The sequence below is a fragment of the Bradyrhizobium sp. CCBAU 53415 genome, assembly GCF_028128735.1.
GTDB lineage: Bacteria > Pseudomonadota > Alphaproteobacteria > Rhizobiales > Xanthobacteraceae > Bradyrhizobium.
This window is the reverse complement of record NZ_LBJF01000027.1, coordinates 57,672-115,342: the sequence shown is the minus strand read 5'-3', so window position 1 is coordinate 115,342 and position 57,671 is coordinate 57,672. Positions and strand designations below refer to the sequence as shown.

The window sequence follows — 57,671 nt, the reverse complement described above, 5'->3', positions numbered from 1 at the left end:
GGCTCTCGGCGGCGTAGGCGTCGGACTGTGCGCGCGTGATGCCGAAGAGATGGCCGACGACCTCGGCGGTCTGGCCCATGTTCAGCTCGGTGATGGGATCGGTCAGTCCGCGCTCGAGGCCGATAATCGGCTTGAGATAGCGCGGCCGCAGCTTGAACGCTGCAGCGAGCTTCGCCGCCACACCCTTGGCGGTGGCGAGCCCGGCGAACCAGCGCACTCCGGAATTGGGCCAGACCAGCGGCGCATGGCTCAGCGCCTCGGTGCCGCCGGCGAGGATCATGTCGGCATGGCCTTCACGGATGTAGCGGTAGGCGGTGTCGATCGACTGCATGCCGGAGCCGCAATTGATCTGCATAGTGAAGGCGACCATGTCCTCGCCCATGCCGAGCCGGAGCGCGGCTACGCGGGCCGGGTTCATCTCGTCGGCGATCACGTTGACGCAGCCGAGGATGACCTGGTCGAAGCTGTCAGGCGCAAATGGCTGGCGCGCCAGCAGCGGCCGTCCGCACTGCACGGCGAGATCGACCGGCGTGAACGGACCGGGCCCCGAACGCGCCTTCAGAAACGGCGTCCGGCTGCCGTCGACGATGAATACCGGTCGTGCCATCAGCTCGCCGCCCTCTGTTCACCGAGTTCCTGGAAGAACTGATGCACATTGACGGTTTTCTTGTAAATCGGCGACAGCGCCTCCGGCGCAAAATCGTCGACCTCTATCACTTTTGTGACGGCTTCGCGGGCCGCGGCGAGCTGCTCGCCCTCAGCCTGCGTGATCACACCCTTGGCAACCGCTTCCTTCCAGTCGCGGATATGCGCGGCGCGCATGCGCTTGGCGATGGTGTCCGTGCCAGCGACCAGCTTGAACGCGCGCTCCAGACGGGTAAAGCCGCCGTCGTCATCGACATGGGCCAGATCCGGCGTGAGGCGCTCGCGTGCCGCCGACGGCTCCAGCACCAGGCTCGCGCATCGGTGCACGACGCGGTCGGAGGGGCCGAGCACGCGCGCGCCGAACGGCTGAACCACGAGCCTGAGGAAGCCTGCGACGAGGCGGTTGGGCAGATTGGCGAGGATTTCGGCAAGCCGGTTCTCGATGGTCCGGACGCCGGTCGCCATGCACCATTCCAGTGCGGCAAAATCCTCCTTCTGCCGGCCTTCATCCTGCCAGCGCTTCAGCGCAGCCGAGAGCAGATAGAGCTCGGACAGGATGTCGCCGAAGCGTGCCGACAGCATCTCCCTGCGTTTGAGCGCGCCGCCGAGCGTCAGCAGCGCCATGTCGGCGCAAAGCGCGAAGGCCGCGGAGTAGCGCGAGAGCTGGCGATAGAACGGCGTGGCCTCGCCCGCATCGGGCGCCGGCGCGAACGCGCCAAAGGTCCAGCTGCGGCCAAAGGCGCGGAGCAGTGTCCGGAAACTATGGCCGACATGCTTCCAGAACGCCTTGTCGAACGCGCTGAGCCCGCGCTCACGATCGGGGTCGGCGAGCGCATTCATCTCATCAAGCAGATAGGGATGGGCGCGGATGGCGCCCTGCCCGAACACGATGAGGTTGCGGGTCAGGATGTTGGCGCCCTCGACGGTGATGCCGACCGGCACGGCGCGATGCAGATTGCCAAGATAGTTTTGCGGACCGTCGATCACGGCCTTGCCGCCATGAATGTCCATGGCGTCGTCGATCGCGGTGCGCATCCGCTCGGTTGCATGCAGCTTCATGATGCCGGAAATGACGGCGGGATGAATGCCGGCATTCAGCGCGGCACAGGTCAACCGCCGTGCCGCGTCGAGTTGATAGGCGGTCGCAACGATGCGCGCGAGCGGCTCCTCGACGCCTTCGAACTTGGAGATGGAGATGCCGAACTGCTCGCGGATGCGGGCATAGGCGCCGGTGGCGCGCGCCGCATAGGCGGCACCGGCCGCTGACAGCGACGGCAGCGAGATGCCACGACCGGCGGCAAGCGCGGTCATCAGCATCTTCCAGCCCTGCCCCAGCCGCTCCTTGCCGCCGACGACATAGTCGAGCGGAATGAAGACGTCGCGTCCCCAGTTCGGGCCGTTCTGGAACACCTGCATCGACGGCAAATGGCGCTGGCCGATCTCGACGCCGGGCAGATTGGTCGGGATCAGCGCCACGGTGATGCCGAGCTCTTCCTGATCGCCGACCAGACGATCCGGATCGTAAGCCTTGAAGGCAAGGCCAAGCAGCGTCGCGACGGGTCCGAGCGTGATGTAGCGCTTGTGCCAGTTGAGCCTGAGGCCGACGACTTCGCGTTCTTCGAAAGTGCCCTTGCAGACGATGCCGGTGTCGACCATCGAGGCGGCGTCGGAGCCGGCTTCCGGGCTGGTGAGCCCGAAGCAGGGAATGTCGCGGCCGTCGGCGAGGCGCGGCAGCCAGCGCTCCTGCTGCTCCCTCGTTCCGAAGCGCATGAGGAGCTCACCGGGCCCGAGCGAGTTCGGCACCATCACGGTGACGGCGGCGGCGATCGAGCGGGTCGAAATCTTGCGCACCACTTCCGAATGGGCGTAAGGCGAGAAGCCGAGTCCGCCGAACTCCTTCGGAATGATCATGCCGAAGAACTTTTCGCGCTTGACGAAGTGCCAGACATCCGGCGGCAGGTCGCGCAATTCCCAGAAGATCTTCCACTCGTCGAGCATGGCGCAGAGTTCGTCGACGGGCCCGTTGAGGAAGGCCTGCTCCTCCTCCGTCAGCGTGGCCTGTGGCACCTTCAGCAGCTTCGACCAATCCGGATTGCCGGTGAAGAGATCGGCGTCCCACCAGACGTCTCCGGCTTCGAGGGCTTCACGTTCGGTGTCGGACATCGTCGGCAGCACGCCGCGCGCCCAGGAGAAGATCGGCTTGGTAAGTATGTCGCGGCGGAAGCTCATGGCTGACCTCATGCATCGGCGCGGTTATCGGGTATTTTAGCGGAAAGTGACCAGGGTGCGTGAACACTTCGCGGGCAAAACGAAGCGAATTGACGCGGCCGGGCAGCCGCCCGGGGACCTAACGGCCGGGGCGTGGGCGCAGTTCCGGGAGGGATTGGAGTGCAATGTCTCCGACCGTCATTCCGGGGCACGCGAAGCGGGAGCTATGGTGCGCAATTGCGCACCTGAGAATCCATAACCACGATCGGGAGTATGGATTCCGGGCTCGCGCCTGACGGCGCGCCCCGGAATGACGATGCGGAGAGAGTGGCGTGACCCGGGGCCAGATCAATCCGGCCGCACCATCTCGAACATGTTTTCCGGCTTGATCTCGAAATAATCGCCGCGCCGGCCGGCGCGGACGATCGGGCGGGCGGCGGCGGTCTGGTAGACGCCGTCCTTGATCATGGCCTTGTCGATGTGGACGGCGACGACCTCGCCGAGCGTCAGCCAGCCGTCGGCCTCCTTGCCGTCCGCACCTTTGAGGCGGACGATGTCGGACACCTTGCACTCGAAGGCGACGGGGCTCTCGCCGACCCGCGGCACGTTGACGAGCTTGCCCGGCACGGCGGTGAGCCCCGCGAGCTTGAACTCATCAACCTCGGGCGCGACGTGCGCAGCGGTCGCGTTCATGTGCTTGGCAAGGTCCATCGTGGCGAGATTCCAGACGAACTCGCCGGTCTGCTGGATGTTCTCGACCGTGTCCTTCCAGTTGGTGGAGGAGAAGCCGATGATCGGCGGGACGTAGCAGAAGGCGTTGAAGAAGCTGTAGGGCGCGAGGTTGACGTGGCCCCTGGTGTCGCGGGAGGAGATCCAGCCGATCGGCCGCGGTGCGATGATGGCGTTGAAGGGATCGTGCTTGAGGCCATGGCCCTTGGACGGCTCGTAGTAGTACAGGTCTTTGTCGGTCACCGCGAGGTCTCCACTCTCCGTCATTCCGGGGCGATGCAAAGCATCGAACCCGGAATCTCGAGATTCCGGGTTCGCGCTGCGCGCCCCGGAATGACGGCAGGAGCACTTATAAAAGGAAACCCGCCGCCCCGTCAGTGCCGCGGCGACAATCCCGCGATGACGAAATCGATCATCTGGTCGATGGTCGGCCCCGGCTTGGTGGCGCACTGGGCGATCATCTGGGGGTGGAAGAAGCGCATCATCGCGGTGCAGGCGCACAGCGAGGCCAGCTGGAGGTCCTTCGCCTCGAACTCGCCGGAGGCCACGCCCTGCGCGATCATCTGGCCGACGACGCCGGCGATGCACTCCATATGGTTGACGCAGACCTGCCAATCCTCCTGCATCGCGATCTCGACCATCTCGTGCAACTTGTTGTCGCCGACATAGCGCTCGGTGTTCATGCGATGGATGGTGGTGAGCAGTTCCCGAAAACGCTCCGGCACCGGACCGGGCTTCGCCACGATCCGCTGCGCCTCGAGCTCGACCTCGCCCATGAGCGAGCGGGCCACCGCCTGATGGATCGCCTTCTTCGATTCGAAGAAGCGATAGACATTGGCGGGGCTCATCCGGAGCTCCTTGGCGATGTCTCCGACCGTGGTCTTCTGGTACCCGATCTGGCGGAACAGCCGCTCGGCCACCTCGAGGATACGATCCCGGGTGTCACCTTCGATATGTTCCGCAACCAGTGTCATCTGTCAGGACTCGTCAATCAGCACTTCATCTCACTTATTCAGCCGCCTCAGCAAGCGGAATTGCAGGATGTTCATCGCTGCCATGCTGCGGCGCGGCAGGTTGCTCGGGGTTGCCGGCCTCGTCCAGGCTCTTCCTGAACCAGAGCGCATAGAGGCCCGGCAGATACAGCAGCGTCAGGAAGGTCGCGACGAACAGACCGCCCATGATGGTAATCGCCATCGGCCCCCAGAAGGCCGAGCGCGACAGCGGGATCATGGCGAGGATGGCGGCGAGCGCCGTCAGCACCACCGGACGGGCGCGGCGGACGGTGGCTTCCACGATCGCCTCGCGCCGGGTCAGGCCGTGGGAGACGTCGGTCTCGATCTGGTCGACCAGGATGACCGTATTGCGCATGATCATGCCGGCGAGCGCGATCAGGCCGAGCAGCGCCACGAAACCGAACGGGGCATTGGCGACGTTGAGGCCGAAGGAGGCGCCGACGATGCCGAGCGGCGCGGTCAGGAACACCAGGATCAGGCGCGAGAAGCTCTGGAGCTGGATCATCAGCAGCGTCAGCATCACCATGACCATCACCGGGAAGAGGATGAAGATCGAGGCGTTGCCCTTGGCGGATTCCTCGAAGGCGCCGCCCGGCTCGATCCGGTAGGCCGGATCGAGGTGATCCTTGATTGCCTTCAGCTTCGGCGTGATCTGATTGGTGACATCAGGGGCCTGCACGCCGTCGACGACGTCGGAGCGCACGGTGATCGCCATGTCGCGGTTGCGCCGCCACATGATCGGCTCCTCGTGGGCATATTCGATCTTGGCGATCTGCTGCAGCGGCACGGCCACCCCATTGCGCGAGGTGACGGTGAGATCGCCGACGCCGCCGAGGTCGAGGCGCTCGGATGGGATCGCGCGGGCGACCACGCCGACCTTCTCGATGCCGTCGCGCACGGTCGTGACCTGCGAACCCGAGATCAGCATCGACAGCGCCTGCGAGACGTCCTGCGGGGTCAGGCCCATGGCACGGGCGCGATCCTGGTCGACGACGAGCTTGAGGTAAGGCGACTGCTCGTTCCAGTCGAGCTGGACGTCCTTGACGCTCTTGTTCTGCCGCATGACGTCGCGGACCTGGTAGGCGATCTCGCGCACCTTGTTGGCGTCTGGGCCGATCACGCGGAACTGTACGGGGAATCCGACCGGCGGGCCGAAGTTGAAGCGGTCGACGCGCACGCGCGCCTCGGTCAGGAAGCCTTCGGCGGCTGCGTTCTCGATCTTGGCCTTGATGCGCTCGCGCGCCTCGACACCCTTGGCGACGATGACGATCTCGGCGAAGGCCTCGTTCGGAAGCTGCGGATTGAGGCCGAGCCAGAAGCGCGGCGAGCCCTGGCCGACATAGGACGTATAGGTCTCGATGTCCTTGTCGTCCTTCAGCAGGGTTTCGGCCTTCTTCACTGCCTTCTCGGTGACGTTGAAGGCGGTGCCCTCGGGCAGGCGGAGCTGGAGGAACAGCTCGGGCCGCTCCGACAGCGGGAAGAACTGCTGCTGCACATGGCCGAAGCCCACGATCGAGGCGATGAAGACGCCGACGGTCGCAGCCACCACCGTGATGCGGTGGTTGACGCACCATTGCACGATGGCGCGGAGGCCGCGGTACATGCGGGTCTCGTAGACCGCATGCGGGTCGTGGTGATGGTGGGCCTTCATGTCGGGCAGCAGCTTGACGCCGATATAGGGCGTGAAGATCACCGCCACGAACCAGGACGCGACCAGCGCGATCGCCACGATCCAGAAGATGCTGCCGGCATATTCGCCGACCGCGGAATTGGCAAAGCCGATGGGGAGGAAGCCAGCGGCCGTGACCAGCGTTCCCGTGAGCATCGGAAACGCAGTAGATTCCCAGGCAAACGACGCCGCACGCATGCGATCCCAGCCCTGCTCCATCTTCACCACCATCATCTCGACCGCGATGATGGCGTCGTCGACGAGCAGGCCGAGCGCGATGATCAGCGCGCCGAGCGTGATGCGATGCAGGTCGAGCGACATCGTGTTCATCACGATGAAGACGATGCCGAGCACCAGGGGCACCGACAAAGCGACCACAATGCCGGTGCGCCAGCCCAGCGCCAGGAACGAGACGAACAGCACGATGACGAGCGCTTCCATGAAGGAATGCACGAACTCGCCGACGGCGTGCTCGACCACCTTGGGCTGGTCGGCGATGAGCTTGACGTCGATGCCCTGTGGCACCGCCTTCATGAACTCGTTGGTCGCCTTCTCGACCTCCTTGCCGAGCTCGAGGATGTTGGCGCCCTTGGCGGTGACGACGCCGATGCCGATCGCCGGCTTGCCCTCCTGGCGCACGACGAAGCTCGGCGGATCGACATAGCCATGGGTGACGGTGGCGATGTCACCGAGACGGAAGACGCGGCCGTTGCTCTCGACCGGCGTTTCGGCGACGGCCTTGGCGCCGTCGAGCGCGCCGGTGACGCGCAGCGGCACCCGCTGCGAGGAGGTCTCGACCGTACCGGCCGGCGTCACGTTGTTCTGCTTGGCGAGCGAATCGAACAGTGCCTGCGGCGTGATGCCGAGCGTGGCGAGCTTGGCGTGGCTGAACTCGACGAAGATGCGCTCGTCCTGGTTGCCGTAAACGTCGACCTTGGTCACGCCCGGCACCTTCAGGAGGCGCTGGCGGAAGCCTTCCGAGACCTTCTTCAGCTGGGCATAGTCGGCGCCGTCGCCGGTCATCATGTAGAGGATGGAATCGACGTCGGAGAACTCGTCGTTGACGACGGGCCCGAGGATGCCGGATGGCAACTGGCCCTGCACGTCGACCAGCTTCTTGCGCAGGAGGTAGAAGAGATAGGGCACGTCTTTCGGCGGCGTCGAGTCGCGGAACGTGACCTGGAGCGCGGTGAAGGCGGGCTTGGAATAGGTCTGCACCTTCTCGAAATAGGGCAGCTCCTGGATCTTCTTCTCGATGGGATCGGCGACCTGCGTCTGCATCTCCTGCGCGGTCGCGCCGGGCCACATCACGGAGACGTTGACCACCTTCACCGTGAAGAACGGATCCTCGGCGCGGCCGAGCTTCTCATAGGAGAAGAAGCCGGCGACGCCGAGCACGAGCATCAGGAAGAGAACCAGCGTCGGATGGCTGACGGCCCAGGCCGAAAGGTTGAAGCGCTTCATCGCTCTCTCCGAAAGGACGATCCAATTGCCAAAAACACGACAGCCACTCAATTCAAGTCGTCGTCGCGAGGCAGCGAAGCAACCCAGGGGGCTGGGCAGGTTCTGGATCGCTTCGCCGCTTCAGCCTTTGCTTAGGGACAAAGGCCGAAACTCACCTCACACGACGTAACTTGACTTCTCTTGTCATTCGGGGGCGCCCGCAGGGCGAACCCGGAATGACAACAACTAGAAACTCAGTGACGATACGATCCGCACCCGCTGGCCCGGATCGAGCTTCTGCACACCGAGGGCGACGATCTTGGCTCCCTCTTCCACGCCGCCGGTGATGACGACGTCGTTGCTCTCGTAGGATTTCACCGCCACCGGCCTCAAGGTGAGCGCGCCGTTGTCGTCAACGACGTAGAAGGACGGCTTGCCGCCTTCGTTGAACAGCGCCGACAGCGGCAGCCGCGCGACGCGCTCGGTCGCGGCATCCGACAGCGTCAGCGTCGCGGTCATGCCGAGCGCGACCTTGTCGTCGGCCTCGGGCAGCGAGAACTTTGCCAAATAGGTGCGCGTGGCGGGATCGGCCGTCGGCGCGATCTCGCGCAGCCTGGCCGCATACTTCTTGTCCGGCTCGGACCAAAGAGTGACGCTGGCGACGCCCGACTTGGCGCGTCCGACCAGCGTCTCAGGGATTGCGACGACCGCTTCCTTCTCGGCAAAGCGAGCGACGCGGATCGAGGCCTGGCCCGCGGCAACCACCTGGCCGGGCTCGATCAGCGTTGCGGTGACGACGCCGCGGGCGTCGGCAACGAGCGTCGCGTAGGAAAGGGAATTCCGGGTCAGTTCGACCGAGCGCTGAGCCCGATCCAGCCGGGCGCGTGCCTCGTCGGCGGCGGCGCGGCTCGAATCCATCTGCGCGTCGGTGGTCCAGCCTTTGGCCTTGAGGTCCTTCGCGCGCTGCTCGGCGGCGGCGGCCTGGGCCAGCACGCCGGTCGCCGCGGTCTGCTCGGCCTCCGCCTGTTCGGCCTGGAGCTTCAAATCGACCTCGTCAAGGGTGGCGAGCGGCTGGCCCGCCTCGACGGTCTGACCGACTTCGACGAGACGCTTGGCGACCTTGCCGGCGACGCGGAAGCCGAGGTCACTCTCGATCCGGGGCCGGATGGTGCCGACGAAGCTGCGCTCGGGGGTCTCGGCATCATAATGCGCGGTCGCCACCAGAACCGGCCGCGGCGGCTCGGCCTTTTCAGCGACGGTGTCATTGCACCCGGCCAGGGCGGCGGCCATCAGGGCCAGCGACACACCCGCCAAGAGCCTGGAATAGCTGGACAAAACCGACCGGACGAACATCGAAGGACACTCCTGCATCTCGAATGAGAGGAATGTCGACTAATCACTGATAAAAGTCAATAATCGTCAGTCATCAGGAAAGCGTGATCATTAAGGGGTGGTAACCCTCCCCCTCGTCCCGGAAGCCAGGGCCACGACCCCTGAGTCGGCTGAGAGGAACGTCTCCTCGCTTGACCCAAGAGATCAGCGGCGAGGCATCGAAGCGCGAGGAGAAGGAATCGTCGGCGTTAAGCCGCCAACGCCTTCCTTGCTGCCTGAGCGAGAAATCCCGATCGCGTGAAGCCTTGCTGCTCCGCGCGCCGGTCGATTTCGCCTAAAACATCTGCGGGAAGAGTGATGTTCACTCGAACGCTTTTCACCTCTTCGATAGGCGCGGGAATCAGAACTGCCACGCCTTTTCTGTTCTCTGCATTCGCCATGATCTCTTCGAGAGATGAGGGTTCTGGGACAGCTTCGCCGTCTTCGGCCAACCCTTCAAGATGAAGGGCCAGGGCCTCGGTTGCCATTTGGCGAGCTTCGTCCAAGGTGCTTCCGGCACTGATCACGCCAGGAAGATCAGGAAACGAGACACCGTAATCGCTGTCCGCGTCCTTATGGATTAAGGCGATGTAGTATCGCATTGTTGCTCTCCAGCAATTCAGGGCGAACCTTAATGACTCTTCCCTGGCCCCATCCGGGGTTGGTTACTTCAGCGTTAGGCCGGACTGCTTTTCGATGCTCTTCAATGTTCCGATCGGAACATCCTTCTTCGGATGAGGGATCGTTACGCGCCCCGGCTTCATCGGGTGCTTAAATTGAACGTGGCTGCCCTTTTGGGCGACTTGCGTCCAACCATCGGCTCTCAGAGCAGCGATGACATCCGTTGATGTCATGAGTGTATAAATACACACTGAACAACCACAATCAAGTGTATAAATACGCATCGCCCAGTCTTGTTCTCCAGGCGGCGCGTCATTCCATCCCCCGATCGGTATGGCGCTCGGTGGTAGATGCGGGTAACGGGCCGGCCGCTCGCGGACGCTTCGAAATCGCGCCGTAGCGAGCGGACCCGTTACTCACATCTACGCAATCGTGAGTGCTCCTCTACCGCCCCTGCCCGGCGAACTCGTGCTTGCTGTCGTGGCCGCCGATGAAGACCAGGATGCCGGCCAGCAGCGGCAGCACCGCGAGCACCAGGAGACCGGTCGAGGTCTGGCCCGTGGCTTCCTTGACCCAGCCGATCAGATAGGGCCCGCCGAAACCGGCGAGATTGCCGATCGAGTTGATCAGCGCGATCGCGCCGGCCGCCGCGGTGCCTGATAGCCACGAGGTCGGCAAGGTCCAGAACACGCCGAAGACGCAGAACACGCCGATCGCAGCGAAGGTCAGCGCCACCATGGTCATGGTGGGGTCGGTGAGGTAGCTGGAGATCGCGAGTGCGACCGCGATCAGGATCATCGGTGCCCCGACATGGAACACGCGCTCGCGCGTCGCATCGGAGTGCCGCGCCCACAGGATCATGGCGATGGTGCCGAACAGATACGGGATCGCAGTGACGAAGCCGGTCTGGGCATTGGTGAGGCCGAACGCCTTGACGATCTGCGGCAACCAGAACTGCATGCCATAGAGCGCACCCACGAAGCCGAAATAGACCAGGCTGAGCGCGATCACCTTGGGTGAGGAAAGCGCTTCGCCGAGCGACAGATGCTTCACCGCCTGCTTGGCCGCGATCTCCGAATCGAGCTTCGCCTTGAGCCACGCCTTCTGCTCGACCGAGAGCCAGTCAGCCTTCTCCGGCCTGTCGGCGAGATAGAACCAGGTGACGATGCCGAGCAGCACGGAAGGGATGCCCTCGATGATGAACAGCCACTGCCAGCCCTTCAGCCCCATCATGCCGTCGAGCCCGAGCAAGAGGCCGGAGATCGGCGCGCCGATCACGGTCGAGACCGGCACCGCGATGGCGAAGGCCGCAAGAAAACGGGCGCGATATTCGGCCGGATACCAGTAGGTGAGATAGAGGATGATGCCGGGGAAGAAGCCGGCCTCGGCGACGCCGAGCAGGAAGCGCAGGACATAGAAGCTCGTCACGCCGCTGACCATTGCCATCAGCGCGGAAATGATGCCCCAGGTCACCATGATGCGCGCGATCCAGCGGCTGGCGCCGAACTTCTCCAACGCAAGATTGCTCGGCACCTCGAAGATGAAATAGCCGATGAAGAAGATGCCGGCGCCCCAGGAGAAGATCAGCGGGGTGAACTTCAGCTCCGCATTCATGGTCAGCGCGGCGAAGCCGAGATTGACTCGGTCGAGATAGGAGAAGAAGTAGGCCAGCACCAGGAACGGAATCAGACGCCAGGAGATGGCGCGAATGGTCGACGTTTCGATGTCGCTCTTGCTGGTGCTCTTGGCACCGCCGGCGGGACCGGCATAGGTGGTCTGGCTCATGGCTTCCCCCGGTTGTTGCTTTTCTAGGGCTGAGTGGCGGTTTTGAGCATCGCGGGCGAAGAGTCAATGGAGCGAGCAATGCGTGGCGCGCAGCCGGATAGACCTGTTGCGCCGCTCAGGATATCGCTGATCCGCGCCGCCCTCGCCGCGATGGTGATCATCTGCGGTTTGTCGCTCCGCTGGTACGGCTTTCCGCTCGGGCTCTCGGCCTTCGTGGTGAAATATGGCGGCTCGCTCCTGTGGGCGACGATGGTGTTCTTGCTGGTCGGGGTTGCGCAGCCACGGCTGACGCGGACGCAGATTGCGGCCATCGCGGTGGTGATTGCGGGCGTCGTGGAATTCTCCCGGCTGGTGCACACGCCATGGCTCGATGCGTTCCGGCTGACCGCGGCCGGCGCGCTGCTGCTCGGGAGAATCTTTTCGCTGTGGAATTTGGCCGCTTACGCGGTCGGGGTTGCCTTCGGCGCTTGGATCGATCGGCTCGTCCAACTGCGGAGGGCGGGGTAGCGCACGGCTGCGCAGAGCGCCGACCGCTCGGCGCAACCCACCCCTGTTTGCCTTCGCGATGCTGAAGCGGTGGATTGCGCTTCGCTGATCCACCCTGCGAAGACTTCATTCCGCCAATTGAAACCGTTCGAAACGATCGAGTTCGTCCTCGATCTTCCGCTTGAGCTCCTTGCGTCCCGGCGTGTTCTTGCCTTGCCCGACCCAGGTCCATTTCTGCATCAACAGCGCCTTCGCTTGCCGGTCGGTCTTGAGGTCGAGCGCGGCGACGATCTCGTCGCCGACCAGCACGGGCAGCGCGAAGTAGCCGAGCTTGCGCTTGGCCTTCGGCACATAGGCTTCGAAGAGGTGGTTGTAGCCGAAGATGAGACTGGTGCGCTTGCGCTGGATGATGAGGGGATCGAACGGCGAAAGAATGTGGACGAGATCGGGCGACGGCCCCTCGCCGCCCGCCTCCAGCGCTGCGGGCGAGACCCAATGCTCCTGCTTGCCGGCACCCTCGATCGTAACAGGCACGAGCTCGCCGTGGCGGACGCGCGAGGCGATCAGGCGTGCGACCGGCCTCTTGCTCGGCGCGTCGAGATGGCAGATCGAATCGAGACTGACCACGCCCTGCGAGCGCAGCGCGCGGTCGAGCAGATAGGCCGTGATCTCCTTTGCCGATGCCGGCTTCGGCAGCTTGTCCCAGCCGAAATGACGGTTCATCAGCTCATAGGTCTTGAGCATGCCCTGGCGCTCGCTGATGGTGACGGCGCCGGTATAGAAGGCGAGTTGCAGCGCTCGCTTCGACGGCTTGCGGCTCTGCCAGAGGTGCTCCTTCTCGACGAGCACGTCGTCCTCGATGTCGCGGATCGTCAGCGGGCCGGCACGCAGCAGTCGCATCACCTTGCGCGTGTCGGCCGGCTTCACCGAAGCGAACCATTTGTGTCCCTCGCGCCGATGCTCTCGCATCGCCGGCAGGAAGAACCGGAAGTCGCGGCTCGGCACGTAGGACAGCGCATGGGTCCAGTATTCGAACACGCTCTTGTCGGCGCTCTGGGCCTGACGCAGATCGGCGCGGCGGTAGGACGGAATCCTGCTGAACAGGATATGGTGATGGCAGCGCTCGATCACATTGATCGTGTCGATCTGCACATAGCCGAGATGAGCAGTCGCGTCGGCGACGGCCTGCGCGCCCTCCCCGAACGGCGCCCGCACGTCGAGCCGCTGGGCATGCAGCCAGATCTGCCGGGCCTGTGTCGTCGAGAGCGGAAGGGGTTTCGGTGCGCGGGACATTGCGGAATGCAATGTAGCCGGATTCGCGCCGGGAGAAAGAAGAGACCGGCCATGAAAAAGCCGCGCTGCCATCTGCTGACAGCGCGGCCGGAGGATGCGACCGAATCCTACTTTGCCGTCATCGCCTTCTGCGACTTCATGTAGTGCATGCAGGCACTCTTCATCTTGCCATTGCTCATGTCGGTGTTGGCCATGGCCATTTCCTTGTTCGCCGCCATCTTGGCCGGCGTGTCGGGGGTGCCGCCCATCATGGCTGCGGTCTTCATCATGTTGTCCTTGGTGCACGCCATCATTGCGGCGGATGCGGGGGACAGTGAAATCGTGAGCGCGACAAAGGCTGCGGCCGCGAGCAAGATCTTCATCGAAAAGTCTCCTCAAGCAAAAACGAAACTGGCGTCATGCCGGCCTCCGCAATCCCGCATTCTCTCGCGCAGACGTTTCGCGGAGAAGACAATTTTCTTGCTGCACCGCGATGACAGGGAGATCAACGACCGTCTTTCGGCGCCTTCGACCCGAACCAGACCAGAGTGACCTCGGCTCCGCGGTCTCGAATGTGACCAAGATCACATCAGCGCCTCTGAACCTGCGCTAGGCTCGCAGCATCAAATCGCCATCAGGCGTAACAGCGAGGATACGACAATGACCCGTTTTGATAGGTTTTTTGGACTGAAGGCGATCACTCTCTCCGCAGCCCTGTCGATGACGGCGGGCCTGGCTCTGGCCGGCGACAACAAGGTCTCCACCGACAAAATCCTGGAAGCACTGAAGCCCAAGCCGGCAACCCGCGGCCTGTCCGTCGGTCCGCAGATCGACACGACCGCGCAGGCCAAGGAAGCGACCTTCCTGAACACCGTGCGCAACCGCTCGACCCGGTCGCTCTCGATGGGCGAGCGCGAGCAAATCGCCGAGCTTGCGGCGACCAAGCCGAAGATCGATCTGGAGATCCAGTTCGATTACAACTCGGCCGACATCGCCAAGACGTCGGTGGCATCGGTGCAGGCGCTCGGCAAGGCCCTGTCCGATCCGGCGCTCAAGGGCTCGACCTTCGTGGTCGCCGGCCACACCGACGCAATCGGCGGCGAAGAGTACAATCAAGGGCTCTCCGAACGGCGCGCCGACACCATCAAGAAGTACCTGGTGCAGAACTACGGCCTCAACGGCACCGATCTCGTCACCGTCGGGTACGGCGAGACCAAGCTGAAGGATGCCGCCAACGGCGCCGACCCGATCAATCGCCGCGTCCAGGTCGTAAACATGGACACCAAGACCGCGGCGAAATAGCTCGCAGTCGTCGCGCAAGACACGCCGCTTGCCGCTGCCCCGGCAGGCGGCGATGTCATATCCAGCTTTGGAACAGCATCAGGCGGCCGAAGGTTCGCATGGACGTGCCGACGAAGGCCGCGGAGATCGGCAGCATCACCGCAAAACCGGCCGCGGCGACGCCGACATAGGACCACAGCAGCCAGCGCGGCAGCCCCTGCCGGCGCAGCACATAGACCAGAGCCAGCGACGCCGCGGTCGCGGCTGGCAGATAGTAATAGATGAAACCCAGCGTACGCGGCAGCAACGCCCAGGCGAGCCAGGGACCGAAATAGAATGCCGCGATCAGGAAAGCATCCCACCGCCGCGCGATGATGAAATCGCGCAGCACCACGACGAGGGCGAACAGCGCCGGCCACAGCACCAGCGGATTGCCGAGGAAGACGATCGCAGCAACGTTGTCCTCTCCCGTCTTGTCGAACAGGAACCACACCGGGCGCGCGAGCAACGGCCAGGACGGCCATGCGCTCATATAGGTGTGGCCGGCGATTGCCGTCGTGGTGTTGTCAGCGAAGATTCGCCGCTGCGCCTCGATCAAATCCGGCAGCGATACTCCATAGAGCGGGACGAAGGCGGCAAGATAGGCCACCGTCGGCAAGACGGCGAAGCAGAGCGCGACGTGATGCAGCTTCAGGCCGGGCCAAAGCTCCGGCCGGTACCAGTCGTCCGGCCTCGCGTCGGCGAACAGCGTACGCCAGCCCTGCATCAGGCGGATCACCGCAACAATGACGATGCAGACGCCAAGCGGAAACAAGCCGCTCCATTTGCACGCCGCAGCACAGCCGAACAGGCTGCCCGCGAGCGCGAACAGCGCCTGCGGCCGCTCTCGTCGAAACCCATACATGAAGGCAGCGGTCGCGAGCAGGCCGAAGCCGAGCGCAAAGATGTCGAGCATCGCGATGCGCGCCTGCACGTACAGCATCTGGTTGAGGCCTGCGATCAGCGCCGCGGCGATCGCGGGCCCTTGCGCGGAGAACAGCGCGAGGCCGCATAGATAGATCGCGACGATCGCCAGCGCGCCGAACAATGTCGCGGGATAACGCCAGCCAAGCGCGTTGTCGCCGAAGGTTGCGATCGATGCCGCGATCAGCTCCTTGGCCAGTGGCGGATGCATCGGATTCAGCATCGGCTGCGACATCGCCGGCTCGAGCATCTGCCGCGCCGCCGGCACATAATGCACCTCGTCGAAGACGAATTTTTCCGGCGTGGCGAGGCCGATCAGCAATGCCAGATGGGCAACCAGGAATATCGCGACAGCAATCACTGCGCTCCGCGACAGTTTTGAAACTGCGAACGATTCAAGCGGCTGCTGTTGAGATGTTTTGCGTGGCAAATCTGCGTCACCGCGGACAAAAATAAAGATCGCGGTCTCATTGAACTCATTCTGCCGCAAGTGTCACTAAGCATAACGCACGTCCCGCGCCGCTTGTGATAATTCCGCCACATCGCAGGCGAGCGCGATCCGGTACGATCAGGGACACATCGATCGGTTGCGAAATGAATTTGCGTTTTTGGCTTTTTCCCATCCTGTCGACGGCCGCATTGTGCGCAGGCTCTTGCGCGCAGGCGCAGACGCGCATCGGCGAAGCCGTCGTGATCCAGAACGAAGTGATGCGCGTCGCCGCGACCACGACGCCGATCAATGTCGGCGACAGCATGCTGCGCGACGAGACCGTGCGGACCGGCGCCGACAGCGCGGCGCGCTTCGTGATGGCCGACAGCACCAATCTGTCGCTGGGGCCGAGCGCCACGCTGAAGCTCGACCGCACCGTCTTCAACGACGAGCACAGCTATCGCGACGTCGCGATCCGCATGACCAGCGGCGCCTTCCGCTTCGTCACCGGACATTCCGAGAAGACGGCTTACAAGATCACGACGCCGCTTGCGACCATCGGCGTGCGCGGCACCACGCTCGACATCCTCTCGCAGCGCGGCCGCTCCGTCGTCGTGCTTCAGGACGGCGCGGCCAGCGTCTGCACGAGAAGCTCCCAGTGCGTGCAGCTCACCCAGCCCGGCGACACCGCAATCATCACCTCGACCGGCGGCAAGGTGAACATCACCAAGGCCAACACGCCGCCCTGGACCTTCGCCGCCAATTGCGCCGCGAGTGCCGGTTTGTGCGCGGTCAACCAATACGCCGGCCTCTCGCCGAGCATCACGCCCGCCGTCCAGGACGACGGCGTGCTGTGCGGGCGTTGACGATGACGAAATTCAACGTCCGGCTCCTTCCCATCACCGGTCTGCTGACGCTTGCCGCTGTGCTTGTGCTGGCTGCATTTGCTCCTGGTCCGGCAGCGGCGCAGGAGACTTGCGAAGAGTGTTACGAGCCGACGCCTACACCATCGCCGAGCCCTTATCCCTCACCATCGCCGAGCCCGAATCCCTCGCCATCGCCGAGTCCGTATCCGCTGCCAAGTCCGACGCCGACCGGCGCCGACTCCAGCGGCAATTCGATCGGCGGCCTCGCGGGCCAGCGGTTCAACCAGATGATCACCAACCGGGTGCTCGGCACGGTGCTGCTCGGCGTCAACGAGCAGGTCAATTGCGGCGACTGCATCAGCGCATTCGGCTCGGCCGGCTCGTTCTCGGCGGGCATTCACGGCCGCAAGGAGCTGACCAACAATCTGTCGCTGCTCGCCGGCATCGCCTACACGCATTACGACGAGGGCGGCTACAAGATCACCAGCGCACCGATCGGCGCCTTCGCGCTGCGCTATGACTTCACCGATTGGGGATCGTCGCGCCCGTTCTTCGACGTCGGCACGATCCTGACGCCGTGGGAGAAGGCGCGCTACACGCGCAGCTACGACACCAGCCTCGGACCGGTGAGCGTGACGAGTTCGACCAACGCCTCGAACTACGCGGTCTACGGCCGCGCCGGCTGGATCAGCCGCGTTTCGCCGCGCGACGAGGTCGCGGCCTCTATCGAGATTTGGCAGCTCTGGCAGCGCGTGTCCGGCTACAGCGACAATGCGGTGACGTTCAATCCATTCGACGCCAGCATCGCGACCGGTACCGACCGCACCAGCCTCGTCAAGATCGGCGGCCAGTGGACGCATCTCTTCGGCAGCAGCATCGAGACAAACATCAATGGCGGCTGGGTGCAGTCGTTTGCGAGCCATAGCGGCATCGTCGCCACCGTGACCGGCAACGGCACGGTGGTGCCGACCATGGGCAACCAGGGCTGGTTCGAATATGGCGGCCGGCTTGGTTTCCGGGTGCAGAAAGGCTGGATCGTGGATCTGTTCGCCAACGGCACGCTCGGCCCGCAGCCGGTCGGCGACACCATCCACGGCGGTGTGGGGCTGCGGATCAATTATTAGAATTGGATCTCGCCCCAGATTCCGTCAGGTACTCCGCAGCGGTCGTTGTGAGAGCGAACTATCCGACGAAGGCCTCTGGAATACTGGATCGCCCGCCTTTCGCGGGCGATGACACCGAGTATGTGGAGAGACCACAGCCTCTTCACGCCGCCGACTTGCCTTCGAACGCACGACGCAACGCGTCGACGTCCAGCTTCACCATCTTCATCATCGCCTGCATCGCGCGCGCGGCCGCGGCCTTGTCCGGGCTCGACAGGAACTCGAACATCACTTTCGGCACCACCTGCCAGGCCACGCCCCAGCGATCCCTGAGCCAGCCGCACTGCTCCTCCTTGCCGCCATGGGCGAGGAACGCGTTCCAGACGCTGTCGACCTGGGCCTGGTCGTCGCAATGGATCATCAACGAGATCGCGTGAGTGTACTCCATCTTCATGCCGCCGTTGAGCGCGACCAGCGGCTGCCCGGCTACCGTGAATTCGACGACGAGCACGGAGCCTTCCTTGCCGGACGGGCCGTCCGAAACGTTGCGCTGAACGTGCGTGATCGCCGAATTCGGAACGAGCGAGACGTAGAATTTTGCAGCGTCCTCGGCATCGCCGTCGAACCACATGCAGGGCACGAGCTTGGACATCGTGAAGCCTCCTGTTCAGATCTGCTGGGCTTGGATCAGGCGATCGACATGTCGGGCTGCAGAGGGGCTGCCGCGAGGTCCATCCAGTTCACACCCCACATATGGCCGTCGGGATCCTCGAAGCTGCGGCCGTACATGAAGCTGTATTCGTCCTTCGGGCCGGGATCGGCCACCCCACCCGCCGCCTCGGCCTTGCCGACAATATCGTCGACGTCGCTGCGGGTGTCCGCGGACAGGCAGAACAGCACCTGGTTCGAGGTCTTGGCATCCGCGATCGGCTTCGGCGTGAACTGGCGGAATTTGTCGTGGGTCAGCAGCATGGCGAAAATGGTCTCGGAAAAGACCATGCAGCTCGCGGTCTCGTCGCTGAATTGCGGGTTCTTGACCGCGCCAATGGCCTCATAGAAGGCGGTCGCACGCTTGAGGTCGGTCACCGGCAGGTTGACGAAGATCATCTTGGGCATCGGAGGCTCCTTGGGCGGGGTTCTGCCCAAGGACGGGCGGTCAGGCCGCCATCCGACACCGCTTCCAACTATTTTTTGAGCCCAGATCCGGGAGGCCGCCGCACCGACCCCGCGCCCCCTCGAACAGCCTTACTTCTTCTCGTTCGGGTCCCGGTGCACCGGGTCGATCCACAGCACGGTCTCGGGCTTCTCGACCGGCTCGATGTCGAGATTGATCGCCACCGCTTCGCCGTCGCTGCGCACCAGCACGCATTCCAGCACCTCGTCCGGGCTGGCGTTGATCTCCTGGTGCGGCACGTAGGGCGGGACGAAAATGAAGTCGCCGGGGCCGGCCTCCGCGGTGAATTGCAGGCTCTCGCCCCAACGCATCCGCGCCTTTCCCTTGACCACATAGATGACGCTTTCGAGATGGCCGTGATGATGCGCGCCGGTCTTGGCATCCGGCTTGATACTGACCGTGCCCGCCCACAATTTCTGCGCGCCGACGCGCGCGAAATTGATCGCGGCCGCGCGGTCCATGCCTGCCGTTGAGGGCACGTTGGTATCGAGCTGGTTGCCAGGAATGACGCGCACGCCGTCATGTTTCCAGCGATCATGATCGTGGTCATGGTGGGAATGCGAGTGATCGTGGCCGGTCATGGGAGCTGCCTTCTGTTGGTTCCGTGCGCGGCAAACTAACCAAAGCGGCAGGCGCTAGCCATACCAAAATCGGAACACTGGTAGCTGCCGGACGTTGTCCCAACGAGAGAAATGGAAGGAGCGTTTCATGGGTAGCACGACCGACAAGATCAAGGGTATCGCCAACGAAGCGATGGGCAAGGCCAAGCAGGGCATCGGAGAAGCCACTGGTTCCGATCGCATGAAGGGCGAAGGCGCAGTCCAGGAAGTCAAGGGCAAGGGCCAGCAGGCCGTGGGCGACGCCAAGGACGCTGCAAAGGATGCGATGGATCGCGCCGCTGCCGCGGCAAGGCGCGCGGCGGAGTAGCGCGCGTGGAGCTGAAAGCAAAAGACCGGCCGCAGGGCCGGTCTTTTTGTTTGCCTTGCTCCCTCCGTCATGGCCGGGGTTGTCCCGGCCATCCGCGTCCTTGCAGGTGGATCGAAGAACGTGGATGCCCGGGACAGGCCCGGGCATGACGACGTCGAGCTACGCCGTCACTTCACCGCGAGCAATTCGACGTCGAACATCAGCGTCGCGTTCGGCGGGATCACGCCGCCGGCACCGCGGGCGCCGTAGCCGAGCTGCGGCGGAATGATCAGCGTGCGCTTGCCGCCGACCTTCATCGAGGCAACGCCCTCGTCCCAGCCGGCGATGACGCGGCCCTTGCCGATCGGAAATTCGAACGGCTCCTTGCGGTCGACAGAGGAGTCGAATTTCTTGCCCTTCTGGCCGTTCTCGTAGAGCCAGCCCGTATAGTGCATCACGCAGATCTGACCGGGCTGCGGCGAGGCACCGGTGCCGACGGTGGTGTCGATGATCTGCAAGCCTGAAGCTGTGGTCATGGTCTTTCCTGCGGTCTGGGCCGAGGCCGTGGTGGAAACGAAATGCGACACACTGGCGATCACGGTGATCGCGAGTGCCGACATCAGGGCGAGGAGCATGCGCTGAAAACGCTGCATAGGGCACCTTCCGTTTGAGGCGGGAGGTGTCTAACTCAACGCCGTCGCCGTTTCCACCCCTCAGACCTCGATATTTTCGAGCCGTACCGGCAGCTTACGGATGCGCTGGCCGGTGGCGTGATAGATCGCGCTGAAGGACCAGAAAGGGCGGCACGGCAAATGCCGCGCCGCCCTTCGTCAACTCTTCCTGATCTCGCGCGCGGACCCCCGGACGAGTTCAATAGCCGAGCGCGCAGCCATCCTTGCGCGGATCGGAGCCGCCGGTGAGCGTGCCCTTGTCCCAGTCGATCCAGATCGCCTGAGCGCCGCCAAGCGGGCCGACGACGCTGGCGGTCTTGTGGCCAAGCTTCTTCAAGCCTTCGACGATCGCAGCGGGCACGCTGTCCTCGAGTTGATACTGGCCCTCGTAATGCAGGCCGCGCGGCATGTCGATCGCCTCCTGCACGTCGCAGCCGTAATCGAGGATGTTGGTCAAGACATGGGTCTGGCCGGTCGGCTGATACTGTCCGCCCATCACGGCAAACGACATCGTGGAACGACCACCCTTGGTCAGCAGGCCCGGCATGATCGTGTGCAGCGGGCGCTTGCCGCCTTCAATGCAGTTGGGATGGCCGGGCTGGATCCGGAAGCCGCCGGCGCGGTTCTGGAACAGCACGCCGCTCTTGTTGGAGACGATGGCCGAACCGAAGGAATGCGCGACCGAGTTGATGAACGAGCAGACGTTGCGGTCCTTGTCCACCACCGTGATGTAGATGGTCGAAGGGTTCATCGGCGGCGCGACATTCGGCAGGTCGAGCATGCCGTCCATTCGGATCTTGCCGATGTACTCGTCGGCAAAGCCCTTCTCGAGCATCTCTGCGACGTTGATCTTCATGTGCTCGGGAGATGCGACATGCATCTCCCGGTTCATGTAGGCGATGCGCGCGGCCTCCGCCTCGAGATGGAAACGCTCGACGCTGACGGGCGCGTACTTGGTCAGATCGAAGCGCGACAGGATGTTGAGCATCAAGAGCGCGGTGACGCCGGGGCCGTTCGGCGGGCACTGCCAGAAGTCATAGCCCTTGTACATGGTGCCGATGGGCGTGGTCACTTCCGTCGTGTGCGCGGCGAAATCGTCGAGCGTGTGCAGGCCACCGATCGAACGCAGGGTCTCGACCATGTCCTCCGCGATCGGGCCCTTGTAGAAGGCGTCGCGGCCATCCTTGGCGATCGCGCGCAGCGTCTTGCCGAGCTCGGCCTGGCGAATGACGTCACCGGCCACCGGCGGTTTGCCGCCCGGCAACAGGTAGCGCACGGTGTTGGTGCCACCCTTCAGCTTCTCGAACTGGTTCTTCCAGTCGAAGGCGATGCGCGGCGCGACGACATAGCCCTCCTCCGCCGCCTTGATCGCGGGCTGGAGCAGCCGGTCGAAACCGAGCTTGCCGTGATCGCGCAGCACGGTGGCGAAGGCGTCGATCACGCCGGGGATCGAGACCGCATGCGCGGAGGTCAGCGGCACGGAGTTGATCTTGCGCTCGAGATACCAGTCGGCGTTCGCCGCCTTCGGCGCGCGGCCGGAGCCGTTATAGGCGACGATCTTGCCCTCGCCGCGCGGCTGGATCAGCGCGAAACAGTCGCCGCCGATACCGGTCGATTGCGGCTCGATCACGCCGAGCAGGGCAGAGCCGGCAACGGCCGCATCCACCGCGGTGCCCCCCTCGCGCAGCACCTCGATCGCCGCGAGCGAGGCCTGCGGGTGCGAGGTCGCGACCATCGCGTTGGTGGCGTGGACCGTGGACCTGCCGGGGAAATGGAAGTTTCTCATCGAATGTCTTGCTCTCTTGGCCGTCGACGCGGGTGGCGCGCCTATCTCGAAAACCGGGTCTACATGACACATTCCCGCCCAGCGGGGCAATGCTGGCATACCAGGAAAATGGCTGCCATCCGCTGGGCGTATGGACCTTTCGGCGCCGGCGGCCATGCGGGTTTTCCGGATGACTGCCGCCTGCTAAACGAGCCGCCATGTCTGATCCGAATTCGGCCACCAAGGTCGCGGCCTTCTATCAATTCGTCGCCCTCCCGGACTACCGCGAGCTGCGCGAGCCGCTGCGCGCGTTCTGCGCCGGCCTTGGGCTGAAGGGTAGCGTGTTGCTGGCGCAGGAGGGCATCAACGGCACGGTCGCCGGTGCGCCGGAGGCGATCGACGCCCTCGCTTATGAGATGGCGCACGGCGACATGTTCGGCGGCAGGCTCGACAATCTCGAATTGAAATTCTCGACTGCGGAAGCGATGCCGTTCGGGCGGCTCAAGGTGCGGCTCAAGAACGAGATCGTCACGCTCGGTGACGAGACAGCCGATCCGACCCGCCGGGTCGGCACCTACGTCGATGCCGCCGAGTGGAATGCGCTGATTGTGACGCCCGACACGCTGCTGCTCGACACCCGCAACGCCTTCGAAGTCGCCATGGGGACGTTCGAGGGCGCGATCGACCCCGGCATCAAGAGCTTTGGCCAGTTCAAGGATTTCGCCGCAGCCCGCCTCGATCCGGCAAGGCACCGCAGGATCGCGATGTTCTGCACCGGCGGCATCCGCTGCGAGAAGGCGAGCGCGCATCTGCTCGCGCGCGGCTTTGCCGAGGTCTATCACCTCAAGGGCGGCATCCTCAAATATCTCGAGGAGATACCGGAGGCCGAGAGCCGCTGGCGCGGCGACTGCTTCGTGTTCGACGAACGCGTCGCGCTCGGCCACGGTCTGCGCGAACGGAACAAGGACGTAACGCGTGACGAATGAGATCAAGACTCTGGGCGAGCGCATCGACACGCTGGAGACGCGCCTTGCCTATCAGGACGACACGATCGAGACGCTGAACCAGACCATTACGGCGCAGTGGAAGCAGATCGATCTGCTGACGCGGAAGATCGCAGAACTCGGCGAGCGGCTGCGGGAGGCGGAAGCCAATGCGCCTGGACCCGCCAACGAGCCTCCGCCGCATTATTGAGCCGTCTTACTGGCCGGACGCCTTGGGCAGCAGGTTCACGACCTCGCCGGACATCATCAGGCGGTCGCGGCCTGCGTCCTTGGCGGCGTAGAGCGCACGGTCGGCAGCTTCGACCAGCGAGGCCACCCCCGCCGTGCGTTCCAGCGCCGGCCGGCAGGTCGCGCCGCCGACCGAGGCGGTGACGCATCCAGCCGCCAGATTGGTGGAATGAACCAGCCCGGCCGCGTGAATGGCGCTGCGGATCCGCTCGCCGATCAGGGCGCAACCGGCGGCGTCGATATTTGGCAGCAGTATGGCGAATTCCTCCCCGCCGTAGCGCGCCGCCAGATCGCCGGCGCGCTGCGCTTCGGCCGCGATGATCCCAGCGATCAAGCGCAGGCAGGCATCGCCCGCGGGATGGCCGTATTCGTCGTTGTAGGCCTTGAAGTGGTCCACGTCGATCATCAGCAAGGCGAGGCTGGAGCGATCGCGATAGGCACGAGCCCATTCCTCCTTCAGCCGCTCGTCGAAGCCACGGCGATTGGCAAGGCCGGTGAGGCTGTCCTCGATCGCAAGCGTCTCCAGCCTGGTTTCCAGCTTCTTGTGCTCGGTGATGTCGCGGGAGATCGCGACCACGCCGTCGACGCGGCCATTGTCCTTGCGCGTCACCTGCATGGTCGATTCGAGCCAGATTTCGCCGTTCTGCCGGTGCGAGTTGCGGTAGATGAGACGCGCCTCCTCCTTCTCGCCACGCTTCATGGCGTCGACGATCGCCTGGACGTCCGGCAGATCCTCCGGATTGATACCCGCAAGAGCCGGCGTGCCGATCAGCTGATTGGGGCGCCAGCCGACGATACGGACCGACGAGGGCGAGACATAGCGCAGCCGCTCGTCGAGCCCGATGCGCGTCACCATGTCGCTGGAGCCTTCGGCGAGCAGGCGGAAATGCGCTTCCTTCTCGACCAGGGCGGCCGCCATGCGCTGTCCGCGCTGCAACTGCCGCACCAGCACCGCGCCGATGATCGCGATCAGCATGACCAGCGCAACCGCGTAGAGCATGCGAGAGATTGCCGCAGCGCGCCAGGGCGCGAGCAACTCGTCCTTGTCGACGGTGACGAGCAGGAGGAGCGGAAAACGGCTGCTGCGATTGAAGACGCTGACGCGTTCGGCACCGTCCAGCGGCGACTTGAAATGATAGGCGCCGCTCGGCCGTTGCAGGCTCGGCTCGCGGAACAGCGGCTTGTCGGCAACATTGTGTCCGACGAACTCTTCGTCGTTCGGGGCACGCGCGACGATCAGGCCGTCGCCATGCGCAAGCGTTACCGAGCTGTTGCGGCCGATCTCGAATTGCTCGTAGAAATGCGAAAGATATTTTGAGCTGATGGTCGCAAGCACCACGCCGCCGAAGCTGCCGTCCGGCTTGTTGAAGCGGCGTGACAGCGTGACGACCCATTCGCCGTCCAGGAGGCTCTTCACGGGACGGCCGACATGGGGCTCTCGTTTCGGAGACAGCTGGTGATGACGGAAGAACGCGTCGTCGCTGAAGGTCGAGCTGACCGTGCCGGACGAGGTCAGCCAGTTGCCCTGATCATCGATGATGGCAAGGCTGTGGATCCGCGGGATCGCCTTCTCGCGCACATCCAGCAGCGTGCGCAGCTTGGCGATCGTGGCGGACCCGGCACCGTCCATCTCCAACCGGCTGACCACGCCGACGACGCCGGAATCCAGGAGATCGAGGCTGTCCTCGGCATGCTGAATCTGCGAACGGGCGACGTTCGCCATCTCCGTCTCGGCGCCCTTGAGCACCGCCTCACGTGCCGCCCACTCGCGCCATCCGCTGACGCCGAGGATGGTCGCGCAGGTCAGCGCGACGAAGGCCGCCGCGCGTAGCGGCAGGCGGCTCCATCCAGCTCGTTGGGTAGCGCTCATGCGGCAGGGTCCTCCGATCGTTCGGAAACTCTGCCGCTTCTGTTATTGAATCCTGAAATCCCTACCGGGATACGTGGCGATCTCCCCGTTTCCAGTAGTCTTACGGACGCAACGATCGGCGCATCGCTAACAAGACATTAGCAAGCCTGTCGGAATCCGGCGCGCCCGACGCCGCTAGCTGAAGATGGCCTTAACCTTGTCCCAGAGCGAGGGATGCTCGGCATCCGCATCGGCCTTCGAGGGCGTCGGCTGCGCGGCGCTCACGGGATCGGAAGCCGGGAACGTATCCTTCAGCCCGGCGTCGAGCCTGGCGTTGCGGTCCGCGGCGAGCGCCTCGCGCAGGTCTTCGGCGTGCTTGTCGTGCGGGGCGGGATTGAATGTCTCAGCCATGAATTCCTCCTCCATTGGCTGATCAACGCGGCCCGATTGCGCAGGTTCCCCTGTTCCGCTGAGGGCCGCGGCGGTGTATCAGGTGCCATAACCTTCTTCAGGACCATTCGTGCCCCAGTCTGAAAAAAAGCCTTTCATCGACGTCCTCTCCGGCCAGCGGCAGACCATCCCACCTCTGTGGATGATGCGCCAGGCCGGGCGCTACCTTCCGGAATATCGCGAGGTGCGCGCCAAGGCCGGCGGCTTTCTCGATCTCTGCTTCGACCCGGAGCTTGCCGCGGAGGTGACGCTGCAACCGATCCGCAGGTTCGGCTTCAATGCTGCGATCATCTTCTCGGACATTCTGGTGATCCCCCATGCGCTCGGACGTTCGGTGCGGTTCGAGGTCGGCGAGGGCCCGCGGCTCGAGCCGCTGGACGATCCGGCCAAGGTCGCGACGCTGGCGCCGCACGCCGATTTCGGCAAGCTCAAGCCGGTGTTCGAGGCGCTGAAGATCGTGCGCGGCGCGCTCGATCCCAGGACCGCGCTGATCGGCTTTTGCGGCGCGCCCTGGACGGTTGCGACCTACATGGTCGCGGGCCACGGCACGCCGGACCAGGCGCCGGCCCGGATGATGGCGTACCGCCATCCGGAGGCGTTTGCGAAGATCATCGACGTGCTGGTCGACAGCTCGATCGAATATCTGCTGGCACAGCTCGCAGCCGGCGCCGACGCGTTGCAGATCTTCGACACCTGGGCCGGCGTGCTGCCGCCCGCCGAGTTCGCGCGCTGGTCGACCGAGCCGACGCGGCGCATCGTCGAGGGCGTGAGGGCCAAGGTGCCGGATGCGAAGATCATCGGCTTCCCCCGCGGCGCCGGCGCGCTGCTGCCGGGCTATGTCGAGGCAACCGGCGTCAATGCGGTCAGCATCGACTGGACCGCGGAGCCGGCCTTCATCCGCGAGCGCGTGCAAAGCAGGGTCGCCGTGCAGGGCAATCTCGATCCGCTGGTGCTGATCACAGGCGGTGCCGCGCTCGACCGCGCGGTCGACGATGTGCTGGCCAATTTCGCGCAAGGGCGACTGATCTTCAATCTCGGCCACGGTATCCAGCCGGAGACGCCGATCGCCCATGTCGAACAGATGCTGAAGCGCGTGCGGGGCTGATTTATTTCGCCCCTTCGGGCGCGGCAAAACAAAAACCGCGAAAACAACCCCATGCACAGTAGACAAGTCATTGAAAAGCTTGGGCTGGGATGAGTCACCGCGCGCATTTGACTCGTCGGGCAAAACAAGCGCAGAACGGCACCATCGCCGGTTGTGATCTCGCAGACGGACTTACCGCGGCCGGCTGCGCTCGATGATCTCGGCGGCGCCCTTCGCCAACAGGTCCAATCCCACCGCACGCCCGAGCTCGCGGGGGCGATTGGCGGGGCCCGCGCGCGAGGCTTCGATAATGGTGTTGCCGGAGAGGTCGAGCACGGAGGCGGTGAGCGACATCTGATCGCCCGAGATGGTCGAGAAGCCCGCAACCGGCGAGTTGCAGTGGCCGTTGAGCACCCACAGCACCTCGCGCTCGGCATCCGCGCATAAATGCGCGGCGGGATCGTCGATCGATGACAGGATCTGCCGCGTCTGCCAGTCCTGCGCCGCGCATTCGACCGCGACGATGCCCTGCCCCGCCGCCGGCAGCATCTCCGACGCGGTGAACTCATAGGCGATGCGATGAGAAAGGCCGACGCGATCGAGGCCGGAACGCGCCATGATCAGCGCATCGGCAGGCCCCGCCGCGCCGCCATCCGGCAGGCGCTGCTTCTCGCCATTGTCGAGCTTGCGCACGCGCGTGTCGGCGGCGCCGCGGAAGTGGATGACCTCGACATCGGGAAACAACCGTCGCGCATAGGCCGCTCGGCGCACCGCGTTCGTACCGATCTTGAAGCCCTTGCCGCGGGACTGGCGCAGCGCCTCAAGGGTCACGCCGTCGCGCAGCACGAGCGCATCGCTCGGCGGATCGCGCGACAGCGTGGCGCCGATGACGAGACCCGGCGTATCCTCGTTGCCCGGCATGTCCTTCAGCGAATGCATCGCTGCCTGGAGCTCGCCCGACAGCACGGCAGCGCGGATCTGCGCCACGAAGGCGCCGCCCTTGCCGCCATGCGGCAGGAGCTTGCTGGTCTGGTCGAGATCGCCCGTGGTGTCGAACTTGACGATCTCGACATCGAGACCGGTCACGGCGGCGGTCAGGCGGCGCGCGATTTCTTCCGTCTGTGCCAGTGCCATGGCGCTCTTGCGTGTGCCGATCCTGAGTCGTGTAGCCAAGTCGTTCTCCATCCGCGACGCGTGCTCAGCGCGCATCCTCCAATATCATGTCGGAGGCCTTTTCGGCGATCATGATGATCGGCGCATTGGTGTTCCCCGAGACGAGGTCCGGCATGATCGAGCCGTCGACGACGCGAAGGCCGTCGAGCCCCCTCACCCTCAGCCTCTGGTCGACCACCGCGAGCGCGTCGTTGCCCATACGACAGGTCGAGGTCGGATGGTAGATGGTGCTGCCGCGCTCGCGGCAATAATCCAGTATCTCCGCGTCCGTCGATACCTTCGCCCCGGGATCGTACTCGCTGACCACGAACGGCTTCAGCGCCGGCGCGTTCAGGATCTTGCGCAGGATCTTCAGGCCCTCGACGTTGGTGGTGCGGTCGGTCTCGGTCGACATGTAGTTGATGCGGATCTCCGGCGGCACGGTCGGGTCCGCGCTCTTGATGCGCAAGGTCCCGCGGCTCTCGGGCCGGAGCTGGCACACTGACGCCGTGAAGCCGGAGAAATCGTGCAGCTTCTCGCCCATCTTGTCGGTCGAGAACGGCAGGAAGTGAACCTGGATGTCGGGCGACGCCAGCCGCGGGCTGGTCTTGAAGAACGCGCCTGCCGTGCCGGCTGCAATCGTCAGCCAGCCCTTGCGGAACAGCGCATAGCGCGCGCCGGCCATGGTGCGGCGAAGCGGATGGTTGACGGTGTCGTTCAGCGTGATCTTCTGCGAGCAGCGCATCACGATGCGGACCTGCATGTGGTCCTGGAGATCGCGCCCGACGCCGGCTGCGTCCAGCACCACATCGATGCCGTGCTTGCGCAGGAGATCGGCGGGGCCGACGCCGGAGAGCTGGAGCAGTTGCGGCGAGTTGTAGGCGCCGCTCGACAATACGACTTCCTTCCGCGCCCGAGCGCGGCGCACGTTGGCGCCTTGCCGGTATTCGACGCCGATCGCGCGGCGGCCCTCGAACAGCACACGCTGGCCGAGCGCCGAGGTCTCGATCTTGAGATTGCCGCGCGTCTTGGCCGGGCCGAGATAGGCCACCGATGTCGAGGCGCGGCGGCCGTTGTGCGTCGTGGTCTGGAACAGGCCGACGCCCTCCTGTGTGGCCCCGTTGAAATCGGGATTGTAGGGCAGACCGGTCTCGACCGCGGCATCGATGAAGGCCTTCGACAGCGGATCGGTCACGATCATGTTGGAGACCGGCAGCGGACCGCCCGTGCCGTGATAATGATCCGCGCCGCGCGACTGGTTCTCGGCCTTCTTGAAATAGGGCAGCACGTCGTCGTAACCCCAGCCGGTGTTGCCGAGCTGACGCCAGCGGTCATAGTCCTCGTGCTGGCCGCGGACATAGAGCAGGCCGTTGATCGAGCTCGATCCGCCCAGCGTCTTGCCGCGCGGCTGGAACACCTGGCGGCCCTTCAGCTCGGGCTCCGGCTCGGTCTGGTACATCCAGTTGACCGTCTTCTCCTTGAACAGCTTGCCGTAGCCGAGCGGCACGTGGATCCAGATGTTGGAATCCTTCGGGCCGGCCTCGAGCAGCAGCACGCTATGCTTGCCGTTTGCGGAGAGCCGATTGGCGAGCACGCAGCCGGCAGAGCCGGCGCCGACGATGATGTAATCGAATTCGGGATCGGAGGGTGCGAGAGGGGAAGTTGCGTTCATGCGCTACAAGTCTTCTTGTTGTGTGGGCGTTTCCGCTTCGTGGCTTAGCACAATCATTCGCGCACGCGCAGCGCCTCGACCAGCGACTTGAACGCACGGGCGTATTCCGCGCCTGCCCTTGCGATGTCGGCCCGTCCGGCGCAGGCGACCGCGGCCTCCGTGACTGCGCCGAGCAGCAGCCGTGCCAGCGGCTCGACCGGCTGGCGGGCGATCAGGCCGGCCTCCATGGCCGCCGCAATCGCGCGCGGCAGCTTTCCGCCGAAATGCCTGGCGTCGATCTCGCGCCAGCGTTCCCAGCCGAGCACGGCGGGACCGTCGCGTAAAATGATCTGGCCGGTCGGGCCCTTCGCGGTCGCGGCAAAGTAATGCTGGGTGCCGGCGACCATCGCAGCGAGCACATCCTTCTCGGCCCGCGCCGTGCGGTCGATCTCGGCAACGAGGTCGCGCGAGACCTCGTCGAACACGGCTTCGAACACCGCCTCCTTGGTCTTGAAGTGATGATAGACCGCGCCCTTGGCGACGGCGGCTGCCTCGGCGATCTCGTCCATGGTGGTGGCTGCGAATCCTTGCGTCCCGAACAGGCGACGAGCCGACGTCAGGATCGCTTCCGATGTTGCCGCCCGCCGCTCCGCCTGTTTCGCCATGGGCTCTCGTCTAGAGCGTAATGAATTTAGGTCGACGCGGATTCGCGATCAGCGGCGATCTTTCCGTTCCCTCCCCCCCTTGCGGGGGAGGGTCAGGGAGGGGGTACCACACGGGGATTCTATCCGTCGCGTACCCACCCTTGGTGCATCATCAACAACCGATACCTTTTGCTGAGCTACCCCTCTCCCTAGCCCTCCCCCGCAAGGGGGGAGGGAACGCACCTACGTGGAGGCTATAGCTATGTCTCATCCATCAGCCTGTAATCGAATTCTCTGCAGGCAACCAGTTGACTTTTCGACCATTGGTCGGTATTTACCGACCATCAGTCGGTTTTTCCCGGGAGCACGCTATGCCGAGCCGCGATGTCGTCGAAGCCTTCGCGCAACGGCTGGAAGCCGGGGACTTCATCGGTGCCATCGGACAGTTCTGCACCCCCGATGCCGTGACTTACGAGAACAACGCCGCCCCGACGGTCGGGCGCGACAAGCTCGTCGCCAAGGAGCGCGGCGTGCTGGCGGCGTCCAGGGAGGTCAAGGCCGTCCGCGTCGGACCGAGCCTGATCGAAGGCGACCATGTCGCAACCCGCTGGCGCTTCAGCTTCACCAATGGCGAAGGCGTCACGCGGACGCTGGACGAGATCGCCTGGCAGATCTGGCGGGGCGACAAACTGGTCGAGGAGCGCTTCTATTACGACCCGAAGCAGTTGGGGCGCTGACGCGAGGCACACATCAGCGCGTACGGCCGTATTGACGCCCGGACCGGAGGCTGGAGATCACCCGAAGCTCGGTGCCCGGCGATTCCTGCGCGGGGCTTGTCATTTAAAGACCGATCGGTCTATATATATCAGCATGAGGCAAAACACCCCAGCGCCGTTGCCCCGTGGCCGGCCGCGAAGTTTCGACATGGACGCCGCTGTCGAACGCGCGATGGATGTGTTCTGGTCGCGCGGCTATCACGCCACGGCGCTGCCCGATCTCCTTCGTGCGACCAGGCTGTCGCGGGGCAGCCTCTACGCCGCTTTCGGCGGCAAGCATTCGCTCTTCTTGCGCGCGCTTGATCGTTACATCGCGGATGCCTTGGCGCGGATGGATGTCGAATTCGATCCCCGAAACGACCCGGTCGACGGCCTGCGGGCCTACCTGGCCGGCTACGTCGATCGCACCAGCGGGAGCAACGGCCGGCGCGGATGCCTCCTGGTGGCCACGGCCATGGAATTGGCTGGCGGGGATGCCGAAGTCGGTCGACGCATTGCGGGCTTCTTCAAGGCGATGGAGGCCAAAGTGACCAATGCACTGTCCCGCGCGAAAGCGGCGGGCAGGTTGGCCGATGGTGTCGAGCCCGCAACGGCCGCCCGGGTTCTCATCTGTTTCGTTGAAGGGCTGCGCGTGGTCGGCAAGACGGCACCGGCACGGACGACATCGCAGGCCGCCGTCGACGCTCTCATCGGCCGTTTCGTCAGGTAAGGACACCGCAACGCTTCCGCCGATGCCGGGCTTATATTTGGACTGATCGGTCTTGAAAGGGACGTGCGCTATGTCTGCCATCCAGATCGTCTGCGCGGTCGCCGTTCCCCTGATCTGGGGTTATCAGTTCGTGGCCATCAAAGTGGGCGTTGCGGAGTTTCCGCCGCTCTTCTTCCTCGCACTGCGCTTTCTGGCCATTACGCTGCTGCTTGTTCCGTTCGTCGACAGGCCCACGCGTCGGCAGCTCGGCCCTGTCGCGGCCATTTCGCTTTTCCTTGGTGGGCTGAATTTCGGGCTCTTCTATGTGGGCCTTGGGCTCGGCTCGGGAAGCATGTCGGCGGTCGCGTACCAACTCGCCACGCCCTTCACCGTCCTGCTGGCCTGGCCGCTGCTCGCGGAGAGGCCATCACTCGCCACCTGTGCCGGAGTAGTGCTTGCATTCGTCGGCGTGACCGTGCTGGCAGCGGAACCGGGCCAGTCCGCCAATCCGCTTCCGCTGTTGCTTGTGGTTGGAGCAGCTTTCGCCTTCGCGGTATCCAACGTGTTGACGAAACGCTATGGCCCCTTTGATCCCTTGATGCTGATGGGATGGTCGTCGCTGCTCACGGTGCCGCAGGTCATGTTGATGTCGTTGCTGCTGGAATATGGACAGGCGGCGAGCCTCGTGACGGCAGGCGAACGGGGTTGGCTGGCGCTCGCCTACACGGTCTTCATCGGCGGAATCATTGGGTTTGGCCTCTGGTTTTGGCTGATCGCCCGTTGCTCGATGGTTCGCGTCGCGCCCTTCGGTCTGCTGCTTCCGGTATTTGCGTTGCTTTCGAGCGTTGTCTTCCTTGGCGAACGCTTGACGCCAAAGCTGATCATCGGCGGGCTGCTCGCGATTTCCGGGGTCGGCATCACACAAGTAAGGCCGCGCGCTCGCTCAATTTGATCCCGGAAGCTCTTCGCAGTGACCTGCGGGGCTTCGCGGCCAGGGTCAAGCGAACGTCGCCGGGCTGCCGCCGCACGAGTTCAAGAGGATGCGAGCACGGCGCCCTCGCCGCGCGTTGTATCGATTTTGTTATCGATACCGTGAATTGAACACGCAGATGTGGTCACACCGGTCGTGGCAAACGGGGATAATTCATAGTTCGTCAAAGGTTTGCAACGAATTCTCCTGATCGAGCCGGACAACGGCCGGTGTTGCTAGGCCATCGCATGCGGACTCAAACGACCAACTATGTCGCACGGCTGTTCGCCGGCGATCTGTCGGCCTTTGGCGGTCCCGCAACCGACGAGGCCGTGGCCGGGCATATCCGGGCCGAACAGATGTCGCTCGTGCTCGGCTATTCGGTCGGCATCATGCTCGCCAATGCCTGCAACGCCATCGTTCTCGCCATCGCGCTGTGGCAGTCGCCGGCCAAGATCCCGGCCCTGATCTGGGCGGTCACAGTCGCCGGCGCCGCGATCGCTTTCGGGCTGAGATCGCGGGCGGTGCGCCGCATCACCAAGCCGCAATTCGTCTCGCGTCGCGCCATGCACCGGCTGGTGCGCAACGCCTTCATCCTCGGCACCGCCTGGGGCATCGTCCCGGTCGCCTTCTTCGCCGACGCCTCGACCGGCGGCCAGCTCGTCATCACCTGCCTGTGCTCGGGCATGCTGGCCGGCGGCGCGCTGGCCTTCGCCACGATCCCGATCGCGGCCATCGCCTTCACGGCCCCGATCTTCGTCGGGATCGCCATCTGCCTCGGCAGGAACGGCGATCTGGCCTTTCTCCTGATCGCCTTTCTCGTCGTGGTCTACGGCAGCGTCCTGCTGCGCGGCGTGTTCGTCAATTCGTTCTCGTTCGCGCGGCGCGTGATGCGGCAGATCGAGGCCGAACGCACGGTGCGGCTGGATCCCCTGACCCATCTGCCCAACCGCGTCGCCTTCAACGAAACGCTCGACGCCGCCTTGAGGCGTCTCGCCTTGTCCGGCGAGGAGTTCGCGGTGCTCTTGCTCGATCTCGACCGCTTCAAGGAGGTCAACGACAAGTTCGGCCATCCCGCGGGGGACGAATTCCTGGTCCAGGTCGCGAACCGTCTGCAACGCTGCACGCGTGCGGCCGAGCACGTCGCGCGCATCGGCGGCGACGAGTTCGCGCTGGTCATGGCCAACCTGGCGCGGCCGGAGGATGCGCTCGAAATCGCCGAACGCTTCGTCGCGGCGTTCACCGAACCGTTCCCGCTCGAGGGCCGCCAGATCGTCGGCGCGACCAGCGTCGGCATCGTGCTCGCCCCTCGCGACGGCAACACCGCCCTCGACATCATGAAGAACGCCGACGCGGCGCTCTACCGTGCCAAGAAGGCGGGGCCGGGCTCGGTGTGCTTCTTCGAGGCCAGCGACGACAAGGTGTCGCGCGACCGCAAGGCGCTGCAATCGGACCTCGCGGGTGCGATCGCCAGAGACGAGCTATTCCTGGTGTTCCAGCCGTTCCTCGATCTCGGCGACAACCGCATCACCGGCTTCGAAGCGCTATTGCGCTGGCAGCATCCTTCGCGCGGACTGGTGCCGCCGAGTGAATTCATACCAATCGCGGAGGAGACCGGGCTGATCCACGAGATCGGCGAATGGGTCATCCGCCGCGCCTGTGCGACCGTGGCGCAATGGCCGGAGGAGATCCGGGTCGCCGTGAATTTCTCCGCGGCGCAGTTTCACAACACAGGCATCCTCCAGACCATCGTGCAGGCGCTCGCCGACGCCAGGATCGCCCCGCACCGGCTCGAGATCGAGATCACGGAATCGATGCTGCTGTCGAAATACGGCTCGGCCGCGACCGTCCTGAACGCGCTGCTGGAGCTCGGCGTCACCGTGGCGCTCGACGATTTCGGCACCGGCTTCTCGTCGCTGACTTACCTGCGCAAGCTGCCGTTCAGCCGCATCAAGATCGACCAGTCCTTCATCCGCGACATGCTGGTGCAGCCGGACTGCGCCGCGATCGTGAAGTCGGTGGTTTCGCTCGCGCGCGACCTCAACATCGGCGTTGTCGCCGAAGGCGTCGAGACCGCCGACCAGATCGAATATCTGCGCCAGATCAGTTGCGACGAGGTGCAGGGCTATCTGATCAGCCGGCCGGTGTCGATCGATGGCGTGCTGGCGCTGCTGGATACGAAGAAATTTCGGGCAGTCTACGCGGCATAGCTGAAATTCAGCCTGAGTGCCGACCAAGCGGGAGGTAACCTCCCACCCCCGCCTGCGCGGGAAGGTTGGGGAGAGGGTGTCTCCGCGGAGGGACTCCCCAAGAGGAGAGAACCCTCACCCGCGCCTTCGGCGCGACCTCTCCCGCAAGCGGGAGAGGTCGAGTCTGCGGGCCGTCCATTTCTTCTTTCCAACACGGCCCGGCTTCGGGCTGGGTCAAACCGCGTCCGCCCGCAGCAACGTATCCACCGTGATGGTGCCCCGCGCGCGGGAGACGCAGGCGCAGATCTTCTGGTTGCTTTGCTTCTGGTGGTCGCTGAAGAAGACGTCGCGATGGTCGATTTCGCCGTCGACCGCGACCACGTCGATGGCGCAGAGGCCGCATTCGCCGCGCTTGCAGTCGAACATCACGTCATGACCGCCGGCGTTGAGCACGTCCAGCATCGAGCGCTCACGCGGGATTTCGAGCTCGACGTTCGAGTCCTTCAATCGCACGCGAAACGTTTCGGTCGGTAACCGGCCGCTGGAGCCGAAGGTCTCGTAGCGGAGATCGGGGAGCGGATGGCCGGCGCCGATCCAGGCATGGCGCGCGGCATCGAGCATGCGCATCGGACCGCAGAACAGCGCCAGCGTTCCTTGCGGCAACGAGGCGAACAGCGCGTCGAGATCGAGCCGCTTGCCTTCGTCGCTCGCGTGGACGATGAGGCGGTCTCCAAGCATCGCGGCGAGATCGTCGAGATAGGCGGCCTCGCGGCACGAGCGCACCGCATAGTGCAGCATGACATCCGGCGCCCGGCGCGCCAGCGCCTGCGCCGCGCCGAGGATCGGGGTGATGCCGATGCCGCCGGCGATCAGGCAATAGTTCTTCCGCGTCCAGTCCACGGCGAGCAGCGAGGCGGGCCGGGTGATGTCGAGCCGCGCGCCCGGCCGCAAGGACCACATGTAGCGGGAGCCGCCGCGGGAATCCTCGGCGCGACGCACCGCAATTTTAAAGCCGTGCGAAGAGGCCTCGCCGACCAGCGAATAGGACCGCGTCTCCGGCTGACCGTCGATGGTCACGCTGACATTGATGTGGCTCCCGACCGGATAGGCCGTGACGTCGAACCGATCCGGCTCGATCAGGAATTCGCGGATGCCGGGCGTAAGGTCGCGGGTCGAGACGAGCGTTGCAGGAATCCAGGTTTCGATGAAGCGCATGGCGACAGCCCTCAATCTGTTGCGGTCTTGATCAGCGCGAGCGCCGGCAGGAGATCGAGATGGGTCCGGTTGCGCAGCGCGAGCCGCAGGTTTCGCACCGCGAGCCGTGCATGCTCGCGCATGACGGCCTCGGCGCGCGCGCCTTCGCGGTTCTCGATGGCGTCGATCACGACGCGATGGTGCTCCTGCGCGATGATCAGGATCTGCTGCGCCTCCGGCAGCGCCGATTGTGCCATCACGAAACCGCTCGGGGACGCAAATGGCAGCGCCGAGGCGCGGTCGATCTGGCGGATCAGCGGCGGGCTGCGCGACAGCTCCGTGAGCAGCGCATGGAAGCGCGCGTTCAGCGAGACATAGGACGAGAAGGCATCGATCGAGATCGGTACCTGGGCAAGCAATTCATCGATCGCAGCCAGGCATTCCTTCAGCGGCTCCAGCTCGCGGGCGGAGACACCGCGCTCGGCGGCAAAGCGCGCAGCCAAACCTTCCAGCGTGCCGCGCAGCTCGATGGAGTCGGAAATGTCGCGCTCCGAAAACGCCTTCACCATGAAGCCGCCGGAGGGGATCGCCTCCAGCAGGCCCTCTTCCTCCAGCCGCACCAGCGCCATGCGCACCGGCGTGCGCGAGGCGCCGGTGGTCTCCACCGCCTGGAGCTCGGAGATGCGCTCGCCGGGGCGCAAGGTGCCGGACAGGATCTGGTCGCGCAGCGCGAGCTGCGCCTTCACGGTCTGCGAGACGGAGCGGTCGGCCTCACGTTCGGCCATATTCTACTCCGCCGCCTGAAGGTGCTGTGGCCCGTTTTCCCTGGCCACCATCCTGTCGATCAGCTTGCGCGACCACATCGCGCCGGCGTCGATGTTGAGGTTGTAGAAGATGCGATCGGGGTTCTCGTCCATGGCGCGCTGCTGCGCCTCGAGGATCAGCTCGTCCTCACGGAAGATGCCGGAGACACCCTCACGGATCTCGGTGGTGATGCGCTGCTCGCCCAGGCGATAGTTGCGCACGAAGGCCCAAAAATAATGGCAGGTCTTCTCGGTCTCGGGCGTGATGGTGTTGAGCACGAAGCCGTTGACGCCCTGCGAGCGATCGCCTTCCGGCGCGCCGGTGCCTGTCGGCGCGACGCCGACGTCGATCGCGATGGTGCACGGTGCCTCGAACCGGATGATCTGCCAGCGGTCGACGGGGCCCGGTTTGCCGAGCTGCCTGGCCCAGAACGGCGGCGGCTCGATGTTCCGCATCCAGCGCGTCACCGTCACCGTCTTCTCGCCATGGGTGACGTCGAACGGCGCTTCGGCGACCGCGTCATTGCCGATCGAAGAGCCGTGCACGAAGGTCTCGTGGGTGAGATCCATGAGATTGTCGAGCACGAGGCGGTAGTCGCAATTGACGCGGATGGTCTTGCCGTCGCCGGCCCAGGCCGGATCGTGATTCCAGTGCAGGTCCGGAACCAGCGCGGGATCGGCCAGCGCGGGATCGCCCATCCAGAGCCAGATGTAGCGGTGGCGCTCGACCACGGGATAGGCGCGCACGCAGGCCGACGGGTTGATGGTCTCCTGCGAGGGCATGAAGGTGCAGCGGCCCTGCGCGTTGTATTTCAGGCCGTGATAGCCGCAGACGACGGTGTCGCCTTCGAGCCGGCCCTTGGACAGCGGCACCAGGCGGTGCCAGCAGGCATCCTCCAACGCGGCCACCGAGCCGTCGGCCTTGCGATACATCACGACATGCTTGCCGCAGATCGTCCGCGGCAGCAGCGCCGGCCTAACCTCGGCATCCCACGCCGCGGCGTACCAGGCGTTCATGGGGAAGGGCTTTGTCATTGGTCTCACTCCCACGGCTTCTGAATACGTTATGTATACAGTAACCAAGGGATAGAATCGTTCAAGGCCGAATTTTGAATATTATATTACCTCTATCATTTTTCATGTATACAAATCTCAGATTTTTGTCTTTCGGTCCCTGCAGGAAAACGCGGATGTGTGCGCTCTTTCCCTCCCCTGGAGGGGGGGTCGCTGCGCATGAAGCGGAGCGAAATGCGTAGCGGGGTGGGGTGATCTCTCCACATAGGCACTGCCCGAGAGGAGAGATCACCCCACCCCGTTCGCGCTGTGCGCGATCGACCCTCCCCTCCAGGGGGAGGGTAAGAGAGGCCGCGTCTGGCTTACGCCCCGAACACCTTCGCCAGGCCAGCCTTGGCTTCTTCCTGAATCCGCGTCAGGTGCTCGGTGCTGCGGAAACTCTCGGCGTAGATCTTGTAGACGTCCTCCGTCCCCGACGGCCTGGCGGCAAACCAGCCGAAATCGGTCTCGACCTTGATGCCGCCGAAGGGCTGGCCGTTGCCGGGCGCCTTGCTCAGCGTCGCGCGAACCGGATCGCCGGCGAGCTCCTTCAGGCCGAGTTGCTCCGGCGTGACGGACTTCAGGATGTTCTTCTGCGGCCCTGTCGCGGCAACGTCGATCCGCGCGTAATGGGGCATGCCGAACTCGGCGGTGAGATCGCCGAAGAGCTGGCTGGGATCCCGGCCGGTCTTCGCCGTAATCTCGGCAGCGAGCAGGCCGAGGATGATGCCGTCCTTGTCGGTGGTCCACACCGTGCCGTCGCGGCGCAGGAACGAGGCACCTGCACTCTCCTCGCCGCCGAAGCCGAAGCCGCCGGTGAGGAGCCCGTCGACGAACCATTTGAAGCCGACCGGCGTCTCCACAAGCTTGCGGCCGAGCTTTTTCGCGACGCGATCGATGATCGAGCTCGACACCACGGTCTTGCCGATCGCGGCATCCTTGCCCCAGTGCGGGCGGTGCGCGAACAGATAGGAGATCGCGGTCGCCAGATAATGGTTCGGATTCATCAGGCCGCCGGTGCGCGTGACGATGCCGTGGCGATCGGCATCGGTGTCGTTGGCAAACGCGATGTCGAAGCGGTCGCGCATCCCGATCAGGCTCGCCATCGCGTAGGGCGAGGAGCAGTCCATGCGGATCTTGCCGTCCCAGTCCACCGTCATGAAGCGGAAGGTCGGGTCGATCGCCTCGTTGACCACGGTGGCCTTGAGGCCGTAGCGCTCGATGATCGGATGCCAGTAATGCACGGCGGCACCGCCGAGCGGATCGATGCCGATGGTGACGCCGGCGGATTTGACGAGGTCGAGATCGACGACATTGCCGAGATCGGCAACGTAAGGAGTGATGAAGTCGTAGGCATGGACGTTCGACGACTTGCGCGCCCTGGCATAGTCGATGCGCTTCACGCCCTCGAGGCCGTCGGCGAGGTACGCGTTGGCGCGCTTCTCGACGACACCGGTCACATCAGTGTCAGCGGGGCCGCCATGCGGCGGATTGTATTTGTAGCCGCCGTCCTCCGGCGGATTGTGCGAGGGCGTGATGACGACGCCGTCGGCGAGGCCGCCAGTGCGGCCCTTGTTGTAGGTCAGGATGGCATGCGAGATGACGGGCGTCGGCGTGTAGCCGCCGTCCTTGTCGATCATGACATCGACGCCGTTGGCGGCGAACACCTCGACGGCGCTGACGAGCGCCGGCTCGGCCAGCGCGTGGGTGTCGATGCCGATGAAGAGCGGGCCCGTCAGCCCCTTCTCTGCTCTGTAATCGCAAATGGCCTGCGTGGTCGCGAGGATGTGGCCTTCGTTGAACGTGTTCCTGAACGAAGAGCCGCGATGGCCCGACGTGCCGAACGCCACGCGCTGCGCCGGATCCGATGCATCCGGCTTGCCAGCGAAATATTCCGTCACCAGCCGCGGAAGATTGGTGAGCGCGTCCGGCGAGGCCTGCTTGCCCGCCGCGGGATGAACATCAGCCACTGAAATATCCTCGTCCTGCCGTCACAATAGCGGGACACCATAGCATCGGCCGCGCCACCGCCAAGGGCACAACACGCGCGAAGGGGAAGGCGTTCCTTTGGCGTGACGGTGGCGGATATCCCGCCACCGATCAGAGCGCCCGCGCGCGACAATAACCTCGCGCCGGAGGCCGGTTTGTTAACCCCGGAGCTCTATGACAAACTCATGCTGTGGGATCGGACACGCTTCAATCCGGGCGCGACGTGGAGACACGTGGCGGTCGCGCTGCTGTTGTCGGCCCCGATCGGCGCACATGCGAGCGACGGCGATATCGACGGGCCGCACACCACGTCGACGATCTCCAACGCCGGGACCGAGCTCGGCGCCGGCGAAACGCCGTCATCCCGGGCCATGATCCGCAAGATCATCGAGAGAGAGGCCGCAAACACCAATCTGCCGGCTGATATCGCCGAAGCGGTCGTCTTCGTCGAAAGCGGCTATAACCCGGCGGCCATCGGCAGCGTTGGCGAGATCGGCCTGATGCAGGTGCGGCCCGAGACGGCGGCGATGCTGGGTTTCCGCGGAAACAACGCGGAACTCGCAGAACCTGATATCAATATCCATTACGGGGTGCTTTACCTCAGCCGGGCCTGGCGTCTGGCGGGCGGGGACCTCTGCCGCGCCCTGATGAAGTATCGGGCAGGTCATGGCGAAGAAGAGATGACCGCGCGGTCGCAGGTCTATTGCAACCGAGCCCGCAACCGTCTCCTCGCCATGAACGCGATGCCGGCAGGGACCGAAGCTGCGGCCGCTCCGGATCCGGCGCCCCCGGTCGCTGCAGTGGCCGCGGTAAAACCGGCGAGCCGGCCGAAGATGCCGGTACAGCCCAAAGCGGTCTATGCCCGCTATCGTCAAGGCACTGCAGCCGCCAGCCGCGCCTATTGGGCCGCACACGAGGCCCGGATCAGCCAAATCAAGGCGCGCATCGAAGCCAGATGGAAGCGCGTCGCATCGCGTTGACGGCGAGCCGGCTTGCCCCGCCGCGAGCTCCGCATCTACTGTGTGTCGCAAAAATCTGCACCCTGGAGGTGGCGTTATGGAGGTCATACTGCTCGGCACCGGCGGTCCGCGCCCGGACCCGCGCCGCATGGCGACGACCACGCTGATCAGGCTCGGCGACGAGAACATCCTGTTCGACGCAGGCCGCGGCGTCGTGCTGCAGCTCAGCAAGGCGGGCGTGCCGCTCGGCGCCATCAACACGGTCTTTCTCACGCACCATCACTTCGACCACATCGGCGACCTCTACGACGTGATGCTGAATTCATGGATGCACGGGCGCAAGGACGAGCTGCGCATCTATGGACCGCCGGATACCGAGCGGCTCGTCAGCACGCTGATCACGCAGGTCTACGACAAGGACATCACGTGGCGGGACAAGGGCGAGCCCAGCTTCGGCGGCTGGAAGCCTGTGGTCGCAACGGACATCGTGGCGGGTCCTGTTCTCGACACCGGGCGCTGGAAGATCAGCGCCGAGCTGGTCTCGCATGGCGATGGCCTCGACGTGCCGCCGGCCTTTCTCGCGCGCTGGATGTGTCTCGGCTACCGCTTCGAAGCGGAGGGCAAGGTCATTGCAATTTCCGGCGACACCGTCCCCTGCCACGGGCTCGAGCGGCTGGCATTGGGAGCCGATCTGCTGGTCCAGTGCTGCTTCCTCGCCACGCCGGAGATCAACAACGAGCACCTCCGCCGCCTTGCGAAATACACGATCGCCTGCGGCGACACCGTCGGCAAGGTCGCGGCCAAGGCCGGCGTCAAGATGCTCGCGCTGACCCACCACCGGCCGCGCACCGACGATGCCATGTTGAACGCGCTGCTTGAGGATGTCCGAGGCGACTACTCAGGGCCGGTCGTGCTCGGCGAGGATCTCACGCGCATCGAGGTCTGAGGCCCGTCGATCAGCTCGCCCTCCGGCCTCAGGACGACCCGACCTCGATCCGGAACGACAAGCGCTCTTCCTCACCGGGCGCGATATGCATCAGGCCCGGCTTCTCGGCGAACTCGCCGTTGAAGCCGGCCGGGCTGGCATAGCCGCGCCAGGGCTCGATGCAGAGGAACGGCGCGCCCGACGGTTTCGACCAGACGCCGAGCTCGCGAAAGCCGCGCCAGGACATTCTCAGCCATGACCCGCTCGATGCACCCTGCCCCCCGGCATAGCGGACCGACGTGCTCTCGATCCGGTCGAAGATGATGGCGTCGTCGGTGAACAGGGATTCGGACAGAGCAAGCGAGTTGCCTTTGACCGGGCTCGGCTCCGCTGCCGGCCGCAGCAGTCCACCATCGAGACGGCGGACGGGAGACGGCTCCGCGCTCGCGAAAGTCAGCGCATAGCTCTCCTTTGCCATACCGGGCCGGAGCGGCCAATTGAAAGCGGGATGACCACCGAGCGAAGCCGGCAACGTCTCCTTACCGGTGTTGGCGATCGTGAGCGTCAGATCGAGGCCGGTGTCATCGATCTCATAGGCAGCCGCCAGCCGGAACGCGAACGGATAGAGCGCGCGCGTCGCCTCGCTGTCATGGAGCACCAGCGTGCAGCGGCTCGCGTCGCGTTCTGCCCATACGAAGCGGCTGTCGCGGGCAAAGCCGTGCTGGGTCATCCGATACGTCTTGCCCCGATGCCGCAATTCGTCGTCGGCGAGGCGCCCGACGATCGGAAACAGCAGCGGCGCGTGGCGCGGCCATTCCGGCCGCGCCTGCCAGACGAATTCGAGGCCGCTGCCGTCCTTGAGCGAGCACAGCTCGGCACCGTGCGCCTTGATGGTTGCCGTGAGCCCACCGCTGCCGAGAGAGTAAGTGTCGTCGCTCATGCCCGACGTCTACACCGCCACCCCACCGGCAGCAAGGCAGCTCCGATCATGCAGCCGGAACGTTTTGGCTCCGACCGAGCGCGACGTCATATTTCCGTACCCAACGATTGCTCTGTTGGCTCGATCACCGTCTGCCTCACCGAGGCCGACCCCGGCCTGAAGGCCGGTGAACTCCTATGGTAGCCAATTGAAGTTCTTCATCAACGGCCGCTTTCTGTCGCAAAAGCTCACTGGCGTGCAGCGCTATGCCGCTGAAATGGTCAAGGCGATCGACGTGCTGCTGGCGTCGGAACAAACTCCGGCCTCGCTGCGCAACGCAGATTGGCAATTGCTGACCCCTGCGGATGCAAGCGAGGACCTTCATCTCGATCGAATCAAGATTCGCGCTGTCGGCCGGTTGCACGGGCACGCTTGGGATCAGATCGATCTCGCGCGCGCCGCTGCCGGCGGCCGCTTGATCAGTCTGGCCAATTCCGGTCCCGTCTTCCATCGCGACCACGTCGTCGTGATTCACGACGCCCAGGTCTTTCGCAGACCCGACTTCTTCAACTGGCGCTATTTGACCGTTCATCGCACAATGGGGCGGCTGCTCGCCCGCCACGCAGCCATCGCAACAGTGTCGGCATTTTCCCGCCGAGAGCTTGCTGAGGTGCTGAATCTATCGGCATCGCGCATTCCGGTCTTCCCCAACAGCGCCGAACACTTCGCTGCCACGAAGCCCGACCCAAGCATCCTTGTCCGACTCGGCATTCAGCCGCAAAAATTCTTCCTCTTCGTGGGTTCGAAGACCAAGAACAAGAATCTCTCCGTCGCGATCCGCGCGGTCCAGTTGCTCGACCGGGCCGACGTTCCACTGGTCATCGTCGGAGGCGATAACAGCAAGGTCTTTCAGGACAATTCGGGCGAAGGGGTTTCCGGCCTGCTGCTTGCCGGGCGTCTGACGGACAGCGAGATTGCAGCTCTCTATGCACATGCATCGGCGTTCGTGTTTCCCTCGCTCTACGAGGGGTTCGGCGTGCCGCCGCTCGAAGCCATGATCTTCGGTTGTCCGGTCATCGCCTCGACGGCTGACGCCGTCGTGGAGACGTGCGGTGACGCGGCTGCGTATTTTCGCGCCAGCGATGCCGAAGCGCTGAAGCAGCTCCTGCTTGAAAGATTGGCAGCAGGCGCCATCTCCGATCAGGAACGCATGCGTCAGCAGGATCGCGTTGCATTCTATTCGTGGAAGAAATCGGCGAAGGCTTTGCTCGATCATCTCGCGGGGCAGGCGAACGTCGCCAGCGCTGCTTGAAATTTGACGCAACTCGCCTGTGACGCGCAATGGTTTTTGCACAAACGTTTTGCAACTCGCGGCTCCTTGCCTGGTTCCATGAGAACTTTTTCGTTCTGCAACGATCGCGGCGCAACATCACCACATCGCTGCCCCAATATCGCTACGTATTCGAGGAACTGTGCCGCGGTCAGTGAAGTTCAGAACGAGGATCCACGATGTCCGGCCCTCCGACGCAGCCTTATGCAAGACAGACGATGAAAGTGCTGCACGTCGCCGAGACGATCCGTGGCGGGATTGCGAGCTACCTGAACGAGCTGCATCCACAACAACAGGCGAGCTTCGGCGCCGAGAACGTGCACTATGTCGTGCCCTCGGATCATCGTCGCGATCTCGCCGCGGTCGATGACAACCAGATTACGACGTTCGAGCGATCGGGCCGCAGCATAGGCGGGCTATTCCAGATGCTGCGCGCAAGCATGCAAGCGCTGGATGCCTTCAGACCGGACGTGGTGCACCTGCATTCCTCGTTTGCAGGCCTCATGCTTCGGCCCGCGCTGGCGGCCCGCTCGGGCGGACCGCGCGTCGTCTATTGTCCGCACGGCTGGGCGTTTTCGCGCGAGACCGGTCGTCTCAGCCATCTCATGACGAAGGCAGCAGAAAATCTTCTCGCGCGAACATCGGACCGAATCATCTGCATCTCGGGTGACGAATATAACGAGGCGGTCCGCGCGGGAATTCCCGCCGACCGCCTCACCGTCGTCCACAATGGCATCTCGAAGAGCCGCACGCTGCCGCCCGTTGCGGCGGAATGGACTTCCAAGAAGGTCAAGGTCCTGTTCATCGGACGCCTGGACCGGCAGAAGGGCTTTGATCTCCTGATCGAAGCGGCGCGCTCGCTCGAGCATGTCCTCGACGTCCGCATGGTCGGCGCCTCCGTCGTCAACAAATACGAGGGCCCGACCGTCCCCTCCAACGTGTCCCTGCTGGGCTGGCTTGACCGCCCGACCATCGAGACCCAGCTCGAGGCCGCCGATCTCGTCGTAATCCCGTCACGATGGGAAGCCTTTGGCCTCGTTGCCATCGAGGCGATGCGCGCAGCGAAACCCATTCTGGCGTTCCGCAGCGGCGCATTGCCCGAGATCGTCGTCGATGGCGTCACCGGCGTGCTGTGCGAGCCCGTCGCCGTCCAGCCGCTGGTCGATGGTTTCCGGCGAGCACTGGATCTCGATCTCAAGGTGCTGGGGCAGCGCGGCTACGACCGGTTCAAGCAGTTGTATGACGTTCAGAAGACGCATGGACAATTGCAGCAGGTCTACGTCGAGCTCCTTCAGGACGAACGGACACCGATCGCAACGAAGGCGGGGCTGCAATCGGACCTTTCAAAGAATTTCTGATGATCAACATGCACGCTTGCCCTCGCAGATGCCGGAGATCGCGATGGCGATGCACCAGGCCGGGTTTGGTGTCACCGCCGATGTATCGCGCGTGAGCATGGTCTAGACCATGGCACGCCCGCGCACCTTGATTCGCGACAGTGTCCGCCTCGCGGGCTTCATCTCGTCCATTCTTCTGTCGGTCCCTGCCTGCGCTCAGCACGCTCAACCGCTCGATGCCCGATTTCTGCTGGGTGTCGGCACCCATCAGGGGCTGGGCGGGCCGGTGAGCGCGCGTGGCTACGTCCCTGCAGAGAACATCGCCCAGATCAAGCAGCTCGGCCTCAACTCCTTCCGCGACGACTTTCCCTGGTCCGATTTCGAAACGGCAGGACGCCGAATGGGCTTCACACCCAGACTTGGCAGGCTCGAAGCGCAAGTCCGGTCCGGCGTCGCCCGCCCGCTCCTGATCCTCGCGTTCGGCCATCATCTCGTTCCGAATTCCTCGCCGCCGACGACCGATGAGGCGCGGCAGCGGTTCGCCGACTATGCCGCTGCGGCGGCGCAATCGGTCGTGGCGCAGCATCCCCTCTTCGAGCTCTGGAACGAGTGGAACCTGGCGGCCAAGAAAGACGCCGCATTCTCACCGGAGAATTATCTGGCGCTTGCCGAGGCCACACGACCTGCGGTCAAGCGGGTTGCGCCGAATGCGCCTTTCCTGGTTGGAGCGCTCGGTGACGATCCGGGCTGGACATGGACGGAGAAGATGCTGCGGACCGGCGTTCTGCAATATGCCGACGGCGCTTCGATCCATCTCTACAATTTCTGCATGGGCCCGGCCAAACGCACGTCGGCCGAAATCATCGAGCGGCTCACGGCGTTTCACCGGCTCGTCGGCCAGGCGAGCGGGAATCCAGACTTCCCGATCTATGTCACCGAGACCGGCTGGACCACGGCGACCAACAAATGCCGCGTCAGCGAACAGGCCCAGGCCGACAATACGGCACAGCTCATCCTGTGGGCGTCGACCGCGGCACGCTGGCTCAAGGGCATCTGGCTCTATGAGCTCAAGGACAGCGGAAAGAATCCGTCGGAGCTCGAGCACAATTTCGGCCTCTTCCGTTTCGACAATTCGCCAAAACCCGTCGCCTGTGCGACCCAGGGCGCCTGGGCTTTCATTCGTTCCAGCCTGAGCGCCGAGCGACGAGAGCTCGCCAGCGGCGTCGTGTCGATCAATGCATCCACGGCGTCTGGAGCCAGAGTTGCAGTCTGGTCCGAGGCCCCGGACCGACGTTACGAAATCCGGCTCAAGGACGATCAGGAAGGAGCAACTTTTGCGATGCCGTGCGATTCGGCCGCAAGACCGGTGTCCAGGGCCTGGATTCCGGTTTCGAGCACACCGGTTCTTATTGCAGTCAACAACGGTACCATTCCCGCCCTGGAGATACGGCCGGCGCGGTAGGCGTAAATTTGCAAACGCGAGGTTATGCGATGAAAGTTCTTTTGACGTCCACGCTTTATCCGACACCTCAGGCACCAAAGATCGTTGGCGGTGCAGAGATCTTCGCGCGACGTTTCGCCGAAGGCCTGGCGCAGCGCGGAGACGAGGTCGAGGTGATACGGGCCGCATCTGCGCCCCAGCAGGCTCGCGAATCCTGCAACGGCATCGACATCTATTCCGCGCCGGTACAGAACATCTATCTGCCTTTCACCGAGCAGAAGAACGTCGCGCTGCGCAGCATCTGGCACGCGGTCGACGACTGGCAGATGCAGGCGCCCCTGATCGCGGAGCGAGTCCGGGCCTTCAAGCCGGACGTAATGCACTCGAACAATTTGTCCGGTCTCACCACCGCGATCTGGCGCGTTGCCGCCCAGCTCGGCGTCCCGGTGCTCCATACGCTTCACGACTATTATCTGACCTGTCCGCGCTGCTCGCGCTTCGACAAGGGACGCTCCTGCGAGCACACCTGCACGAGCTGCGGAATCCTGAGCTATCATCGCAAGCGCGCCACGCATTGGCTCAGTGCCGTGGTCGGCGTGAGCGAGCGCGTCCTGTCCATTCATACCGACATGGGCATGTTCACCGAGACGCCGATCCGTACCGTGATCCGCAACGCCTCGACCGAGCCGCCACGTGAGCCCTATCCTCGTCCAATCTGCACCAAGGAAGTGACGTTCGGGTTCATCGGTCGCCTCACGGAGGAAAAGGGCATCGACAACCTGATGCGAGCACTTGCCATGCTGCCCCATGATCGCATCCGGATGCTGATTGCCGGTCGCGTCAGCGACGAGGAGCAACGACGCCTCAGGGCGCTCGCTCCGGACGCGCGCATCGAGTTCATGGGCTTCGTGTCACCGGACGATTTCTACAGGCAAGTCGACGTGGTCGTAGCGCCATCCATCTGGCACGACCCCGGTCCACTCGTCGTCGCAGACGCCAAGGCAGCTGGCAGGCCGCTGCTCGGAACGCCCTTTGGCGGCATGCCCGAGGTCATCGAGCACGGCGTCACGGGCTGGCTGACCGAAGCCGATCCGCAATCCCTGGCCGACAGCATGCTCGCAATCGCGGCGGATCCGAACAAGATCGACGAGATCAGCCGGCGCCTCATCGCGGATACCAACAAATGGGTATTTGCCGACGTGTTGTCTTCATACAAGAACCTGTATGAGCAATTGCGCGAGCAACGGATGTCGCGCTTGCACGCAGCAACGGCCGAGGCGCCGCTGGGACGGGCTGTCGGCAAGGGGCGCCTCATTCCGAGATGACACGCCTCTTCGCGATGGCGGGCTACGTCTATCAGAGCGCCGCGGCGATCATCCTGATCTTCGCGATCAGTCATCTGTTGCCTGCCGCCGACTACACCAATTTCTCGCTGGCACTGGCCTCGAGCCAATTGCTCTGCGTCCTGATGTTCGAATGGCTGCAGCTCGCCGGACTGCGCTTTCTGGCGGCAGCGAGGGAGAACGAGGCGGCGCGGCTGAGATGGTCGCTCTTTGCCGCTGGCCTGTCGAGTGCCGGCGCGCTCATCGTGGTCGGCAGCTCCGCATCTCTGGCCAGCGTGCTCCCGACCGGGATCATCGCACTGGGCCTCGGCATTTCCGTGCTCCAGGGCCTGACGGATCTCTATTTCCTGTCGGTCCGTCTGTCCGATCGGCTGGGCATCGCGTCCTTTCTTCTGGCGTTTCGTGCCACCGCCCTTCTGACCGGGGCCGCCGCGGGAGCAGCTATTTCAGGAACGGCCGAGGCGGCGCTGCTCGGCGTTGCCGCCGGCCACGCGCTGGGCCTCCTCGCCGGGCTGGTCGCCTACCGTACCCCCCTGGAGCGCGCTTCGTTGCGGACGATGCTTGCCGACTGGAAGGCTTTCTCCCGCTACGGCATGCTTGCCGCGGGCGCGTCGGTCATCCATTTGTCGGTGCCGGTGCTGCTCCGTTTCATCGTCATCGGCCGGCTGGGTGCGACGGGAGCAGGCGCCGGATTTTCGATCGCGCTCGACCTGCTGCAACGTCCCTTCTGGGTCCTCAATGCGGCGATCCACACCGTGAGCTATCCCGAAGTGGTGAACGATTTCGAGCACGGGACCGGCACAAAATCAGTGCAATCTGCCCGTCGCATGTTCGAGTTCATGATCTGCACGACCCTCGTGCTGCTCGGCGGACTGGTCGGCTTCATTCCAGATGCTGCGCGGATACTGGTGCCGCAGGAGAGCCTGGGTGGATTCCTGGAGACGGCGCCGGCGATCGCCGCCTTCTATTTCCTGCATACCCATTTGCAGGCGACGATCGCGGTTGTCCCGCATCTCGAGAAGCTGGTCACCAGACTGGTCGTCGTCGCGGCCGGCCAGCTCGCCACCGTCGTGGCCCTCGCCCTGGTCGCGGTGTCGGCCGGCCTGTCGCCGCGGGGGGCGGTGAGCTGTGCCTCGCTCGCGACCCTCGCAACGATTCTGGTCGCGCTCGGTCCTACGCTGCGGTTTGAGGCATTCCCGCGCTGGTCATTGGTCATGCAGGCGCTGGTGGCCGCGATCCTGATCGGATCGCTCGGTTCGATGCCGACGGAGCCCACGGCATGGCTCGCCGGCAAGATCGTGTTCGCTGCGTTCGCAACGGCCATCATCGCATGGCGCGGGGACTTTCTCATGCTGGCCCGCCGCAGCTGATCCGCCGCCCTGCAGCCTGAGCCTCAGGTTCCAATACGAAACCAGCCTCCTGTCTCGGCTACCGCAGCGTGTGCGTGCACCATCGCCGGACCTCCACAACCCTCGCGCGCATATCCTACACATTAACCGCCCATAGAAGCGGCATCTGCAAACTTCCCGTGCAGGAAGCACGAACCGCACGATGAGGCCCCCGTTGAATTGCGGAGAGACGCGGAGCCCGACATCGAACTCTGCAAGCGTGCCGCATGTTCCTTCGCAACCCGTCGCATGATCCAACCCACACAGCCTGCGCATCAATTCAGCAGCGCAGATCGTGGAAAATCTTGAAAGCGCCTTCCTCACGCCATCGTGCACCGGCATCGCATCAATATTCTGACTGCAACGCGAGAGGGTCTGTTCCTGCGCAAGGAACTCCATTTCACTCGCGATTTGTAGCTTCGATTTTTATCTGAAATTCACACTCGACAGAGAAGCTTGAACGCAAATCCTGCGAGCAATTTTGCTCGCGCTGAAGAACCCGAGTGTGCAATGTCCGACCAAACCATCCTGTCCGCCAGCGGCTTCATCAACTCCATCGGCGTCAACACGCACGCCGGCTTCGGGTGGACCGGCTACAACAATCTCGCGCTGATGGCCGACGACCTGGAATATCTCGGCGTCACCCGTCTCCGCGACGCAATGGGAACCAGCCCGGCTGCGCAACCTGTGATTGAAGGCCTCGCCGCCGCCGGTTACAAGTTCGACTTCCTCGTTTCGTCCGCCCTGCCCCAGATGGGTACGACCGGACTTCAGAAGTACATCGTCTCGCTCGAGAAGTTCTTGGCGAGTCATCCGGGCAGCATCAGCGCCATCGAGGGTCTCAACGAGGCCAATCACCAGCCGTTCAGCTATAATGGCAGCTCCAGCCTCAGTGCCGCGGCCCAATTCCAGAGCGTGCTCTATCAGGCCGTCAAGGCGGACGCTGCGCGGTCCAGCATTCCCGTCTTCAATCTGTCGCTCGCCTACAACGATCCTCAGGGCTACAGCCAGCTCGGCAACATGTCGGGCTCGGTCGACTTCGCCAATGCGCATGCCTATGTCAGCACCAGTCTGACCACCAATAGCTCGCTTGCCGCCACGTTGAGCGCCGTCTCCACCGCGGCGCCGGGAAAGCCCGTCGTCATCACGGAGACCGGCTACACCACGCAGGCCAACACCCAGTATCTCGGCGTCAACGAGACGGTGCAGGCCAAATCGATCCTGAACACGCTGGTCGATGCCTACAAGGCCGGTGTCGGCGCGACTTATCTCTACGAGTTGTTCGACCGCGACTCCTCCGCCGCCAATACCAACCCGGAAGCGAACTACGGATTGTTCAACTCCGACGGCACGCCCAAGCTCGCCGCGACGGCGATTCACAACCTGACGACCATCCTGGCCGACGACGGCAAGGGCGGCCTGCAGCCGACTGATCCGTTGAACTATACCCTGAGCAACATGCCGGCCTCGGGCCACAGCATGGTGCTCGGCAAGAGCAATGGCGCCTACGAGCTCGTCGTCTGGGCCGAGCCGAAGCTCTGGAACGATGCCACCGATACCGAGGTGTCCAATGCGGCCCAGACGGTGACGGTGAACCTCGGCGCCGTCCATCATACGGTGAAGGTGTACGACACGCTGACGGGGACCACGGCGATCGCCAGCTACACCGACGTCAGCACGATCACCGTTCCGGTCAGCGATCACCCGCTGATCATCGAGGTCGACGCACCTGCGACCACCCCGACGCCCCCGGACACCCGGACCAGCGTCAGCGGCACGGCGGCCGAGATCGTTCCGCAACTGTCCGACCTCAGCACGTCGACGGCGCTGCAGAGCATCACGCTGACGGACTCCCACGTGCTGCCGGTCGCCTCGAAGGCGACGATGGATTACATCATCGCCCATTACGGCAGCGCCCTCTCCAAGATTCAGGGCGGCTATTCGTTCTCGGTGACGAACACGGCCGCGACCTGGATCAACACCAAAACTTACGACGCCAGCGGGGCACTTCTGTCGAAATCGGACACCGGCGTGAATTCGAGCGGGCAGCCGGCCTCGACCACCGTCGCCTACACCGACGGCTCCAAGGACCTGATCAGTTATACCGGCGGTGTGAAGACGAAGTTCGTACATGTCGGCACCGACGCAACCAGGACCACCGACACCTATAACACCGCCGGAACCCTTCTGAGCGAAGTCGTCCAGAAGTCCGACGGCTATTACTCCACCACGCTCTACACGAGCGGCGTAAAGACCGCCGCCTACGTCAAGAATGCGGACGGCTCGCAGGACAACTATACGTACGGCATCACGGGCAAGAGCTTCACCACTCAGGTTCAGCACCTCGATGCCTCCGGGAAGGTCACCTCGGTGACCCGCAGCCATGCCGACGGCTCGCTGGATTCGACGCAGGTCTACAACAGCGACGGCAGCAGCGTCATCACCACCTATAGCGCCACCGGCGTCAAGCTGGTCGAGACCACCTATCATGCCGATCACGGCAAGGACGTCTGGACCTACAACATCGCGGGCCAGACCTACGCGACCGAGCACGACGTCTACGACACCACCGGCTTCCTCACCAGCCTGACGCGCCTGCACAGCGACGGCAGCCCGGCCTTCAAGCTGGTTCAGACGCCTGACGGCACCAAGACGACGGATTGGTACAATGCCGCCGGCAGCCTCACCAGCGAGGTGGTGCAGAAGGCGGACGGCTACACCTCGACCACGCTCTACAGCAACGGCGTCAAAACCAACGCCTATGTGAAGAATGCCGACGGCAGCCAGGACAATTATGCCTATGGCATCACCGGCCAGAGCTACACCACGCTGATCCAGCACGTCGATCCGTCGGGCAAGGTCACGGCCGTCACCCGCAAGCATGCCGACGGCACGCTCGACTATACGCAGGTCATCAACGCCGACGGCAGCAGCGTCGTCACCAACTATGATGCTGCCGGAACGCGGACCAAGGAGACAGACTATCACGCCGACGGCAGCAAGGACCTCTTCCTGTTCAACATCACCGGCGAGAACTACACGACCGAGCACGACATCTACGATGCGACGGGCTTCCTCACCACGCTGATCCGCAAGCACGCCGACGGCAGCATGGCGTTCAAGCTGGTGCAGAGCAGCGATGGGACCAAGACGACGGATTGGTATGACGCGAGCGGCGTGCTCACCAGCGAGGTCGTCCAGAAGCCGAGCGGTTACAGCTCGACCACGGTGTACGCCAATGGCGTGAAGACCGCGGCTTACATCACCAACGCGGACATGAGTCACGACAACTACAGCTACAACATCACCGGCCAGAGCTATGCCACGCAGTACCAGCACCTCGATCCATCCGGCCAGACGACCGAGGTGATCCGCTGGCATGCCGACAACTCGCTCGACTACACCCAGGTCGTCAACAGCGACGGCGGCAACGTCGTCACCAACTACGATGCGTCGGGCGTCAAGAAGACGGAAACCGACTACCACGCCGACGGGTCGAAGGACGTGTTCCAGTTCAACATCGTGGGCCAGACCTACACCAACGAGCACGACACCTACGATACGACAGGCTTCCTCACCCACATCGTGCGCACCCACGCCGACGACAGCCTGGCATTCACGCTGGTGCAGAGCGCCGACGGCACCAAGACCTCCGATTGGTATGACGCAAAGGGTGTCATCACCAGCGAGGTGACGACCAAGAGCGATGGTTACAACTCGACGACCGTCTACACCGGCGGCGTGAAGACCGCCGCCTACATCAAGAACGCCGACGGCACGTCGGACAACTGGAATTACAACGTCACCGGGCAGTCCTACACGACCCAGCATCAGCACCTCGATGCCTCGGGCAAGCTTGTCGAGCTCACCCGGACCCATGCCGACGGCACGCTGGACTATACCCAGGTCGTCCACGACGACGGCAGCAAGCTGACCGACATCTACAACAGCGTCGGCAACAAGACCCAGGAGATTGCCAACAACGTCGACGGCACGAAGGACGTCTTCCTGTTCAACTTCAACGGACAGACCGGCACAACCCAGCACGAGAACTACAACACCGCCAATGCACTGCAGTTCATCGACCAGACCAAGACCGACGGCACCCACAACGTCACGGCCGTCGCTGCCGGCGTGACGATCCACGGGGGGGCCGGCAACGACGTGTTCTCGGCCGCGCCAAACTCGACCACCATCGCCTACGATCATGGCCAGGACCAGATTCTCAACTTCCAGGCCGGCGACGGCACGACTCACGACGTGGTCCAGATCTCGAAGCTGCTCGCCGCGGACTACAGTCACCTCCAGATCACACAGTCCGGCACCAACGCGCTCATCACGTTCTCGGCCAACGACACGATCCTGCTGAAGAACGTCTATGTCAGCAGCCTGACGAGCCACGACTTCCTGTTCGTCTGAACGCGGCGAACTGCTGCGCAGACGCGCGCCAACATTGTCGGGGACCGGGACCATGCAGGGTCCTGGCCCTCGTACGTTTGATGGGCGCCTGCCTCATCGATGAGCAGGCAGCTGACTGCCATCAGCAATTGAATGGGTGCCATGAATTCCGGCGGACAGGCGCGATTGCGCCGTATCGGCCGGCGCGCTTGCGAACTTGCGTCACAATTCGACTCTAGAACGGAGAAGAACCGCGCAAGGACGCCGAGGCCCGATGGAAGCCAGTGAAGCAAGACGTTTTGTCGTTCTCGACTTCTACCGCTTCGTCGCCGCGCTCGGGGTCTTCATCTTCCACCTGAAGCTGATCGGCCCCGGCATTTCGCCGGTCTGGAACGGATCCTTTGGCCTGTTCGTGGACATGTTCTTCATCCTGTCCGGCTTCGTGATCTCCTATTCCTATCCGGCCGACGCGCGCGGCGTTCGCGCCTATTCCCGGTTCATGATCCGCCGTATCGCGCGGATCTATCCGCTGCACCTGCTGAGCTTGCTCGTCTTCGTGGTGCTGATCGGCGTCGGCCTCGAGCGCACCGCGCGATCAACCTCGCTGGACTTCCTGTATAACCTCCTGCTGCTCCAGGCCTGGGGCGTCGCCGATCATCTCAGCTTCAACTCGCCGTCGTGGTCGATCAGCGCGGAATTCTTCTGCTATCTGATCTTTCCGCTGCTGATGCTGCTCGCACGCAAGGTCCAGCCAGTCGTGCTCGGCGCCATCGTGGCGGCGCTCTATCTGGTCCTTGCCCACGGCCATTTGCCGATCTGGCAGGAACGGTCGCAGATGTACGGCGCCAATTTCGACTACGGCATGCTCCGCGCGCTGCCGAGCTTCCTGAACGGCATCCTGCTCGCCATTCTGTTCCGGATGTCCCGTCCCTACCGGCACAAGAGCGTGGTGTTCGCCGGCATCGGCATGTTCGGCCTTTCCGTGCTCGTCCTCAACGTCTTCGCCAAGCCGGATCTGGCCATTCTGCTGTTCTCCTGCGCCATCCTGCTCACCGCGGTCGGCGAAAGCGCCTTCCAGGCGTTTCCGGGCGCGCGCCTGCTTGGACGACTCGGGAACACCTCATACGCGATCTACATGCTGCACGATGCCGTCCTCATTGCGGTGTTCAAGCCGTTGTGGACCTGGCTCGGACTGCGCCCGGATCAATTTGGCCTGTTCGCCCTGGCGTGCTGTGCGGTCCTCACCATCCTCGCGGACCGCACCTACGCCTATTTCGAAAATCCCGCGCGCCGGCTCATCAACCGCTGGGCTGACACATGCGTCACGTCCCCGCGCAGGGCTCAGACGGTCGCAGCCGAAACATCCATGCGCTTTGACAACACCGAGCGGGCGGTCAACTGACGCCCTGCCGATCACGAGGAAGGCGTTCAGGCGACCTTGCCGTCAACCTCCGGTGCCATCCGCATCGCGCCATCGTCCAGCAGCGGTGCGATGTTGGCACGCGACAGCTCCATGACGGCCGGTAGCGCTTGGCGTACCTGCTCGCCGGCGGATTCGTGCGCACCGAGGAAGTGCAGCACAAACTTCTCGAAGCTGTCCCCGACGAGGAACTGGGCCGGCGAAAGCAACAGCGACTCGCTGATGCCGAAGTGCGCGAACAGGCCCTGGAACTTGTCCTGGTAGGTAATCGCCGCGACCGGCGTTCCCTGCCCGAGCGCCGCAATCGCCAGATGCATGCGGCCGGTGATCACGCCGTCGACCAGACCAACAACGGCCTTGATCTCGCTCGCCGACAGCATCTGCTTGACATGGTGCACGTGCTCGCCGAGCGCGGGCTCGAGGCGGTCGGCCAGCGGCCGAAGGCAATTGTCGTCGGCGATCTCGGGCCGGTAGTCATGCGCGAGCAACAGCCAGCTTGCATTGTGCTCGCGGGACAGCCGCGCCATGGCGGCCGCCGCAAGCTCGATCATTTTCCGCAGCTTGGCCGGCTCCGGCTTCTTGAACAGCATCGGGTGCATGTTGAAGACGAAGACCTTGCGCCCCTGCTCGCGCTGTCGCGCGACCGCAGCCGCGATTTCCTTCACGGCGGCGGTATCCGCTCGCGGCGTCAGCATGAAGGCGGCATCGGCGACGAGACGTGCGCGTTTCCGGGCGAAATCGTCGAAGCGCTGAAGGGATATCGAATCGCGCAGGTTCAAGGCCACACCCGGACCCAGCAGCCGGAACACCTCGCGCAGTGCCTTCGCCGGGCGGGAGTTGAAACTGAAGCCCAGCACGCTGACCTTGGCGCCGAACGCCGCCATCAGGTCGGCAACGAGCAGCATGCGCGCGGCATCCACCGGAGAATAGTAGCCGTCGAGCACGTCGGCGCCCAGAACCAGCCCGAAATCCGGTCTGGTCAGAGACAGCTCCTGTGCCACCGTCTCATAGGAAAACGGCTGCTTCCAGAGTTCGAGCGGCTTGAAGCCCATGGCGCGCACGTCCGCGCTGGCCGTGGCGGTGGCGGTGACGATATGGATCTCGAGATTCGGATAGGCCCGCTTCATCTCTCCGGCAGCCGCTTCGATCATGGCCTCATCGCCACGCGACTGATGAATGCTCCAGGGATCGGAGGGAAGCACCACGAGCCGGCGCGGATCGTTGCGCGGTGCGGCGTTGACGCCGACATCCTTCCGCGCGATCTGCCACCTGCGCAACTCCAGCAGATCGAGCGCAAAGGGCGTATTCTTGGCGCTGTTGAGCCAACCCCGAAGCTGCCTGCGCACGGGTACGGGAATCAATTGCTTCACGTCGTCCTCCTCGTCTTCATCAGGCGGCCGCACCGCGCTTCACGACGAAATCAATCAGCGAGAAGAGCTGCTTCCGCCAGAACAGCAGGATGCTCGTCAGATAAGTCGCTCCAAAGCAGGACGACAGCAGCCCAATCCGCAAGTAGGGGTTCATGCCCGGCGTCGCCTCCCGGCACAGGACAACCGCGCCGTAGGCCAGGACGATGGCGCAAAGGCAACCCGCGATGGGACGCAGAAACTGCCCCCAGCTCAAGCCCAGCAGTCGGAGCGCCAGCGCAAACGTCACGGGCGTCACCACGAGCTGCGCGAACGCGAAGATCATCGCCAACTGGCCGATGTCGCGCGACGGAAGCAGGAACATTGCGGGCACGACCGCACAGAATTTGAGGATATTCAGTGAAAAGACGTAGTTCGGCTTGCCGAGCGCGCCGAAATAGGCGCTGTTGACGAATTGCACCGTCTGGACAGCGCCGATCAGCATCAGCGGCCTCATCACCGCATCGCTGCCGCTCCACTTCGCGCCGAACAGCAGCAGGGAGAATTCCGGCGCGATCGCCGCAAGAAGCACGAAGACCGGCGAGCCGATCAGCGCGCCGAGACTGACACTGCGCAGATAGGCGCCAGCGATCCGGTCTCGCTCGTGCGCGATTTTGGACAATGCGCTCAGCGCAACGTCCATGACCGCCTGTGTGAGCAGCTGCATCAGGATGATATAG

General features: G+C 64.1%; 50 protein-coding genes (2 of these 50 cut by a window edge). 21 read left to right on the top strand and 29 right to left on the bottom strand.

The genetic code is table 11. The features are described 5' to 3' along the window. The 9 genes from XH87_RS28805 to XH87_RS28765 all read right to left on the bottom strand — a co-directional run. On the bottom strand, positions 1 to 607 hold the start of the coding sequence (locus tag XH87_RS28805; RefSeq protein ID WP_271589844.1) for an acetyl-CoA C-acetyltransferase. It extends 677 nt beyond the left edge of the window; the window shows 607 of its 1,284 coding nt (coding positions 1–607); its start codon is at positions 605 to 607; its stop codon lies beyond the left edge, outside the window. Further along, entirely contained in the window at positions 607 to 2,874 is a 2,268-nt protein-coding gene (locus XH87_RS28800) for an acyl-CoA dehydrogenase (RefSeq protein WP_271589843.1), read from the bottom strand. The genes XH87_RS28805 and XH87_RS28800 overlap by 1 nt, the downstream gene beginning before the upstream one ends. Positions 2,875 to 3,201: 327 nt before the next feature. Continuing rightward, on the bottom strand, positions 3,202 to 3,825 hold the full coding sequence (locus XH87_RS28795; RefSeq protein ID WP_271589842.1) for a flavin reductase family protein: 624 nt from the start codon (positions 3,823 to 3,825) through the stop codon (positions 3,202 to 3,204). 131 nt (positions 3,826 to 3,956) lie between these two features. Further along, entirely contained in the window at positions 3,957 to 4,556 is a 600-nt protein-coding gene (locus XH87_RS28790; RefSeq protein WP_035699987.1) for a TetR/AcrR family transcriptional regulator, read from the bottom strand. 34 nt (positions 4,557 to 4,590) lie between these two features. After that, entirely contained in the window at positions 4,591 to 7,728 is a 3,138-nt protein-coding gene (locus XH87_RS28785; RefSeq protein WP_035699989.1) for an efflux RND transporter permease subunit, read from the bottom strand. A gap of 225 nt (positions 7,729 to 7,953) precedes the next feature. Next, the gene (locus XH87_RS28780) at positions 7,954 to 9,060 is read right to left on the bottom strand and encodes an efflux RND transporter periplasmic adaptor subunit (RefSeq protein WP_158668604.1); all 1,107 of its coding nucleotides are present in this window, start codon (positions 9,058 to 9,060) and stop codon (positions 7,954 to 7,956) included. A 227-nt stretch (positions 9,061 to 9,287) separates the two neighbouring features. Then, positions 9,288 to 9,680 (bottom strand): type II toxin-antitoxin system HicB family antitoxin, encoded by a 393-nt coding sequence (locus XH87_RS28775; protein WP_271589841.1) that lies wholly within the window; start codon positions 9,678 to 9,680, stop codon positions 9,288 to 9,290. A gap of 63 nt (positions 9,681 to 9,743) precedes the next feature. After that, complete coding sequence (locus XH87_RS28770) at positions 9,744 to 9,932, bottom strand: type II toxin-antitoxin system HicA family toxin (protein WP_271590907.1); 189 nt, start codon at positions 9,930 to 9,932, stop codon at positions 9,744 to 9,746. Between the two features lie 211 nt (positions 9,933 to 10,143). After that, positions 10,144 to 11,484 carry an MFS transporter gene (locus tag XH87_RS28765; protein WP_271589840.1) on the bottom strand — a complete coding sequence of 447 codons (1,341 nt, stop codon included), beginning with the start codon at positions 11,482 to 11,484 and terminating at the stop codon, positions 10,144 to 10,146. A 78-nt stretch (positions 11,485 to 11,562) separates the two neighbouring features. Between XH87_RS28765 and XH87_RS28760 the strand changes: the two genes are divergently transcribed. Next, a complete protein-coding gene (locus tag XH87_RS28760; protein ID WP_271589839.1) occupies positions 11,563 to 11,991 on the top strand; it encodes a ribosomal maturation YjgA family protein in 429 nt (142 codons plus the stop codon). 105 nt (positions 11,992 to 12,096) lie between these two features. On the opposite strand, the gene XH87_RS28755 is transcribed toward XH87_RS28760, so the two are convergent. Then, complete coding sequence (locus tag XH87_RS28755; protein WP_271589838.1) at positions 12,097 to 13,263, bottom strand: winged helix-turn-helix domain-containing protein; 1,167 nt, start codon at positions 13,261 to 13,263, stop codon at positions 12,097 to 12,099. Between the two features lie 107 nt (positions 13,264 to 13,370). Beyond that, complete coding sequence (locus XH87_RS28750; RefSeq protein ID WP_035699998.1) at positions 13,371 to 13,625, bottom strand: hypothetical protein; 255 nt, start codon at positions 13,623 to 13,625, stop codon at positions 13,371 to 13,373. Positions 13,626 to 13,902: 277 nt separating this feature from the next. Here XH87_RS28750 and XH87_RS28745 point away from each other — a divergent pair, with 277 nt between their 5' ends. Continuing rightward, positions 13,903 to 14,544 (top strand): OmpA family protein, encoded by a 642-nt coding sequence (locus tag XH87_RS28745; RefSeq protein WP_158668601.1) that lies wholly within the window; start codon positions 13,903 to 13,905, stop codon positions 14,542 to 14,544. 55 nt (positions 14,545 to 14,599) lie between these two features. On the opposite strand, the gene XH87_RS28740 is transcribed toward XH87_RS28745, so the two are convergent. Continuing rightward, entirely contained in the window at positions 14,600 to 15,916 is a 1,317-nt protein-coding gene (locus XH87_RS28740; RefSeq protein WP_442868319.1) for a phospholipid carrier-dependent glycosyltransferase, read from the bottom strand. A gap of 164 nt (positions 15,917 to 16,080) precedes the next feature. Here XH87_RS28740 and XH87_RS28735 point away from each other — a divergent pair, with 164 nt between their 5' ends. Both XH87_RS28735 and XH87_RS28730 read left to right on the top strand, forming a co-directional pair. Continuing rightward, positions 16,081 to 16,782 carry a FecR family protein gene (locus tag XH87_RS28735; RefSeq protein WP_333909205.1) on the top strand — a complete coding sequence of 234 codons (702 nt, stop codon included), beginning with the start codon at positions 16,081 to 16,083 and terminating at the stop codon, positions 16,780 to 16,782. 2 nt (positions 16,783 to 16,784) lie between these two features. Beyond that, positions 16,785 to 17,906, top strand: a complete 1,122-nt coding sequence (locus XH87_RS28730) for a hypothetical protein (RefSeq protein WP_271589835.1) — start codon at positions 16,785 to 16,787, stop codon at positions 17,904 to 17,906. A gap of 142 nt (positions 17,907 to 18,048) precedes the next feature. Here XH87_RS28730 and XH87_RS28725 read toward each other — a convergent pair whose 3' ends face one another. The 3 genes from XH87_RS28725 to XH87_RS28715 all read right to left on the bottom strand — a co-directional run bounded on the left by XH87_RS28725 (position 18,049) and on the right by XH87_RS28715 (position 19,640). Continuing rightward, positions 18,049 to 18,537 (bottom strand): VOC family protein, encoded by a 489-nt coding sequence (locus tag XH87_RS28725; RefSeq protein WP_271589834.1) that lies wholly within the window; start codon positions 18,535 to 18,537, stop codon positions 18,049 to 18,051. 35 nt (positions 18,538 to 18,572) lie between these two features. Next, positions 18,573 to 19,001, bottom strand: coding sequence for a VOC family protein (locus tag XH87_RS28720; RefSeq protein ID WP_271589833.1), 429 nt, complete (start codon positions 18,999 to 19,001; stop codon positions 18,573 to 18,575). A gap of 129 nt (positions 19,002 to 19,130) precedes the next feature. Further along, entirely contained in the window at positions 19,131 to 19,640 is a 510-nt protein-coding gene (locus XH87_RS28715; RefSeq protein WP_024341406.1) for a cupin domain-containing protein, read from the bottom strand. Between the two features lie 127 nt (positions 19,641 to 19,767). Here XH87_RS28715 and XH87_RS28710 point away from each other — a divergent pair, with 127 nt between their 5' ends. Further along, a complete protein-coding gene (locus XH87_RS28710; protein ID WP_271589832.1) occupies positions 19,768 to 19,986 on the top strand; it encodes a CsbD family protein in 219 nt (72 codons plus the stop codon). Between the two features lie 167 nt (positions 19,987 to 20,153). On the opposite strand, the gene XH87_RS28705 is transcribed toward XH87_RS28710, so the two are convergent. Both XH87_RS28705 and ggt read right to left on the bottom strand, forming a co-directional pair. Continuing rightward, positions 20,154 to 20,618, bottom strand: coding sequence for an FKBP-type peptidyl-prolyl cis-trans isomerase (locus XH87_RS28705; protein WP_271589831.1), 465 nt, complete (start codon positions 20,616 to 20,618; stop codon positions 20,154 to 20,156). A 217-nt stretch (positions 20,619 to 20,835) separates the two neighbouring features. Then, positions 20,836 to 22,422 carry a gamma-glutamyltransferase gene (gene ggt / locus XH87_RS28700; RefSeq protein WP_271589830.1) on the bottom strand — a complete coding sequence of 529 codons (1,587 nt, stop codon included), beginning with the start codon at positions 22,420 to 22,422 and terminating at the stop codon, positions 20,836 to 20,838. A 197-nt stretch (positions 22,423 to 22,619) separates the two neighbouring features. On the opposite strand from ggt, the gene trhO reads away from it, so the two are divergent. Both trhO and XH87_RS28690 read left to right on the top strand, forming a co-directional pair. Next, positions 22,620 to 23,387, top strand: a complete 768-nt coding sequence (gene trhO, locus XH87_RS28695; RefSeq protein WP_271589829.1) for an oxygen-dependent tRNA uridine(34) hydroxylase TrhO — start codon at positions 22,620 to 22,622, stop codon at positions 23,385 to 23,387. Beyond that, entirely contained in the window at positions 23,377 to 23,595 is a 219-nt protein-coding gene (locus tag XH87_RS28690) for a SlyX family protein (RefSeq protein ID WP_271589828.1), read from the top strand. Before trhO ends, XH87_RS28690 begins: the two co-directional genes overlap by 11 nt. A gap of 6 nt (positions 23,596 to 23,601) precedes the next feature. Here the strand turns inward: XH87_RS28690 and XH87_RS28685 are convergent, their stop codons facing one another. Together XH87_RS28685 and XH87_RS28680 are read right to left on the bottom strand one after the other, a co-directional pair. Beyond that, entirely contained in the window at positions 23,602 to 25,503 is a 1,902-nt protein-coding gene (locus XH87_RS28685; protein ID WP_271589827.1) for a diguanylate cyclase, read from the bottom strand. Between the two features lie 174 nt (positions 25,504 to 25,677). Then, positions 25,678 to 25,893, bottom strand: coding sequence for a hypothetical protein (locus tag XH87_RS28680; protein WP_035700023.1), 216 nt, complete (start codon positions 25,891 to 25,893; stop codon positions 25,678 to 25,680). A 109-nt stretch (positions 25,894 to 26,002) separates the two neighbouring features. Here XH87_RS28680 and hemE point away from each other — a divergent pair, with 109 nt between their 5' ends. Next, positions 26,003 to 27,037: a uroporphyrinogen decarboxylase gene (gene hemE / locus XH87_RS28675; protein WP_271589826.1), complete on the top strand. Its 1,035-nt coding sequence runs from the start codon at positions 26,003 to 26,005 to the stop codon at positions 27,035 to 27,037. A gap of 171 nt (positions 27,038 to 27,208) precedes the next feature. Here the strand turns inward: hemE and hemC are convergent, their stop codons facing one another. Genes hemC through XH87_RS28660 form a run of 3 tightly spaced genes read right to left on the bottom strand, consistent with a single transcriptional unit; the run spans position 27,209 to position 30,484 of the window. Then, positions 27,209 to 28,189 carry a hydroxymethylbilane synthase gene (gene hemC, locus XH87_RS28670; RefSeq protein WP_271589825.1) on the bottom strand — a complete coding sequence of 327 codons (981 nt, stop codon included), beginning with the start codon at positions 28,187 to 28,189 and terminating at the stop codon, positions 27,209 to 27,211. A gap of 25 nt (positions 28,190 to 28,214) precedes the next feature. Next, positions 28,215 to 29,840 carry a GMC family oxidoreductase gene (locus tag XH87_RS28665; protein ID WP_271589824.1) on the bottom strand — a complete coding sequence of 542 codons (1,626 nt, stop codon included), beginning with the start codon at positions 29,838 to 29,840 and terminating at the stop codon, positions 28,215 to 28,217. Between the two features lie 53 nt (positions 29,841 to 29,893). After that, positions 29,894 to 30,484 carry a TetR/AcrR family transcriptional regulator gene (locus tag XH87_RS28660; protein WP_271589823.1) on the bottom strand — a complete coding sequence of 197 codons (591 nt, stop codon included), beginning with the start codon at positions 30,482 to 30,484 and terminating at the stop codon, positions 29,894 to 29,896. A 350-nt stretch (positions 30,485 to 30,834) separates the two neighbouring features. Between XH87_RS28660 and XH87_RS28655 the strand changes: the two genes are divergently transcribed. From XH87_RS28655 to XH87_RS28640, 4 genes are all read left to right on the top strand, one after another. After that, on the top strand, positions 30,835 to 31,200 hold the full coding sequence (locus tag XH87_RS28655) for a nuclear transport factor 2 family protein (RefSeq protein ID WP_271589822.1): 366 nt from the start codon (positions 30,835 to 30,837) through the stop codon (positions 31,198 to 31,200). Positions 31,201 to 31,387: 187 nt separating this feature from the next. Then, a complete protein-coding gene (locus XH87_RS28650; RefSeq protein ID WP_271589821.1) occupies positions 31,388 to 31,948 on the top strand; it encodes a TetR/AcrR family transcriptional regulator in 561 nt (186 codons plus the stop codon). Between the two features lie 70 nt (positions 31,949 to 32,018). Further along, on the top strand, positions 32,019 to 32,879 hold the full coding sequence (locus XH87_RS28645; protein WP_271589820.1) for a DMT family transporter: 861 nt from the start codon (positions 32,019 to 32,021) through the stop codon (positions 32,877 to 32,879). A gap of 266 nt (positions 32,880 to 33,145) precedes the next feature. Continuing rightward, positions 33,146 to 35,107 (top strand): putative bifunctional diguanylate cyclase/phosphodiesterase, encoded by a 1,962-nt coding sequence (locus XH87_RS28640; RefSeq protein ID WP_271589819.1) that lies wholly within the window; start codon positions 33,146 to 33,148, stop codon positions 35,105 to 35,107. Between the two features lie 213 nt (positions 35,108 to 35,320). Here XH87_RS28640 and XH87_RS28635 read toward each other — a convergent pair whose 3' ends face one another. From XH87_RS28635 to pgm, 4 genes are all read right to left on the bottom strand, one after another. Then, a complete protein-coding gene (locus XH87_RS28635) occupies positions 35,321 to 36,301 on the bottom strand; it encodes a PDR/VanB family oxidoreductase (protein ID WP_271589818.1) in 981 nt (326 codons plus the stop codon). 11 nt (positions 36,302 to 36,312) lie between these two features. Beyond that, the gene (locus tag XH87_RS28630; protein WP_035700040.1) at positions 36,313 to 37,065 is read right to left on the bottom strand and encodes a GntR family transcriptional regulator; all 753 of its coding nucleotides are present in this window, start codon (positions 37,063 to 37,065) and stop codon (positions 36,313 to 36,315) included. 3 nt (positions 37,066 to 37,068) lie between these two features. Further along, positions 37,069 to 38,118, bottom strand: coding sequence for an aromatic ring-hydroxylating dioxygenase subunit alpha (locus XH87_RS28625; RefSeq protein ID WP_271589817.1), 1,050 nt, complete (start codon positions 38,116 to 38,118; stop codon positions 37,069 to 37,071). Between the two features lie 341 nt (positions 38,119 to 38,459). Further along, positions 38,460 to 40,106, bottom strand: coding sequence for a phosphoglucomutase (alpha-D-glucose-1,6-bisphosphate-dependent) (pgm, locus tag XH87_RS28620; RefSeq protein WP_271589816.1), 1,647 nt, complete (start codon positions 40,104 to 40,106; stop codon positions 38,460 to 38,462). Between the two features lie 204 nt (positions 40,107 to 40,310). Between pgm and XH87_RS28615 the strand changes: the two genes are divergently transcribed. Next, positions 40,311 to 41,105, top strand: a complete 795-nt coding sequence (locus XH87_RS28615) for a transglycosylase SLT domain-containing protein (RefSeq protein WP_271590906.1) — start codon at positions 40,311 to 40,313, stop codon at positions 41,103 to 41,105. Positions 41,106 to 41,181: 76 nt separating this feature from the next. After that, the gene (locus tag XH87_RS28610; protein WP_271589815.1) at positions 41,182 to 42,030 is read left to right on the top strand and encodes an MBL fold metallo-hydrolase; all 849 of its coding nucleotides are present in this window, start codon (positions 41,182 to 41,184) and stop codon (positions 42,028 to 42,030) included. Between the two features lie 28 nt (positions 42,031 to 42,058). On the opposite strand, the gene XH87_RS28605 is transcribed toward XH87_RS28610, so the two are convergent. Next, positions 42,059 to 42,949, bottom strand: coding sequence for an aldose 1-epimerase family protein (locus tag XH87_RS28605; protein WP_271589814.1), 891 nt, complete (start codon positions 42,947 to 42,949; stop codon positions 42,059 to 42,061). 187 nt (positions 42,950 to 43,136) lie between these two features. On the opposite strand from XH87_RS28605, the gene XH87_RS28600 reads away from it, so the two are divergent. The 7 genes from XH87_RS28600 to XH87_RS28570 all read left to right on the top strand — a co-directional run bounded on the left by XH87_RS28600 (position 43,137) and on the right by XH87_RS28570 (position 55,567). Further along, entirely contained in the window at positions 43,137 to 44,240 is a 1,104-nt protein-coding gene (locus XH87_RS28600; RefSeq protein WP_271589813.1) for a glycosyltransferase family 4 protein, read from the top strand. A gap of 236 nt (positions 44,241 to 44,476) precedes the next feature. Continuing rightward, positions 44,477 to 45,616, top strand: a complete 1,140-nt coding sequence (locus XH87_RS28595) for a glycosyltransferase (RefSeq protein ID WP_035700047.1) — start codon at positions 44,477 to 44,479, stop codon at positions 45,614 to 45,616. A gap of 109 nt (positions 45,617 to 45,725) precedes the next feature. After that, positions 45,726 to 47,057 carry a hypothetical protein gene (locus XH87_RS28590; protein ID WP_271589812.1) on the top strand — a complete coding sequence of 444 codons (1,332 nt, stop codon included), beginning with the start codon at positions 45,726 to 45,728 and terminating at the stop codon, positions 47,055 to 47,057. A 29-nt stretch (positions 47,058 to 47,086) separates the two neighbouring features. Then, complete coding sequence (locus XH87_RS28585) at positions 47,087 to 48,361, top strand: glycosyltransferase family 4 protein (protein WP_271589811.1); 1,275 nt, start codon at positions 47,087 to 47,089, stop codon at positions 48,359 to 48,361. After that, the gene (locus XH87_RS28580; RefSeq protein ID WP_271589810.1) at positions 48,358 to 49,749 is read left to right on the top strand and encodes a hypothetical protein; all 1,392 of its coding nucleotides are present in this window, start codon (positions 48,358 to 48,360) and stop codon (positions 49,747 to 49,749) included. Before XH87_RS28585 ends, XH87_RS28580 begins: the two co-directional genes overlap by 4 nt. A gap of 528 nt (positions 49,750 to 50,277) precedes the next feature. Further along, positions 50,278 to 54,186 carry an RHS repeat protein gene (locus XH87_RS28575; protein ID WP_271589809.1) on the top strand — a complete coding sequence of 1,303 codons (3,909 nt, stop codon included), beginning with the start codon at positions 50,278 to 50,280 and terminating at the stop codon, positions 54,184 to 54,186. A 253-nt stretch (positions 54,187 to 54,439) separates the two neighbouring features. After that, positions 54,440 to 55,567: an acyltransferase family protein gene (locus XH87_RS28570; protein ID WP_271589808.1), complete on the top strand. Its 1,128-nt coding sequence runs from the start codon at positions 54,440 to 54,442 to the stop codon at positions 55,565 to 55,567. 26 nt (positions 55,568 to 55,593) lie between these two features. On the opposite strand, the gene XH87_RS28565 is transcribed toward XH87_RS28570, so the two are convergent. Together XH87_RS28565 and XH87_RS28560 are read right to left on the bottom strand one after the other, a co-directional pair. Further along, positions 55,594 to 56,955, bottom strand: coding sequence for a polysaccharide pyruvyl transferase family protein (locus XH87_RS28565; protein WP_271589807.1), 1,362 nt, complete (start codon positions 56,953 to 56,955; stop codon positions 55,594 to 55,596). A 19-nt stretch (positions 56,956 to 56,974) separates the two neighbouring features. Then, on the bottom strand, positions 56,975 to 57,671 hold the final stretch of the coding sequence (locus tag XH87_RS28560; protein WP_271589806.1) for a lipopolysaccharide biosynthesis protein. Its footprint extends 761 nt past the window's final position; the window shows 697 of its 1,458 coding nt (coding positions 762–1,458); its start codon lies off the right edge, out of view; it ends in the stop codon at positions 56,975 to 56,977.

Excerpts from the sequence above, each read along its gene's own strand:
- XH87_RS28800 (WP_271589843.1), bottom strand. The coding sequence starts at position 2,874 with ATGAGCTTCCGCCGCGACATACTTACCAAGCCGATCTTCTCCTGGGCG.
- XH87_RS28790 (WP_035699987.1), bottom strand. The coding sequence starts at position 4,556 with ATGACACTGGTTGCGGAACATATCGAAGGTGACACCCGGGATCGTATC.
- XH87_RS28785 (WP_035699989.1), bottom strand. The coding sequence starts at position 7,728 with ATGAAGCGCTTCAACCTTTCGGCCTGGGCCGTCAGCCATCCGACGCTG.
- XH87_RS28780 (WP_158668604.1), bottom strand. The coding sequence starts at position 9,060 with ATGTTCGTCCGGTCGGTTTTGTCCAGCTATTCCAGGCTCTTGGCGGGT.
- XH87_RS28775 (WP_271589841.1), bottom strand. The coding sequence starts at position 9,680 with ATGCGATACTACATCGCCTTAATCCATAAGGACGCGGACAGCGATTAC.
- XH87_RS28770 (WP_271590907.1), bottom strand. The coding sequence starts at position 9,932 with ATGACATCAACGGATGTCATCGCTGCTCTGAGAGCCGATGGTTGGACG.
- XH87_RS28765 (WP_271589840.1), bottom strand. The coding sequence starts at position 11,484 with ATGAGCCAGACCACCTATGCCGGTCCCGCCGGCGGTGCCAAGAGCACC.
- XH87_RS28760 (WP_271589839.1), top strand. The coding sequence starts at position 11,563 with ATGCGTGGCGCGCAGCCGGATAGACCTGTTGCGCCGCTCAGGATATCG.
- XH87_RS28755 (WP_271589838.1), bottom strand. The coding sequence starts at position 13,263 with ATGTCCCGCGCACCGAAACCCCTTCCGCTCTCGACGACACAGGCCCGG.
- XH87_RS28750 (WP_035699998.1), bottom strand. The coding sequence starts at position 13,625 with ATGAAGATCTTGCTCGCGGCCGCAGCCTTTGTCGCGCTCACGATTTCA.
- XH87_RS28745 (WP_158668601.1), top strand. The coding sequence starts at position 13,903 with ATGACCCGTTTTGATAGGTTTTTTGGACTGAAGGCGATCACTCTCTCC.
- XH87_RS28735 (WP_333909205.1), top strand. The coding sequence starts at position 16,081 with ATGAATTTGCGTTTTTGGCTTTTTCCCATCCTGTCGACGGCCGCATTG.
- XH87_RS28730 (WP_271589835.1), top strand. The coding sequence starts at position 16,785 with ATGACGAAATTCAACGTCCGGCTCCTTCCCATCACCGGTCTGCTGACG.
- XH87_RS28725 (WP_271589834.1), bottom strand. The coding sequence starts at position 18,537 with ATGTCCAAGCTCGTGCCCTGCATGTGGTTCGACGGCGATGCCGAGGAC.
- XH87_RS28720 (WP_271589833.1), bottom strand. The coding sequence starts at position 19,001 with ATGCCCAAGATGATCTTCGTCAACCTGCCGGTGACCGACCTCAAGCGT.
- XH87_RS28715 (WP_024341406.1), bottom strand. The coding sequence starts at position 19,640 with ATGACCGGCCACGATCACTCGCATTCCCACCATGACCACGATCATGAT.
- XH87_RS28710 (WP_271589832.1), top strand. The coding sequence starts at position 19,768 with ATGGGTAGCACGACCGACAAGATCAAGGGTATCGCCAACGAAGCGATG.
- XH87_RS28705 (WP_271589831.1), bottom strand. The coding sequence starts at position 20,618 with ATGCAGCGTTTTCAGCGCATGCTCCTCGCCCTGATGTCGGCACTCGCG.
- ggt (WP_271589830.1), bottom strand. The coding sequence starts at position 22,422 with ATGAGAAACTTCCATTTCCCCGGCAGGTCCACGGTCCACGCCACCAAC.
- trhO (WP_271589829.1), top strand. The coding sequence starts at position 22,620 with ATGTCTGATCCGAATTCGGCCACCAAGGTCGCGGCCTTCTATCAATTC.
- XH87_RS28685 (WP_271589827.1), bottom strand. The coding sequence starts at position 25,503 with ATGAGCGCTACCCAACGAGCTGGATGGAGCCGCCTGCCGCTACGCGCG.
- XH87_RS28680 (WP_035700023.1), bottom strand. The coding sequence starts at position 25,893 with ATGGCTGAGACATTCAATCCCGCCCCGCACGACAAGCACGCCGAAGAC.
- XH87_RS28665 (WP_271589824.1), bottom strand. The coding sequence starts at position 29,840 with ATGAACGCAACTTCCCCTCTCGCACCCTCCGATCCCGAATTCGATTAC.
- XH87_RS28660 (WP_271589823.1), bottom strand. The coding sequence starts at position 30,484 with ATGGCGAAACAGGCGGAGCGGCGGGCGGCAACATCGGAAGCGATCCTG.
- XH87_RS28655 (WP_271589822.1), top strand. The coding sequence starts at position 30,835 with ATGCCGAGCCGCGATGTCGTCGAAGCCTTCGCGCAACGGCTGGAAGCC.
- XH87_RS28650 (WP_271589821.1), top strand. The coding sequence starts at position 31,388 with ATGGACGCCGCTGTCGAACGCGCGATGGATGTGTTCTGGTCGCGCGGC.
- XH87_RS28645 (WP_271589820.1), top strand. The coding sequence starts at position 32,019 with ATGTCTGCCATCCAGATCGTCTGCGCGGTCGCCGTTCCCCTGATCTGG.
- XH87_RS28640 (WP_271589819.1), top strand. The coding sequence starts at position 33,146 with ATGCGGACTCAAACGACCAACTATGTCGCACGGCTGTTCGCCGGCGAT.
- XH87_RS28635 (WP_271589818.1), bottom strand. The coding sequence starts at position 36,301 with ATGCGCTTCATCGAAACCTGGATTCCTGCAACGCTCGTCTCGACCCGC.
- XH87_RS28630 (WP_035700040.1), bottom strand. The coding sequence starts at position 37,065 with ATGGCCGAACGTGAGGCCGACCGCTCCGTCTCGCAGACCGTGAAGGCG.
- XH87_RS28625 (WP_271589817.1), bottom strand. The coding sequence starts at position 38,118 with ATGACAAAGCCCTTCCCCATGAACGCCTGGTACGCCGCGGCGTGGGAT.
- XH87_RS28615 (WP_271590906.1), top strand. The coding sequence starts at position 40,311 with ATGCTGTGGGATCGGACACGCTTCAATCCGGGCGCGACGTGGAGACAC.
- XH87_RS28610 (WP_271589815.1), top strand. The coding sequence starts at position 41,182 with ATGGAGGTCATACTGCTCGGCACCGGCGGTCCGCGCCCGGACCCGCGC.
- XH87_RS28605 (WP_271589814.1), bottom strand. The coding sequence starts at position 42,949 with ATGAGCGACGACACTTACTCTCTCGGCAGCGGTGGGCTCACGGCAACC.
- XH87_RS28595 (WP_035700047.1), top strand. The coding sequence starts at position 44,477 with ATGAAAGTGCTGCACGTCGCCGAGACGATCCGTGGCGGGATTGCGAGC.
- XH87_RS28590 (WP_271589812.1), top strand. The coding sequence starts at position 45,726 with ATGGCACGCCCGCGCACCTTGATTCGCGACAGTGTCCGCCTCGCGGGC.
- XH87_RS28585 (WP_271589811.1), top strand. The coding sequence starts at position 47,087 with ATGAAAGTTCTTTTGACGTCCACGCTTTATCCGACACCTCAGGCACCA.
- XH87_RS28580 (WP_271589810.1), top strand. The coding sequence starts at position 48,358 with ATGACACGCCTCTTCGCGATGGCGGGCTACGTCTATCAGAGCGCCGCG.
- XH87_RS28575 (WP_271589809.1), top strand. The coding sequence starts at position 50,278 with ATGTCCGACCAAACCATCCTGTCCGCCAGCGGCTTCATCAACTCCATC.
- XH87_RS28570 (WP_271589808.1), top strand. The coding sequence starts at position 54,440 with ATGGAAGCCAGTGAAGCAAGACGTTTTGTCGTTCTCGACTTCTACCGC.